The following is a 57,671-nucleotide window of genomic DNA, read 5'->3' as shown; positions in this document are numbered from 1 at the left end:
GTTAGGGGTGAATTAGTTAACCTTGATACAGATTCAGAGAAAAATATATATTGGAATTATCCAGATACCGATCCATATATTGAATGGGTAAATAAGAATATTGTTAGAATTGGAGATCAAACTTTAGATATTTCACAGAAAGAAACCTATGATTGGCGTGATGATGATAAGCACGTTAAAGAAATGCCTAAACAGTTTAGTAGATAAAACAAGAAAATTTAAATTTATTTAATCTTATTCGTTTAACTATAGATAGGATTATATGAGTGAAAAAGTCCATTTAGATCTTCTAAATGGACTTTTTTAGGTTTCTAGATACGACTACTGATAAAAATGGAACAAACTTGTTATTTAGGTTGTCTATTAAGTATACGTATAAAACAGGGGTTCATGATAGTTCACTCATTTTATGAAAAGTGAGATGCAAGAGAGTGATATCCGATACACTCTTTAATTGTATCGATATGTATAACACCTAAAAAAACATATATTCTTGAAAGAGGTTGAAAATGTATGATAATCTTAAACAAGTTTTTTAACATTTTACATTACAAAAAGATGGTACCTGTAGTATTTCTTTCATGTGCAACGCTTATAGGCTGTTCCGATGGTAATACTCAATCTGAATCACTTAAACAAACGAAACAAACAAATCAAATCAAACAAGAAACTACTGGTAATGATTCTTTTGCTAAACTTGAAAAAGAATTTGATGCTAAACTCGGTATTTATGCATTGGACACTGATACGAATCAAACCGTTACGTATCAATCAGATAAACGGTTTGCATACGCATCTACCCACAAAGCTTTAGCTGTGGGAGTACTTTTACAAAAGAAATCAATAGAAGATCTAAATCAAAGAGTTTTGTATACTCGTGAAGATCTTGTTAATTACAATCCAATTACAGAAAAGTATGTTGATAGGGGCATGACTCTGAAAGAGCTTGCAGATGCTTCCCTTCGATATAGTGATAATACTGCACAAAATCTTATTCTTAAACAATTAGGTGGACCTAGTGAATTCAAAAAATCACTGAGAGAAATAGGAGATACCGTTACAAATCCTGAACGCTTTGAACCAGAGTTAAACGAAGTGCATCCAGGAGACGTACATGATACTAGTACCCCAAAGGCATTAGCTACTAGTCTTCAGGCTTTTGCGTTAGGAGATGTACTTTCAACTGAGAAACGGGATTTATTAATAGATTGGATGAAAAGGAATACTACCGGAGACAACTTAATTCGTGCCGGAGTTCCAGGAGGATGGGAAGTAGCTGATAAGACCGGATCGGGATCTTATGGAACCAGAAATGATATCGCAATTATTTGGCCACCAAATAAAAAACCAATTGTTCTTGCGATACTTTCTAATCATGATAAAGAGGATGCTAAATACGATGATAAGCTTATTGCAGAAGCAACCAAGATAGTGTTAGATGCTTTAAAAGTGACAAATAAATAATAATAGTAACTAGTTATTATTATTTTCCCGGTTTTTCGTCACAATATTGTGAGTCATGATTTTGCTAGCGGATTAATGTTTATGGTGTTCTTCGTTGGAATTGCATTTTTAGCAATAATGGCAAGTTGCTTAATGTTTAAAGTTCTGTCGGGAGCATCAAAAGATGTGGCTCGTTATCAAATGCTTCGTAAAATTGTTGTCCGCCGAGAATTATTAACAAAATCAATCTATAAAGAGTTATTCTTCATATTTTTATTCCCAGCAATTATAGGGATTACTCATATATCAGTTGGTATGAACATGTTTAGCCCTCTTTTAATCGATCCGTACTCTCGCATTTGGTTACCACTTGTTATTTTTGTAGTAATTTACTCGATTTAGTACTTAACTACAGTTCAATTATATAAAGGAATAGTACTCCCGAAAAAAGATTAATGTAATGATGCTATTTGCCGGACAGTAAGCCCCCCACCTCAAAATTCAGCGGAAGCAAAGAAGTTAGGTGGGGGGCGGGCTGCCCGTAAAAAACCGATTGGTGAGGGCTGATTAAAGTTTCACTTTATCCTTTACTGTATCTTGTAATTACATTTCACCTTGCTATAGAGAAACAAAAAACATTTTTCTTATTCAATAATTCCAATTTCTAGAGCCTTTTGAACAGCTTCTTCTTTGTTACGGACTCCTAGCTTTGTATAAGCTGTAGAAGCATAATTTCTGACCGTACCATTTGACAAATATAACCTTGATGCTATGGTAGTGTATCGAAGTCCCTTTGCTACTAGCTGTAATATTTCTATCTCTCTAGCTGTTAGCTCATAAGCGGTTGCTTTTGATTGTGGTGTCTCTTTTTGCTTATCAAACTTCTCAAATATTTTTTGAGACATTTCCTGATCAATCAGTGTCCCACCTTTGTGAATAAGTCGGATCGTATTAGCTAGCTCCAACGTTTCAATAGATTTGAGTAAAAAACCATCCGCACCGTTGCGAAGCGATTCCAACGCCTGTTTGGTATCTTGAAACGTTGTAAAAATCAATATGCGGATATGTGGCCATTGTTGCTTAATCTTTTTGGTTGCTTCAACTCCATCCATTTGCTGCATATCTAAATCCATAAGGATAACATGGGGTTGAAGGCGCCCGCACAAATCTATGGCTTGATTGCCATCCTCGGCCAAACCCACTACATTTAAATCTTCATATCTATCGAGTAGTGTCCTCAAACTTTCTCGAACAAACGGCTGGTCGTCTACAATTAACAAACGAATAAGTCCATCTTTTATTTCAGTTTGTCGCGGTACGGTACATGTAACAAGCATTCCTTCATCCGGCTTTGTATATACAGACAATTGACCTTGCAAATTCATTGCTCGTTCTTTCATCGCATTCATACCGAAGCCTTCCTGCCATTCTACATTTCCTTTTCCATTATCTTGAACTTCTAATCTCGTATATTGTTGTTCAAACTGCAATGAAACTATAATTTCAGTTCCTTGACCATGACGTACTGCATTTGTAAGGGACTCTTGTAAGCAACGAATGAACGCTATCTTCGCTTGCCGAGACAATTCATATTCCTCTCCGTATGCCCGAAAACTTACATTAACTTGAGCGTGCTCCTGAAATTCGACTCCAAGATTTTGGAGAGATTGAATTAAGGAAGGCGATTGACACGGAGACTCCATTTGATGTAGGTAACCTCTCACGTCCTCGATGCTTTTACGTCCCATTTCAAGCAGAGAATCTAGCCTCTGTATACCCATTTCAGTAGCAAGTTCGGTGCGCAACGTTTCCATTCCCATAATAATAGAAGTATAAGCGTGACCAACTGTATCATGAAGCTCACTCGACAGTCTGTTTCGTTCTTCCGCCAGTGTAATGCGTTCAATCTGAGACATATATTGCTCAAGTACCGCGTTTTGTTTACGAATTGATTCATTTTGCTTATGATTGACGATTAATAAATGAAAAGCGAAGCCCATTACATATGCGAATCCATAATAGGTGACCATAACCCAATAGCTATTACTTGGCGCAACCGCATAGAAAATTCCAGTCGTTATAAAAACTGTTATTGGAGCTGTCCAATAATAGGACAAATGCTTACTATTTGCAGCAATTAGAAACACCGATATAAGAAATGTGTTGTAAGCTTCCGGAAATAATGAGGTTAAATATATACATAGTCCACCATATAGCAGTATTTCTGTGAACAAATAATATTTATAATTGAATAGTAAGGCTACCCATGGAATTGAGAAGGCAATAATTTCCCAAAGAATAATAATCCAAAGTGGTAATGTTAAACCATTTTGAAAATTTAATGTAGCTAGGATGATAGATACACTAGTAAGTAGACGAATCCCTAACATAATCCAATCATACCAAAACCAATACTTAACCATATCTAACAAGTCATTTACCTCCTAAATAGCCTGCCTTTTTACTTCCTATATTATAATTTAATCTTTCATGTCTTATTATACTTTTTAATTTAAAACTGTGATACTACTCACAGACTGTAAACCTCTATTGATTTAGTTGCCGAATCATACTACGTGTATAGCCCCCGATTTTCTTTGTCAAACCATCTACTATTCTAATACTTATGGCGGTAAATACTATACCCATAAACATTACAAAGAGTGATTTGGCAAAAGTATCTATCTGTATGAATATAATATTCATATCGATGTATCGATACAGTAGTGGTGCCAACAGGAACATAAGTGGCATTACATAAAAAATGATTGCACTAATGAGACTGAAAATGCCAATCACAAATTTCTGCATTAACCAATAGACAGCACACCAAGTGCGACGATCTGCAAGCACTAATTTCACCTGAGCCCAGTTCGATGTATCCATTGCTATACTTCGATCGTAAGAGTCTGTTGAAACATCTGTATAAATTTTCGTCTGTATGCGTTCGAATTGGATAAAGGGTGTGGTAGTCTGTAGTACGCGCATAATTAATGGAATCCCAACAACAGTAAATGAAAGGGTTAAACTAAATAGCAGAGCTATTAGATAAAAACAAAAATAAAACAATCCTGTAATGAAAGTTAGCAATAAAAAATAACCATTCTGGATGAATTTTGATTTCATAAAGTTCATCGCTCCTATCTATGTAATAACCGAATCATACTGCTTTTTTTGTCATTCTCACTAGTGTAAAAGTGTCATATGACAGTTTTAAATGAGATTGAAAAGGGGGGAGAACAGCTTACTTCTAGTTAAAAAAGATCCTTTTATCCCGCTATTTGCCGGGCAGTAAGACCCCCACCTCAAAATTCAGTGGAAGCAAATAAGTTAGGTGGGGGATGAATAAAATCCCGACTGATTAAAGTTTCACTTTATTAATCCTCCACAAAAAAACCGTTTTTGCATCTGCAAGAACGGTTTTTTTGTACTTTTATTTAATATGAGATGGACTTGTTTTTCGAATATGAAAAATAATATCAAATTGCTCAAGCAATGAAGTATCAAAGTATACCGAACTGTTCGGGAGGATTTGTCCTCCTATACTTAGTAATGGTCTTTTTGCTTTAACCCATTTCTCTGCCTGTCCTTTAAGGTGACGGTTATCCAATAAAAACATTTTATAGGGCACTTTTCCGAGAGTATAATTGAAACTTTTTACATCTTGTGGAATAGCGTCTGTTGTAATCTTACCTCCGGTGGAAGGATTATATTCGCTATATAAGGTGAAATTCCCCTCCGTAGTTGTACTACCAATTGTGACATAATTATTGTCTAAACGTTCCTTTAAAAACTGCCCCGCAACATCAGGATATAATTGTTCATCGATAATTCCTTTAGCTATATGAATATTGTGTCCCCATACCATCGTTTTACCACCAAATGTCTCTTGTGCCCACATTGCATGATCGGCCAAGTATTGCTCATGTAGCTTTATTATACTTGGATAGTCGTTAGGAAGTAGCATTGTGGTAAATTTCTCTATTGCACTTGCCGTTGCTTTTACCCACATGTACTCAGGTGAAACTATTTCTGTGTTGGCTTGCTCATTCTCATCATTTAGTAATCGGGCTACTCTCTCAGCGTTTGCTTTGAACTTCTCTTTCAATTCAGGAGTAAGTTTCATATATTCTTGTATACTTCCAGTAAAAGACGATAATTCTTTATAATTTTCTTCTACTTCTGCAAGCAAATTTGGTCGATGTACCCTTACATAATCAATTACTTTATTAAAGCTACCTTGGTCCAACGTTTTTAAGTCGATTCCAATAAATTGGATCTTCTTTTTATTGGATGGATCAGCATTATAATCTTTCATCCACTCAATCATGGCTATAATTTCATCAGTAGGATATAACAAATTTAAAAATTCCCTAGGGTTTCCTTTTCCTGTTTGGATATATTCATTTAGCTTTAAGCCGTTTCCCCAATCTTCTTCCATTGTGAAATTTGTAAAGCCCATCTCAGTAACCAAATATTTCACAAGGCGAAACTTCATAGTGAAAATTTCAGAGCTTCCATGAGTATTCTCTCCTAATCCTACATATTGTGCGCTCCCAATCATTTTCTTAAGTGGTTTTAAATCTTCAAATGGTTTTGACGGTTCTATCGTTTTTAATGGGTTAGCCTGTGATTGTATTGATTTAACTATATTTTTTTGGATTGATTGACCTGAGTTTTCGACTGCTACAGTTTGAGCGTTTCCTACTTCCCCACATCCTGTGACTAATAAAGCTGTACTAACCATTGCAATCATTTTTTTCTTATTCATTTTTGCTCACCTCAATTGAATTATTTGTAAAAGCAAGATTGATTCATGTACTTACACGAATTAATTGCCTTAATTCAATTGTTATTTATTCCATATCATATTTTCTAGTTACATATTGTCATAAGGTTAATTGACACAAGTCATAGGCTAATCATTACACTTTTGTACTATCGGCTATGACACCTTATAAATAATAATTACATTGTTGAGCCGCAAGTAAGATTAGATTATGAATTTGGGAGGGATTGTAAAGATGAATGAATCTGTATGCCAAAATATTTTTATTCTAAGTTGTAGCTGTTGAAATGACAGGAAGTAAATTTAATAAACAAATGAATAAAAGGGGAAGGGCGGATTACAATGTTGTTACACGGAGAAGCATTCCATAATAAAGATAAAATCCAACGTGCTAAAATAGGACTTCAACTCTTTCTAAGTATCTTAACCATTACTTCCATTATCCTAAATGTAGTAGTAATGGTTACTAACAGTATGCCGCTTATTGTGGTATATATGTTTACCCCAGCATTTTCTTCTATTTTGACTCGCATAATACTGAAAGAAGGGTTTAAAGATGTATCTTTTAGTCTCGGTAACTTAAAGGTATGGAAGGGGATTGGTTTTGCTCTGCTAATACCTATGATTATTTGTGGAATTACTTATTCTATAGCCTGGTTGAGCGGAATTGCGGGGTTTCAGCATCCCGAAGGTGGTATGTTAGAACCGATCTACAATATACTTGGACTTCAGTATCTACCGGAACCAATCAGTTTCATTTATCTAGTAGTATTGAGCGGCGTTTTAGGAAGCTTGCTTAACTTAATCCCAGTTTTAGGAGAAGAAATGGGCTGGCGAGGTTATATGCTCACAAGGCTAATCGATGCAGAGTTTTCACGGCCTATCCTTATTAGTGGATTGATTTGGGCAACGTGGCATGTTCCAATTGTTATCGCTGGTCTATATGTAGAGGGAACATCTGTCTTTCTTTCAGTACTTGGCATCTATTTTTGTATTGTGCCATTCAGTTACATTACAGCTTATTTACGACTTATCACAGGTAGCGTTTGGCCTTCGGTTATCATCCATACCACTTGGAATGCCATTATTCAAGGACCTTTCGCACGTGCAAGTACAGGATATCAAACTGAGATTTGGATTGGAGAATCTGGCTTGATAACCGCTATTATTATCTTGATTACTGCAATAATTACGTCTCGAATCGTAAATTTTACTAAATAGCATATGGATGTGTTTTAAATTTAATTAGTGAAATATGACAAGGTGAAATAAGATGCTCCTAAAAATATTAGAAAAAATCTAGTTGAACAGACTCTTACTTAATCTTAGGCTGCTGGATATGTGGGGGACATCAAGCTAAGAAAATAAACTTGGTTGCCATAAAAAACATAATGTTTTCATTTAAAGGCTATGAGATGAAATTTCATCATCTTCATCAAGTTTGACCTTCAGGAAATAAAAAGTTAAACGATTATACAAATACTCTAACTGAAAAAACGATAGTCCTTCTACATTTTAGATAGAAGGACTATCGTTTTTTTTTGACAAAATTAGGAGGTGATGTTCATAAAACGGATAATATAATTCGTATTTTACGTAAAGAGAAAAAGTTTTCCAAAGAAGATGTAGTTAATTCCCTTGGTATAACGGTTGATTGAAATTTCATTTTATAACTTGTAAAGGGCTGTGCAATGCATCGTACTATTAAAAAATCTAAATTTAATCATTAAATTGCGATAAAATGTGGTCGGAAATAATGAAATTTTAGGAAAAATAAGGTACACTAGTCTATGATTTTAATTGAAAATCGTTTGACGTTAATACATACGGGGGAAAGATTGATGAACAACAATACAACAAATGAATCAGTTGAAGAAATTGATCAAAAACGAGTAAGATCAAACAAACGTTATACAAATTGGAAGTTTATCGCAGCGGGTATTGGTGTAATTGCACTTCTTATTGGGGGAATGAGTTATTACCAGGCAACTCACTTCAATTCGAATGTTACAATTAATGACACAAAAGTTGGTGGTCTGAGCGCTGATCAAGCAATACAAAAATTAAAGACATCTGGACTAGCAAACAAAGTCTATGTTGATCAACAACAAATTTTAGATGAAAAAGATACAAAAACGGAACTTACGGAAAAAGATTTGCCTCAAATTAAGAAACTATTAAAAAGCCAGTGGACATTTTTCCCTTCTTCAAAGGGGAAAAATTATTCATTGCTACCAGAGAAGGCAGATCAGTATCGTAGTGAAACGATGAAAAAACTTGTGGAAGAAAAGCTCATCTCTATGAATGAGAAATTAAAAGCGCCTCAAGATGCTATGGCGAAGCTAGAACAAGGGAAAATTGTTATTTCGAAAAGTGTGGAAGGAAAACAGTATGATGTTACTAGTCTACTGAAAGATTATGATAAGCAAAAATATAAAAGCGAAATTCATCTGAAGTCTGCATACATAAAACCTATTAAAGAAGACGATCCGATTGTCAAAAAAGAGGAGAAAGCACTACAGAATCTTCTTGGGCAGTCTGTTGAGTATAAAGTGCAGGATGAAGTTTATCCTTTAAAAGCGAAAGATTTAATTCAAAATGCCTCTATGTCAAAGGATATGAAAGTTACAATTGATGCGAGTGACATTAAGAAGAAAATTACTGAAATTAATAATGCCAAATCAACATTAAATAAAGATTTCTCATTTAAAACTCATTCCGGTTCAGTCATATCAGTAAAAGGACAAGGATACGGCTGGGCACTAGATGTTGAAAAAGAAACTAAACAAGTTCAACAAGCCTTTGAGAAAGGCGAAAAATCGCTTTCTGCTTCTAATATTCACGGAAATGGTTGGGAGAAGGAAGGTATCGGTTATAAAACAACATCGAATAATGGCATCGGAGACACGTATGCAGAAGTTTCAATTGCAGAGCAACAAATTTGGATTTACAAAGATGGAAAATTAGTTGTTACAACAAATGTAGTAACTGGTAAACATAGTACTGGTGAAGATACATCACCAGGTGTGTGGTACGTTCTATATAAACGAACACCATACACGCTAAGAGGTAGCGCAGTAGGAAAAGCTGATTATGCGGTTAAAGTAGATTACTGGGTTCCATTCACAAATAGTGGTCAAGGATTCCACGATGCTGGCTGGCGAAAAGACTGGGGAAATAACGCTTATTTAACAGGAGGATCAGGTGGATGTGTGAACCTTCTTCCTAATGTTGCAAAAACTGTATATGATAGTTTGAACACTTATGATCCAGTTATCGTGTACTAAAAAATAGCTACGTATCAAGAAATAAACAAAGCAGGAAATCTTACCTAATGGTATATGAAAAAACACCTCTTGCATTCGCATACTAAGTGTGCAAATGCAATGGAGGTGTTTTTGTTTGAATACAAGAGTGTATTGCTTATAAGAAACAAAGTAGGAAGAGATTAAGAATAAGTATTCAAATAGTCAATAAAATTGACAATGAATATCATTTTCACTTAATATAGAATCGTCGCATTTAATTAGACATGAATTTTTTGTTAATATAATAGATTTCTATTAAGTTGTCACATTTAAGAACTATCATTAAATCTTTTAAGAATTTAAATGTAAGAAAGGGTAATATAAAATGAACTGGAAAAAAGGCGGATTATGGGTTATTATTTTTTTCGTTGTAAAAGGCACAATTTCTACACTTTTAATCGTTACAGGTGCTAAATATTTTGATCTATCATTTATGCAACTTATCTTATTAATTCTGACCTTATTAGTGATTTCTCTAATAAGCCGAAAATTGCTGTATAGACATAAACAAAACAAAAAGCAAAAAGAGCTAAATATATAATGGAGCCCCAGAGACCGTTGGATTTCTGGGGTTTTATTTCGATAGTTTTTTCGCATGTATATCAATTTAACAGAATAGGTTGTCCAAAATGATAAAATCGATGATGTTTAAAATGCGTCAGTTATTTTTACATAAGGATTGTAGAGAGCCTTTAAATATTAATCTTTATTTTGAAGCGACAGATGCGCATACATTATGCTCGTTTTTCCATTGGTAGTTTAAAGGTAAAAGTACTGCCTTCTCCTAATTTACTTTCAACCGTAATTTCTCCTCCGTGTAGTTCGATAATCCATTTTACCATCGACAATCCTAAACCTGTGTTTCCGATGTTTGAAGATGTGCGTGCTGCGTCAACTCGATAGAAGCGGTCCCATATTTTCGTAATATGTTGCTCGCTGATGCCGATGCCATTATCGGAGACTTTACCTATTATGTTGGTTTCATCACGGAATAGTTGCATATTCACAGTTCCGCTCGCTTTACTATAAGCAATCGCATTCGTTAGTAAATTCATTAATAAACGCATCATCAATGTTTGATCTGCTTTAATAAACAGGTCTTCCTCTATATTAGTTGTTATTTCAATCGAATTTTCTTGAACCATTAATGAAAGTTCTTCTACAACGATTTCCGTTAATTCACTCATATTAATACATTCAAATTGGAAAGTATTATGGTTTCCTTGGTCAGCTCTTGCTAATAATAAGAGTTGTGAGATTAGAGCGGACATTTTACGTGATTGCTTTAAAATTACTTCTAACGATTCTTCCATTTCTTTCGGGTTATTCCTCTGCGATAAAGCGTATTCGCATTGTGAAATAATAACAGATGTTGGTGTTCTTAATTCATGAGATGCGTCAGATGTAAATTGTTTTTCACTTTCAAATGATGTCTCCAATCGCTCGAACATTTTGTCAAAGGTTTGGGCTAAATGATAAATTTCATCTTTTGGTGAACCTTGTAAATGAATTCTTTTCGAAAGGTCTTTACCATCACCAATTTTACTAGCTGAATCACTCATTTGTTGCACAGGTCGAAACGCTCTTTGCGTAATAAAATATCCTCCCGCTGCCGCAATGAGAATAAGTAATGGGAATGAGATGAGTGTTATGACAATAAGTGTATTCATCGTTGAAGATAATTGGCTCATGGTCATTATTCCACGAATCCAGACTTGCTCATCGTCGCCTCCATTATGGAGAAAATCATATACAATCCATTCTTTATTACCGTCTATAATGGTTTGTATTTCATCGGATTTAAGCGATACCTTTTTATTAAAGTTTGTAGGACTATTTCCTGCTAGCAGCTCACCTTGTTTATTATAAATACTTATATTTACGCCATCTTCTAAGGCTTCAAAATCATCGTCCATGTTTAAGTGTCCATGCTTATATTCGATATCTTCCATGCTTTCTTTTACTGTGCTCTTCAATTTATCTTTCATATTAAAAAGCAAAACTTTATCTGAAGAAGTTAAAATAAAAGCTAACACGAGTGCCATAATAATTACAATTAGCCCCGTATACCACAGGGTTACTCTCATTTTTATTGATAGTCTTTTCATGATTCTACTCGCAATACGTAACCAGTTCCTCGTACTGTATGAATTAACTTCGTTTCAAACTGGCTATCAATTTTTTTGCGAAGATAGCGGACGTAAACATCAATAATATTTGAGCCACCTTCATAGTCGTAATTCCACACATGTTGCTCAATTTTATCTCGTGTCAGCACAACTTCTTTATTACGAATCATATATTCTAAAATAGCAAATTCCTTACTGGAAAGAGTGATAACTTGGTCTCCTCGTGTTACTTTATGCATATTGCAATCTACCACTAGGTCAGCGATTTCAAACACATTAGATGTATTTCCTGTTTTTCTTCGCATTAACACTCGAATTCTTGCTAACAGTTCGTCAAAAGCAAACGGCTTTACTAAATAATCATCCGCACCTAAGTCGAGTCCTGTTACACGATCATCAATTGTATCTTTAGCTGTAAGAAGCAAGACAGGAGTTGTATTATTGTCCGCGCGTAATCTTTGTAATACTTGTAAACCATCTATTCCTGGAATCATAATGTCAAGCACAATCAAATCGTAGGTAGCCATGTTTATATAATCCAAGGCATCTTCTCCATTCCCACATGCATCGACACTATAATGTTCTGCATTTAATCGTTTTACCAATATATTTTGTAAGTCTTGTTCATCTTCGACAATAAGAACTCGCATTAACATTCTCCTTTTCTTCTTATTAATATGTATCACTATAATTCAAAAACATTAAAGCAAGATTAGAAACGATTTAATTATATCATTTTATCCAGCATTAACGGGCAGTAAGACTCCTCCTTCAAAATTCGGCGAATGCGAGGGAGTTAGGGGAAGTCGGGCTACCCGTAAAAGTCTTCACTTTATTTTTTTATACATTAATCTTCCTTTAATGTTTGTTCAGTAATATAAAGGCAAGGATAAGGTGCACATGTAAAGGGAGGAAAACAGAATGCGAAAATGGATGCTGATTGGAGCGATATCTTGTGTATTGTTAACAGCTTGTTCTACTCAAGCTGTTAACAATACAGAAGTGCAACAACTGAAAGTGGAAAATGATAAATTACAAAAAGAAGTTGCTCAACTACAACAAGAACCAAACAAAACAGAGCCTGCTACGAATGATACGAAGCAAACACAAGATTTCAAAAACGAAGTCACATCTATTGTAGAAAAGGCAAATAACACGAAACCAGTTGGAGCAAAAGAAGATAACTTAAATATGTACTTGGCAACAAAAAAAGAAATTGACCAATTGGATGACAAGATAGATCTATCTGATAATCAGCTAGAAGCAGATTATCACGCTGGAACGATAACTGTTGAACAATATCAAACGCAAGAAAAAGAACACGATATACTGGAAGATCAATTAGAGCAAGCAGAAAATGCGCTTGAAGCAAGATTTGGAATAGAGGAGTAATCATTAAGGAGTGGATGAAAATGTTAAAACATAAAAAGAAAATAATTATAAGTGTAATTGCTATTTTAGTAAGTGGTATTGCTATTGTTGGTGGATATTATGGTATGGGTTACAATTATGCAAAAAAGAATGAAAACTACACAGAGAAACAAGTTCGTGAAATTTCTTTAGCTCATACAAATGGAGAAATTATTAATGTGAAAAAAGAATTCGAATTAGAAGATGATAACTTAGCACAATCAAAATTTGAATATGAAGTAGAAATCAAGACACCTGATAATTTGTTAAATATTTTAAAGGTTAGTGCTAGAACAGGTACAATAGAAATCGATAATGAAGATTGAAAAAATATCGACAAATAAAATATTACGTACTTGATTTTTGTTATCGATAGCGAAGAAAAAGACGGTTCCCTAATTTTACAAGGGAATCGTCTTTTTTTTGTTCTATGGATCTATGCATTTTTTATACTTTCCTATCCTGGTGCGGTTTTAGGGTTCTTGTCTGTTATTGGATTAACTGAAAAACTGTATAAAACCTTGTATACCCTTAGTGTGGTTTTTCCGAAATACTGGCGGTACCCCGTCGCTATCAATCTAAGCTCATACAACGTCAATTATATTAGGGGGTGTTTCAGTTCTCGTTTTATCTTTTTACAATGATGAATATGAAATAATGACTTCCACTTATAAGAATGTGAAGAAGTGTTGATGCCAGTTGGAGCTGTTGTAAAGGTTGAGGGTGGAATCTAAGGGAATATCAGAGATGTGCATGAAAGGTTATTAATCCATCTTCTATAAAATCGTGGGATTATATATGCACTTATTATCCTGGAGATTTTAAAATAAAACCTATCTAATTATAGAAGTGATTTGAACGTAAGGAAATTGTAAGAAATGGATAAGAAAAAAGAAATTTTTATTGTGTAGGATACAAATATAGAGAAGCGTAAAAGAGGGAGGGTAAATAGGATACATTTATACGAAAAACAAACTAGTAATAAGAGCATTCTATTGGTGGCAATTACTGAAAGAACAGAATACTCACTACAGTTCCTACAGGAAAGGGAAGAATCAATGGATATGGTCTAGGAATCTATGAAATTATATTTCCTAACGGTGTCCCGATATGGGAACATACAGATGTTATTCTAGGATTTGATACTTTTGCTGGAGGGGCATATGTTGACGGCAATTTGAACAGTATGGGTAGAGCCGAGAATACTGGGCTTTTTAAAAGTATTTTACTTGTTGAATATAGACAGTAGGGATAAAGCCAGAATAGTAGTTTATGTGATGTTTGTAATTGAACAAATAAAAGATGAAATCGACCATTTATCTAAGGAGGAATTTTTCTTATGGAAAATAAATTATCTGGAGTGTTAGCCGCTACCTTAGCTCTAACGATGAGTCTACCAACAGGAGCGATAGCGTCTTCTAGCAGTAAGACTCCGGTTGTATCTAGCCAAGAAGTTGCTAGCAAAGATTTGGAGAAGATTGCTGCAGAGAACGCTGCACTGCTCACGAAGTCCTATGAGACGACTAGTGTACAGTATGCGCTGATTGATAATGGTAAACTTATTTTGTCGGGGCAGACAGGTAAGAACGACATAGAAGGGAAAGAGCCACTAACCAAAGATACTCTATACGGAATTGGTTCAACCAGTAAAGTATATACAGCTGCGGCTGTTATGAAACTGGTAGACGAAGGAAAAGTTGATTTGGATGCTCCTGTTGCCCGCTATATTCCTGATTTCAAAATGAAAGATAAACGATATAAGCGTATTACACCGCGTATGCTGTTGAATCACTCCTCGGGTTTGCAAGGTTCGACGTTCAATAATGCATTTTTATTTAAAGATAATGATGCTTATGCCCATGATATATTATTGCAACAATTGTCCAACCAAAACTTGAAGTCAGACCCTGGTGCGTTCTCAGTATACTGTAATGACGGTTTTACACTGGCTGAGATCTTGGTAGAAAGAGTCAGCGGTATGAGTTTTACTGAATTTCTACATCAAAAGTTTACAGAGCCATTAAAACTGAATCATACGATAACATCGCAAGACAAATGGGAAGACGAAAAGCGGGCTGGACTGTATTCTCCGACATACCAGGGACAGCTACCAAGTGAAATGGTGAATCTAATTGGTACGGGAGGAATCTCTTCTACTGCAGAAGATGTGGTGCGATTCTCACAAATATTTATGGGACAGGGAAAAGAAATTCTCTCTAATAAAGCAGTCAAGGCGATGGAACAAGAAGAATATAAAAAAGGAATGTGGCCGGGAGATAGCGGAAATGTGTTCAACTATGGACTTGGCTGGGATAGTGTGAAACTATACCCATTCAGTGAATATGGGATAAAAGCGTTGACTAAGGGTGGAGATACGATACTGCAACATGCTACATTGGTCGTGCTTCCAGAACAGAAGATGGCAGCAGCTGTATTGTCCTCCGGCGGCAGCAGCATGACAAATCAACTGTTGGCAAATAAATTACTGCTAGCTAGGCTTAAAGAGAAAGGGACAATTAGGGATATAAAGCCAGATAAATCCTTCGGCAAGCCCGTCAAGGCTAAAGTACCTCAAGACGTGGTAAAAAAAGCAGGATTTTATGGAAATAGCTATAGCCATTTCAAAATAGAAATTACGAAGAAGGGAGAACTGGTTTTACCAACTAAACCGGAAGAAAAATATGTATATACGGCGGATGGAAGCTTTATAAATGAGAAGGGTACTTCCAAGCTTAACTTCGTCACAGAGAAGAATGGAAAAGTTTATTTGAGAGAGAGCACATATGAATTATCACCGGGATTGGGGCAAAATGTGCTGACTCACTATTTAGCCCAGAAATTAGAAAACAATGTGTTACCGAAGAAAACAGCTGCTGCATGGGCGAAGCGCGAGGGTGGCAAGTTCTATCTCGTTAACGAAAAATTTAATTCTATGAACTATCTAGGGCAACTAATGCCTCTTAACACACAAATTACGATCAAGGATGGATATTGGGACGGCAAAAAAATTACAGGTCCGAATACGGCGACGCATCAAATTCAAATTCCTGTGATGAATGGGCGGGATACAAAGGAAGCCCATTTCTATACAGAGGATGGTACTGAATATATGGAGATGTCTAGCTTTTTATACGTCAGTGAATCTAACGTAAAACCCCTTGATACAGGTCAATTATCGAAAGTTACATTGCAAAAAAATGGGCATGCGAAATGGTTTACGGTCCCGCAAGAGGCAGCAGGGAAAACGATGAATGTGGAGTTGCCATCAGGAAGTTCATTCGCGGTGTATGATGAGAATGGAGTATGCGTCAATTTTACCGTCGTTAGTGATAATAACAAAGTGAAACTACCAGAGAACGGAACGGTTGTATTTGCTGGCGCACCGAACTCCGAATTTACAGTCGCATTGAACTAGCTACAACTCGGGATAGACTTCAATAAAACAGTGCGACATGGAAAAGATATTTTATTTGTATCTTAAGTATTACCTTAAATGATATTACACTTAAATTCTTAGCTTAATAGCAATGGGATAGCACCACATGCCTATCAGCCTAAGAAAATAAATTAACCCCATGTCCATCAAGCTAGTAAAAAAAAATACCCCAAAAATAGTAAAATTGACATCCCCAGAGTAAAAATGTTAAAAATTATTGTTTAGGGGGCAGCGTAAAACATTAGTTTGATAGCGATATGGCGCTACTCATAAAAAAGAAATAGGAGAGAATATCCTATTTCTTTTTATTAATATAATAAAATGTAATGAATAGATCCAAAGTAATGATAATAATTAGAAGTAACAAGTGTATAAGTGCATCAGTTTTTCCGTTTAGTAAAGACTTTACAAAGAAATCCCATTCTGTTTCATAGGGAGGTTCTACCCAATTTCGTTGCAGACCTAATACCATTCCATTTATAAAATAGACAATACTTAATAGAATCCTTCCAACAAATAAGGCAGCTGTTTTTATATTCCAATCCTTTATCTTGATGACATAAAGGATTGGAAATAGTATCAGTATCCAAAAAACAAGAATAAAGACTGTATTTCCCATTCTCTCCTCCTAACAAAATGATTGTATTTTTAATCTTGGTAAATTCTTAGGTTGGAGGTATGTTTCATTGTTACTGGTTAAAAACAAGGACCGTAATTCCGGTTCTTTTTCTATTCCGCAAAATAAAGGTTTGCTTTATCTCTCAGTTTCAAAAAACTCAATCCATTCTCCATCAGGACCAGCGAAGAATATGTAACGTGTTCCATCTGGTAATGTTTCGATTTCTTCTCCTAGTAAAAAGGTTACTTTATGTTTCTGTATTCTTTCGATTTCATTCTCTAATGAATCTACTTTAAAGCAAATGTGATGTACTTTTCCTTCTGCCGGAAGAGAAGAGTTATAACCTTCAATGAGTTCTAGTATCGTTTCCTTTGATTCTTCCACACCTAAAAAAGCGAGTTTTAAGTCTGGATTCGGGTGTCCCATACGTTTAATGAGCTGTAAGCCAACTACTTCTTCATAAAATGAAATAGATGTTTCTAAGTTTGCGACCATAAGTCCGACGTGTTCAATTCTTCTAACTGACATGTAGATTCCTTCTTTCTGAAAATTATATACAATATATTATTGAAAATTAAGAAAATAAGCAAGATAAAAACCTTACAAATTTTAGCGTGTTATATGGTATAGTGAGAAAGTATGTTTGGGGAGAAGGAAGGAGATTATACGATGAATACACCTACTCAAACTCCTTCATTATCGGAAACGATGAAAGAGTGGCATTATGCATTAGCGTATGAAATTAAGCATTGGAAAACGATAGGTGGTAGTAAAATTTCTATCATGAACGGTCGTTTTTTATATACAGATTATGAAAGTACAGTATATGTATTTCAGCTTATTTCGGAAGTAAGCTTACCTGAAGGTTCACCAATTCGAATTGAGTTCGATGGTGAGGAAGCGACAGGAGAAGTATTATCTGTACATGGATTAGAAATAGAATTGAAATTAAATGATTATATACAAGGTGAAATACGAGAAGCTGTTTTATACAGTGAACCGTGGCAATTGTTAGAGCAACTGCAAGAGCGATTGAAAGAAGCGCGTAAAGATAAGTTAAAACGTAATCGTATAAAGCGTCTTGTTGACGGGACGAGTAGTCCGAAGCATATTGAGAAGATGAAAAATCCGAAAAATGAATTGGCGTATCGTTCATTTTACAATCCGACGACGTACGTGTGGGGACCGCCTGGAACAGGGAAGTCTTACAATTTATCACGTATTATTTCGGCACATTATCAAAAAGGAAAATCGGTACTTGTATTAGCTCATAGTAATGCGGCAGTAGACGTATTAATGAGTGAAGTCACGAAGCAAATTGAGAAGAAAAAGAAATGGACACCTGGCGAAATTGTTCGTTACGGTTATAGCCAACATGAACATATACGAAATCATGAAACGTTACTTGCGTCGAAGTTAGTTGAAACGACGAACGGATCTTGGGGAGAAGAAAGACTCTATTTAGAGGAAACACGACAAGATCTTCGAGAAAAGATTTTATCATATAAAGCGACTTCTGCTGATAAGAAGCGTATACAAGAGATTGAAAGTGATCTTCGAAAGCAAAAAGCAAAAATTAAAGAAGTAGAAAAAGAATACATTGAAAATGCGAAAGTAATCGGCGCGACTTTATCGAAATGTGCCATTGATTCACTGATTTATGAGCGTACATTTGATTTAGTTGTCGTAGATGAAGTGAGTATGGCATATGTTCCGCAAATCGCATTAGCTGCTTCACTTGGAAAACGTATCGTCGTTTGTGGCGACTTTTTACAATTACCTCCAATTGCGATGGCAAACCATGAACTCGTTCGCAAATGGCTCGGGGAAGATATGTTTTACCATGCTGGGATTGTTGAGTCTGTTAATAAATCAGAAGCACATCCGAACCTATTTATGTTGCAGGAACAAAGACGTATGCATGCGGATATATCGAAGTTTACGAATTCGTTTATTTATAAAAATAGAGTATACGATCATCCGTCTGTTTCAGAGCGTAAAGAGCTTGCGCAATTGCAGCCGTTCGCAAATGAGGCGAGTGTTTTATTCGATACGAGCCAAATGGGAGCCTTTTCGTTAAAAGACGCTGCATCTGGTTCACGTTTTAACATTATGTCTGGTTTAGTAGCAATGCAAATGATGTTAATCGGATTGTTAGATGGTGTTCAATCGATTGGTGTTGTGACACCTTACAGGGCGCAGTCACGCTTTTTATCGACGTGTATTAGAGAAATGTTGCAGAGAACGAAATATCAAAACATACCAGTATTAGCGGCAACAGTTCATAAGTTCCAAGGTTCTGAAAGAGATATGATGATCTTTGATACGGTTGACAGTTATCCGCAAGAACGACCTGGCGTATTATTCTTTGATCACAAAAACCATCGCCTCGTCAATGTAGCAGTGACAAGGGCGAGAGGGAAGTTCATTCAATTATCAGATTGCCATTATATGCGTAAAAACCTTTCGAGAAAACAAGCATTATCACAATTAACAGCTCATATAGAACGTCACGGAGATGTGTATGATCGCACGACATCAAGACAATTGTGGGAACGGAAAATTTCGAAACGTTTACGCTGGTTTATGGAAATGAATCTTGAGGAAACGAAAGGGTTATTAAAAGATATTTTAGCCGCAAAACGAAAAATTATTATTTCACTTCCAAGTACAAAACAAGTGGATAAGCGAGTATGGCAAGCGTTAATGCGTACAAATGCGCAAATAACAGTTTATAGTGATGGACCAGTTCCACTGAAAAATGTAAAGTTACAAAGACAAAATAAAGCATTCCCATTCTTAGTAATTGATGATGAAATCTTCTGGGCAGGTGCACCGCTTACATCTCAAATGATGTTTGAAGGTAGTACGGAATTTCCGTACGTATGTGCAAGACTGCAAGCACCAGAAACAATTGGTGTATTAAAAGGATTTTTAGATATTCGGTAAATTCGGATAGGAATTCCTTGACTTTTAATCGGAATGAACTTAGAATGAATGTAATTTAATATAATTTTATGAAAATTCTTATCACGAGAGGTTGAGGGACTGGCCCTATGACACCTCGGCAGCGGATTCGTTATGAATACTGTGCCAATTCCAGCAAGGTAACTTGAAAGATAAGAAAGAAGCTCATTTTGACTGTATATACAGAAGCCTCTTTCTATCTTTTAGAAAGAGGCTTTTTTATGTGAAAATAAAAGGAGGAAGAACAATGGGAGCGACAGGAGTAGCGTCACAAAGAAAAACAATTAAAGAGAGTATCGAAAGAAATAAGGAAAAGTACATAGACACAAGTCATGATATTCATGCGAATCCGGAGATTGGAAACCAAGAGTTTTACGCATCTAGAACGTTAAGCTTATTACTAGGTAGTGCAGGATTTCAGCTGCAACACAATATAGCTGGACATGAAACAGGTTTTATCGCGCGAAAAAGTTCAGGAAAACAAGGACCAGTCATTGCATTTTTAGCGGAGTATGACGCTTTACCAGGACTCGGTCATGCGTGTGGTCACAATTTAATTGGCACAATTAGCGTTGCAGCAGCAATCGCATTATCAGAAACGCTTGAAGAAATTGGCGGGGAAGTTGTCGTGTTTGGTACACCAGCAGAAGAAGGCGGGCCAAATGGTAGCGCGAAATCAAGTTATGTAAAGGCAGGTTTATTTAAAGACATTGATGCGGCGCTTATGATTCATCCGAGCGCAAAGACAGCGACAACGAGTCCTTCATTAGCAGTCGATCCACTTGATTTTCATTTTTACGGAAAAACAGCTCACGCTGCAGCCTCACCAGAAGAAGGGATTAACGCATTAGATGCGGTTATTCAGCTCTATAACGGTATTAACGCACTTCGCCAACAACTTCCGTCAGATGTGAAAATTCATGGCGTTATTACAGAAGGCGGAAAAGCACCTAACATTATTCCTGACTACGCCTCAGCAAGGTTCTTCATCCGTGCAGCAACGCGAAAAAGATGCGCGGAAGTAACAGAAAAAGTAAGAAACATTGCTGAGGGAGCAGCGTTAGCAACAGGTGCAAAAGTAAAAATCCATCAATTCCAAAATGAAATCGATGAATTACTCGTAACAAAAACATATAACGATATCGTAGCGGAAGAACTAGAACTATTAGGTGAAGATGTAAACCATAAAGAAAGAGTAGGGATCGGTTCAACCGACGCAGGAAACGTAAGTCAAGTCGTACCGACAATTCATCCGTACATTAAAATCGGACCAGATGATTTAATTGCACATACGAATGAATTTAGAGAAGCAGCACGTTCAGAACTTGGAGATAAAGCATTAATTACATCGGCAAAAGCATTAGCAAATACGGCGTATCGATTAATTACGGAAGAAGGGTTGTTAGAGAAGGTGAAGGAGGAGTTTAGAGAGGCACAGAGGAATCAGGGGTAAGGCGCTTTTTCGAATATAAATCTAATTCATATGCAGAAATAATAGAAAAGAACATTGAAAAATCAATGTTCTTTTCTATTTATGAATCATTTATTTCTTTAGTGATATCTTGAATCTGGTCTAGTCTAGTTTAATAGTAACGGTGATCTGTGAGTTCAAATTGCATTAAAGGATAATAACTAGAGAATGTGTTGTAATTAAAATTTATATTTCTATATTAATTTGTAAAATAAATTCACTTTATGTTATTATATTTCCCTTGGACTGACAGTTTATAGAATGTATAGTGAATATTTGAAAAGTTAAAATAGGGGATGTATTACGTTGAAATGGTTATCTTGGGACAAAAATTTAAAAACTAGATTGATTGGCGAAACTATGTTCAATACATTGTTTTGGATGTATTTTCCGTTTATGGCAATATACTATAGCGATGCTTTTGGTAAAGCAATTGGCGGAATTTTAATGGCAATTATACCTCTTGTAGGCATAATAGGTAATTTGTTAGGTGGATATTTAGCTGATCGATTAGGGCGTCGACCTGTCATGCTATTAGGCACAATCATACAAGTAGCAATGTTTGCAGTTTTTGCTTTATCTCATTCACATTGGATTAATTATTTAGCCTATATCGGTATTGGAATTAGCGGGGCAATATACAGTCCAGCAAGTTCTGCAATGATAGCTGATATAGTGCCAGAAAAGGATAGAAGGGTGGTCTTTGCCACTTTTGTTACAGCAAATAATATTGGTGCTGTATTTGGACCAGTGTTAGGTTCATTTTTCTTTTTTCATTATCGAAGTGAATTGTTATGGACTTGTACAATTGTTACATTTATTTATTTTATAGCAATCTATTTCATAATTAGAGAAACGCTGCCCGAAGCTTCTAAAAATGATGGAGATAACAATCCAATATCAAAAATCTTTAAAGAACAATGGAATAATTATATGAAAATTTTTAGTGATAAAATTTTCTCTCTTTACATATTTGCGGGAGTTTTGATTATGATAGCTTTCATGCAGCTAGATCTTTATCTTGCATTATATGTAAAGGAATTTGTACCAACTCAATCTCTTTTCTCATGGAGTACTGGTTCATTCTCTTTGAGTAATACTGAAATTTTCGGATGGATGATGGGGTTAAATGGCATTTTGTTTGTTTTATGTTCTTTACCTGTTGCAAAATATTTTGAGAATTGGAGCGACCGAAACGTTTTAATTGTCTCTAATATATTATTTGGAATGGGTATGTTTTTAATAGGGTTAACAACGAATATATGGCTACTATTTGGCTTTATGGCAATATTAACTATTGGGGAATTGATTCGTTCGCCAGTTGTACATAGTTTTGTCAGTAGATATGCACCTGAAAATTCTAGAGGACAGTATATGGCAGCATCTAATTTACAATTTACCATTGGGCGTTTTATTGCACCAATAATGATTGTATTTTCTACATGGCTATCTCCAATTGTTGTGTTCGGAATTATATTACTTTGTACCCTTGTTAGTGCAGTTTTCTATGTGAAAGTATTTCGTATGATTTCAAATACAAACATACATAATTCTACAAAATAGCCCTGTTATGCAGGGCATTTTGTAATTTGATAACTTAAAAGTTCTGTTAAGGGAAAGAAGAGAAGAATATATTAATCAAAAAAAATTGATTAATTAGTTGCATAAAGAGCTAAACTACATATATACTATAAACATCAAAAAAATTTGATGAAGGGAGAGGGGACTAAAATGGCACAAGATTTTCAGCTCTATGAGAAAAAATTTAAAGCATTAGCGGATCAAAAGCGTTTAGAGATTATGTATGAACTTTGCCAGCGAGGCCAGACTTGTGTATGTGATTTAGCAGAGATTTTTGAAATGACGCAATCTAAGTTGTCCTATCATTTAAAGATTTTATTAGATGCAGGTTTAATTGTAAAAGAAACAAAAGGTACGTGGAGTTATTATGATTTAAATGATGCGGAAGTAAATAATTTATTATCAGAAGAATTGTGCTGCATTTTTAGAAAAACAGGCAAAGGTAGTTGCTGTTAAAATTTTGTAGTATTAATCAAAAAAAATTGATTAATAACATATAAAGAGGAGGAATAAGTTATGAGATATGTTCATGTTGGTATAAATGTTACGGATTTAGAGAAGTCTATTGAATTTTACGAAAAAGTATTTGGTGAGTCACCAGTTAAGGTGAAAATGGATTATGCAAAATTTTTATTAGAGACGCTAGGACTTAACTTCACGCTGAACGTAAGAGATGAAGTGAAGGGAAACCAAGTAAATCATTTCGGTTTCCAAGTGGATACAGCTGAAGAGATTATGTTACATAAAGAAAGGTTAGAAAAAGAAGGTTTCTTTGCACGTGATGAGATGGATACAACTTGTTGCTATGCGGTTCAAGATAAGTTTTGGGTAACGGATCCTGATGGGAACGAGTGGGAATTCTTTTATACAAAAGCACAGAGTGATGTTCACAAAATAGAAGAGTCATCTTGTTGCACGACTTCTAACGTAGTAGAACAAAATTCTTGTTGTTAATAGGAGATGGAAAATAAAATGAAACGTTTATCTTTTCTAGATCGATATTTAACACTATGGATTTTTCTAGCTATGGCTGTTGGGATTGGTTTAGGGTTTGTATTTCCTAGTGTAGTAGACGGACTGAATACATTACAAGTTGGAACAACGTCTATCCCGCTTGCTGTTGGTTTAATTGTCATGATGTATCCACCATTAGCAAAGGTTCGTTACGAGGAAATGGGCCGAGTATTTAAAGATGTAAAAGTATTGGTTTTATCTTTAGTACAAAACTGGATTATCGGACCTGTACTTATGTTTGTTTTAGCAATTATTTTTCTTCCTGATAAGCCAGAATATATGGTTGGTCTCATTATGATTGGGTTAGCACGTTGTATTGCGATGGTCATTGTTTGGAACGATCTTGCAGATGGGGATAAAGAGTATGCAGCAGGTTTAGTGGCTTTTAACTCAGTATTCCAAATGCTATTCTTCTCCGTTTATGCATACGTGTTTGTAACAGTCATTCCAGAATGGTTAGGAATTGAAGGGGCTATTGTCGATATTACAATGGTAGAAGTAGCGAAATCCGTGTTTATCTATTTGGGAATTCCTTTTATAGCAGGTATGTTGACGCGATTTGTACTCGTTAAGTTAAAAGGTAGACAGTGGTATGAAAAGGTATTTATACCGAAGATTAGTCCACTTACATTACTTGCATTACTATTTACAATCATCGTTATGTTCTCTTTAAAAGGGGAAATGATTGTTAGCGTACCATTAGATGTAGTAAGAATAGCGATTCCGTTATTAATCTATTTTATTGTAATGTTTTTTGTTTCTTTCTTTATGGGAAGAAAAATTGGTGCAAACTATCCGGTGACGACAACGTTAGCATTTACAGCAGGTAGTAATAACTTTGAGTTAGCGATTGCTGTAGCAGTTGGTGTGTTTGGTATTCATTCGGGTGCAGCATTTGCAGCTGTTATCGGGCCGTTAGTGGAAGTACCTGTAATGATTGCACTTGTAAATGTCGCTTTTTGGTTTAAGCGTAAATATTTTAATGATCAACCAGTATAATTTAAAAACAAAGGCGGAAAACAACATGGAAAACAAAAAGACAATCTATTTCTTATGCACAGGAAATTCATGCCGAAGCCAAATGGCAGAAGCATGGGGCAAACAATATTTAGGTGATAAGTGGAATGTATATTCTGCAGGAATCGAAGCACACGGAGTAAATCCAAATGCTATTAAAGCGATGAATGAAGTAAATATTGATATAACGAATCAAACATCAGATATAATCGATTCAAATATTTTAAATAACGCTGATTTAGTTGTTACCCTTTGTAGTCATGCAGATTCTGTTTGTCCTTCGACACCTTCGCACGTAAATCGTGTTCACTGGGGATTTGATGATCCAGCAGGAAAAGAATGGTCTGAATTTCAACGTGTTCGCGATGAAATTGGAGAACGTATAAAGAGATTTTCTGATACAGGGGAGTAAATAAAGGAAAGAGCCAATCTTCTATTTTATAGGGATTGGCTCTTTTTTTATTGTACATAGTTATGACTGCATTGGTTCGCATAAATTACCGAAAAGCAGAGGATATTCTGTTGGGTTTATAAAGTTAGAAATATATTTAATCATGTAGGTGTTCATAAATAATAAAGTCATATAAAAGATAATAAAGTTGTTTAGAATTAGAGGTGGTATGATGAATAATCACACTACCTTTCCTTTGTTAAGTATAATTGAATGAAAGGATTTTTGGATATATAAATAAAGGGTAGTATATTAGCGCAAGGGGGAGAATGATGGATAAGTTGTTACAAGAAATTATAAATTGGTTAAAGATGAGAGATGAACAAATTGTTATCGGTATTTCAGGACATGGTGCAGCTGGAAAAACAACGTTTACTAATAGACTCGTAAAGCTACTAAATCAAAATGAAGTAAATTATATTAATACAGATCCTTACATTGTTAGTTCAGATATCCGCAAGCATGCAGTGATTCACTATACATATCAAAATGAAAATCATCGTTATAAAATGACAGCTTGTCATCCAGCGGCGCACCATTTGGCAGCTTTAGAAAGAGATATTCATATGGTTAGAGCGGGGCTAGATTTTTATACGATAGATACGCATTATATGAAAAGTAAGTTGATTTCTTCGGAAAATAAAGTAACGATTGTGGAAGGAATGAGCGCCGCATTTATTAATCCTGATTTATTTGATTTGAAAATTTATTTTTATACAGATGGCGAAACGGAACTAATGAGAAGATCAAGCCGGGATATAGCTGAAAGGGGAGCCGATATAAATTATTTAAGGCAGTCTCATGAAGAACGCCGGATTCAATATGAAGTATTTATGCATTCGTATAGTCAGCGTTTTGATATCATTATCAAAACCTCTGATGAAACAATATGTTTAGAAAAAAATACATTTGAGTTTTATAAAGTTTAAATGAAAATCCTGAATTTGTTAATTGCATTATGACGCTTCATTTTTCTTATTTAGTACTTGTATTAAACAAATGTATTATTTAATCAATAATACATTCACTATGAAATAACTAGATTTTTAAAAAGATTTAGTAGCCTTCTTTCATCTACATATATAGAAGGCTATTGTAATTTTGGCGGCAAAATTACATAACTTTATTATTACTCCACAGTAGGATAGAATTCTTTATTTGAATACATTAGGTGTATCTTAAAAATCCTCACTTTAAAGGTTTTTATTCGGAAGTACAAGAATGAATTTTTGCATGAAAGGGGAATAGGGTGAAACGCATAATAAGAAATGTAGTAATAAATTATTTTAAAGAAATTCATCCACTAATAGTGGAAGCAGAATTACATAAGAACAGTTGGCATACAGATTTACATTATAAAATCATCGTAAATGGAGACCGGTATTCCGCACGGTTTATGAATAGCGATCGAACAACTAATCCAGCTTTTGGGACATTATCAAATGAACAATTGAAAGAGCAAGTACGATTTACGTATTATTTACGAGAGCATGGAATCCCATTTATGCAGATTAAGGAGAATCGGGCGGGAGGGTCATTTACATTTGTTACTTAGAATGATGAACAGTACCGGTTTGTATTGTCTACTTGGATTGAAGGGGAGCATATTACTCATTGTACAGAAACAATGGCAGAGATTTTTGGAAAGGAAGCAAGAAATATACATGATATTTCTAGTACATTTCAAAACTCGACTTTTCAAAAGAAATCGCATTTAGATGGATATGGTGAGTTTATAAAGCTATTAGAAAATAAAGGTGGTACATGTAAGGAATTGCGGGGGTATATAGAGCTCGCTAAGTGTCATATAGAATGTGCATATACGAATAATTTGGAGTTTATTGTACAAACCGATTTAAATCCTTTGAATGTTTTATGGGGATCAAGTCAAAAGGTAAAAGGAATTGTGGATTTTGAATCTATTAGTTATGTTGACCGCGTTGAAGGGTTAGCCTTTTTAATAAAGTGGTATTCCCGGACAGAAGGAATGGAGTCACATGTAGTATGTCCGAAAGTTGCTAGAGCATTTTTAGAAGGGTATGGAGCTAATAACATTTTAACTTTAAATGAGTATGAAAGACTTTCTTCGTTGCTATGGTTATCAGGTAGTTTAAATTGGAACTTTGTTAAAAAGACGATGAACCTAATGGGTGACGAGAGTGCATTAGTAGAACATTTGAGAGTTTATAAAGGAAGAGGAGAAAGACTGTCGTCATTGTTAATTGGTAGATAACATTTATTATTCTAATTTTGGATGCGAAAAAGAAAGCATATGGGGTGTTCAAAAAATGAAAATACAAATTGTATTGTTTGATGGTTTTGGAGAACTTGTCTCCTTTGCACCTTTTGAAGTATTGAAAAGAGCGATAGAAGAAGGGGCTCCATTTACGGTTGAACTCGTATCAAGTGTACAGAAACAAGAAGTTACTACTTCATTTGGAATTACGGTGAAACTACATGATTTTTTACGAATGGATAATCGCCCAGATTTATTAATTGTACCTGGTGGTGGCTGGAATCATAAAGCAGAGCATGGGGCACGAAAGCAAGCAGAGCTTGGAATACTGACAGAAACGATTAGAGAGATGCATAATGAAGGAACGATTGTTGCGGGAGTTTGTACTGGAGGTATGTTACTAGCTGCATCCGGTATATTAAATGATAAAAAGGCGACAATGCATCATTTGGCGCAGAGTGAAATGAGTGAATATGGAGCAGAGTTTCTTCCTTACAGAATTGTAGATCAAGGCGATATTATTACTGTAAGAGGAGTTACTTCAGGAATTGATTTAGCTCTTTGGGTTATCGAAAAGTTCGCAAGTCCTAAAATTGCAGCCGCTGTTGAATATAGAATGGAATATGAGCGGCGAGGTGTTGTTTGGAAGTAATTTAATTATATTTTTTGCTGCAGAGCGTATCAAATTTTGTAAAAGAGAAAGAGTCAACTCATACGAGTAGGTTCTTTCATTTATATACTATATTGCTTATTTTTCACAGTAATATCTTTTTCAAAAAATCATAAAATAGATAATATATTTTGTTCCACATTGATAATTATTTTCATTATATATTTATAAATTAGTAAAATTTAGTTTACAAATTTGCGTACAACTTATATAATTTGACTCATATAAAAAAAGTTTCCTTAAGGAAACTTAAACGTGGATTTACATTCGCTTTATATTTTTTTGCTTAAAAGTTGCCTTTACGCAAAATAATTATATATACGAAAAAAAGAAAGGGGAATGCATAAAAAATGGATGAGGCTATAATTGTTAAAGATTTGTTTGTATCGTATCAAGGGAATCAAGTAGTTCAAAATGTCTCCTTCGATATTGAAAAAGGGAAGCTCGTTGGAATTATTGGTCCAAATGGAGCGGGGAAATCTACTTTAATGAAAGCTGTATTAGATTTAATCCCAAATGATAAGGGATATGTCCAAATTCTTGGAGAGGATATTCGAAGCGTTAGAAAGAGTGTTGCATATGTACCGCAAAGAAGTGATATAGATTGGGACTTTCCGATTACAGTTTTAGATGTCGTGCTAATTGGAACGTATCCATCTTTAGGTATGATGAAAAGACCGAAGAAAGAGCATCGGGATTGGGCGTTTGATTGCTTAAAAAAAGTCGGAATGGAAGAGTTTAAAAATCGCCAAATCGGTGAGTTGTCAGGTGGACAACAACAACGTGTCTTTTTGGCGAGAGCTTTAGCGCAAAAGGCAGAAATATTCTTCTTAGATGAGCCGTTTGTCGGAATTGATGTAACAAGTGAAGAGACAATCATTAAAATTCTTAGGGAACTACGTAAAGAAGGAAAAACGATTGTCGTTGTCCATCATGATTTAAGTAAAGCAGAATCGTATTTTGATAAATTACTATTAATGAATAAAAGCTTAATTCATTACGGAGAAGTACGCCAAGTATTAGAACCAACTGTTATGTCAAAAGCGTATGTGAATCAAGGAATATTGTTTAATAATGCAGCGGAGGTACATTCATCATGAAGATTGTAGAATTTATAGATGCATTAACGCAGTATAGTTTTCTGCAGAAGGCGTTATTAACTTCCGTTATGGTAGGCGTTATTTGCGGCGTAATTGGCTGTTTTATTATTTTACGAGGTATGGCATTAATGGGTGATGCCATTTCACATGCTGTTCTTCCAGGAGTAGCGCTTTCTTATATGATTGGAATGAACTATTTTATAGGAGCGGTTTTAACAGGTGTTATTACTGCAGTAGGAATCGGATTTGTAAGTCAAAATAGTCGTATTAAACATGATATGGCGATAGGAATTATGTTTACATCTGTTTTCGCTGTAGGGATTATTTTAATTACCTTTATGAAGAGTAGTTCTGATTTGTATCATATTTTATTCGGGAATGTTCTATCAGTTCGTTCTTCCGATATGTGGATGACACTGATTATTGGAGTCGTCATTATTGGTCTTGTAATGTTGTTTTACAAAGAATTACTCGTATCCACGTTTGATCCAACGATGGCGCAAAGCTATGGATTACCGAATAAATGGATTCATTATGGCTTAATGATTCTCCTTACAATGGTTACAGTAGCTTCACTTCAAACTGTTGGAATTATTCTAGTCGTTGCGATGCTTATTACACCAGCGGCTACAGCGTATTTATTAACAAATCGTTTATGGGTCATGATTTATTTAGCAGCAGGCATTGGTGCGCTTTCATCTGTAGTAGGGTTATATTTTAGTTTCTCTTATAATCTTGCTTCAGGTGCAACAATTGTTCTTGTCGCAACATTCTTGTTCGCGCTGGCATTCTTTTTCTCACCGTCACAAGGTTTGTTTTGGAGAGCTATTAAAATTAGAAAAAATAGAGCAGAGTTGTCATAATGGATTGGAGGATAATGATGAAATTAAAAAATATTTTATTATCGGTAATTTGTATTTTCGTATTTGCGTTAACAGCGTGTTCTAGTAACACAAATGGGAAAGAAGAGGGTAGTGGAAAATTAAAAGTTGTAACAACATACTCCATTATATACGATATGGTGAAGCAAATTGGTGGAGATAAAGTTGAGATTCATAGTCTTGTTCCAATTGGAGCTAATCCACATGAATATGATCCACTACCGAAAGATGTTATGAAAATGACAGATGCAGATATGGTGTTTTACAATGGGCTAAACTTAGAAGAGGGCGGAGCATGGTTTAAAAAGCTATTAAAAACGGCAAATAAATCAGAGAAAGATGCACCGGTTTATAAAGTAAGTGAAGGTGTAGAAGCTATTTACTTAGAAACAAAAGGATTAGAAAAAGAACCAGACCCACATGCTTGGATGAATATTAAAAATGGCATTTTATACGCTGAAAATGTGAAGCAGGCATTAATTAAAGAAGATCCTAAAAATAAAGAGTTCTATACTAAAAATGCTGATGAGTATGTAGCAGAACTTCAAAAGTTACACGATGAGACAGTAAACAGAATTCATCAAATTCCTGAAGAAAAACGTTTCTTAATCTCTAGCGAAGGTGCTTTTAAATACTTTGGAAAAGCATATGACATTAAGACGGGATACATTTGGGAAATTAACTCAGAGAATCAAGGTACGCCAGATCAAATTAGAGATGTTGTAAGTTTAATTCAAACAAACAAAGTGCCAGCTTTATTTGTTGAAACAAGTGTAGATCGACGTAGTATGGAAACTGTTTCAAAAGAAACAAACGTGCCAATTGCAGGGACAATTTTTACAGACTCACTAGGTAAATTAGGTGAGGATGGAGATACTTACTTAAAAATGATGAAATGGAATATAGATACCATTATTAATGGGCTAAAAAAGTAGGATCTATCTGTTTTTCAATGTAGCGTAACTATTGAATTTTTATAAAATAAGAGATGAAAGAGCTAGCTCATATGAGTTGGCTCTTTTATTTATCCCAATATTTGCGGGCGGATAAGATCCCCTCCTTAAAAATTCAGCGAATGGGAGGGAGGGCTGCCCGTAAAATCCCAATGAATATGTACTAATAATCAGTGGGGGTGACAAAACTTCTAATAATTAAAGTTTCATTTTATAATTTTTACTTTATTAAAAGTAGATTTGTTAGAAAGGATAATCATTTATTGATATAATGAATGGATGCGAAGCAGGAAATAGATAGAAAGATACTGCTAGTAATTTATACTAAAAATGTAGGGAGATTGAACAGAGTTATGGGGAATGAAAAAGAAATTAGTTCCGCTAAATTAATATGGAAGATGACGCGCCCACATACATTAACGGCGACGTTTTCACCTGTAATTTTAGGGACAGTGGCATCACTTTATGTTGCCGAAATTGATTGGCTTTTATTTATTGCGATGATGCTTGCATGTTTAGCGCTGCAAATAGCAACGAACTTATTTAATGAGTACTATGATTTTAAACGTGGACTAGACACTGCTGAATCCGTTGGCATCGGTGGCGGAATTGTCCGTCATGGATTGAAACCAAAAAATGTGTTAACAGTTGCGCTTTTATTATATGTAGTAGCAGCTTTTATTGGCATTTATATTTGTATGAATAGCAGCTGGTGGTTAGTTGTCATTGGTTTAATTGGGATGGCAGTTGGCTATTTATATACAGGCGGTCCATTACCAATTGCGTACACCCCGTTTGGAGAATTAGTTTCTGGATTGTTAATGGGGACATGTTTTGTACTCATTGCTTTCTTTATTCAAACGAATACTGTAACGATTGAAAGTGTATTGATTTCCATTCCAATTGGAATTTTAGTAGGTGCAATCAATATGTCGAATAACATCCGAGATATCGAAGAAGATATTAAAGGTGGAAGAAAGACATTAGTAATCCTCCTTGGGAGAGAGAAAGCTGTAGTAACACTAGCGGTAGCCTTTTTCATTGCATATTTATGGATTGCCGTAATTGTATTAATGGGTTATATAAGCCCTTGGGCATTAGTTATGTTCCTAGGTTTGAGAAAGCCAATTTCTGCGATTCAAAGTTTCCAAAAAGGAGCAAAGGATCCTGGGTATATGCGCATCGCAATGAAATCAACAGCGATGACAAATACGATTTTTGGCTTCTTATTATCAGCAGGATTATTAATTAGTTATTTGTTTTAAATGAAAAATATTGTTAAATAGCTTAACCCCAATTTCTCAATTTTAATATAGAGAGATTGGGGTCTTTATTTTGACTTTGTTTAATGTTAAAAACAGTTTTATTTGAAATGAAAATACCAATAAATTGCAACTTCATCATTTTCAATATCCAAACCTTTATAAACAAGAAAATCAAACCCACCAATTACAAATCCACATTTTTCATAAAATTTACATGCTGTGACATTATTATTTTGCGTTTCAAGCATGATACCTGGCATATTGCCTTTTTTTGCCCACTGCTTTGCTTGATCAACTAATCTTTTACCAACTCCGAGTGAACGATATTTTTTATCCACTGTTATATCTTCTATGTAAGCATAGTGGTTCCAATTCTTTTTCAATACTATTAATCCGATGATTTGGTTATGTAACAGTGCTATGTAAATTACTTGATTAGGTTTATTTATATATTCATTGTAAGCCAGTTCTTCATTATCATCTTGATTTTGTAAATAACTTTTTTCATAACTCGGAACGTCTTCTACTGTATATTCTATACGTCTATTTACTTTGGAAAGAGAAAGAATTAACCGAGCATTCACTATAAAACTGTCATCGATCTTCGGGAAATTGTCTAAATCATTTTTTTCTAACTCTCTAATTAAAAGATTCATCGGAGCACCTCCACATAATAATATTTCTTCTAGTTCTTTATTTGATTCAAATTAATTCCAATTACAAAATTATAATAGAATTTCAATAGTATGGCTAACTCAGTATTTTATCTTTATAACAGCATGCTATTATCTTGATATAAAAATTTTGTTTAGAAAGAGTAGTATTTTTTATTTTGGATGTATATCCAGTTTTCAAATTTAACTGTATTAGAGAAAACAATATTTTTCTAAAGAGTGGATGCAATAAGTTATTCTTTAACTAATTTCGACATTATCTGCATTTTATCTTCACCTTCCTCTATTAATCTACTTATTGTAAATATCAACTGGAGTTAATGCTTAGCTGTATAAATAATGAATATGAAAATTAGTAGGGAAAGGATCGAAACATAATGAAAGAATCACAAAATAAGAAAAAAACAAATGTAGGAACTAAGGCAATACTATCTCTAGGAGTTGTTTTAGCAACGACCTTTTTCACGTTCTTTTTAATAGGAAAATGGAACTCTATTCCAGCGAAAGGAGTAGCTAATGAAAGTATTAAGCTAGCTAATACGCAACAACAAAAAAAGAAAGAGGACACATCACTGGCAAAACAGAAAAGACCTGATGGAAAACCGGTAGGAAAGGTTGTGTATTTAACATTCGATGACGGTCCTAGTGAATTAACTGGGAAATTTTTAGATGTACTAAAAGAACAAAATGTTGCCTCGACATTTTTTATGCAAGGTAGCAATTTACAAAATACAGGTTTTCAGGAAAATGTAAAAAGAGCGGTAAAAGAAGGACATTATATTGGTGCTCATAGTATGACACATAATAGTGATAAGCTATACAAAAAGGGACAATTTGTACCGGAGATGAAAGAAACGTTAGCTCTGATCCATAATATTACGGGTACAACTCCTAAACTAGTTCGTCCGCCATATGGATCTGCACCGGGATTAAAGGGTGAGGAAATTCGTAATCAAATTGTAAAAGCAGCAATAAAAGTTTGGGATTGGACAATAGATTCAAATGATTGGAAACTAAAAGGTAATCCACAGCAAATTATAGAAAATGTAAAGCGTACAACAACAGAAGATGTGGAAGTAGTTCTAATGCATGAAAAACCACAGACATTACAAGCGCTTCCGGAAATTATTAAATTTTATAAGGAAAAAGGGTATGAATTCGGGGTATACAATGAAGCGGATCATTTTCAACTAAACTTCCAGAAAGATCAACGTCTATAGTATCAAATAAATAAATTAAGAGCATGTTCTGATTCATCTTTCTTCAGGACATGCTTTTTTTGCTTGTTTCTATAACCTCATTATTACCAATTTAACAAAGCATCAGTTACAAGTTACTTTATGGATACCTCATTTTAAAATAACTAACTTATAGAAAAAATTGAATAATTTTCATGTGTAAGGAGATTTTAAGAAGGATATAGAGGAGATATTTTCCTTTTGTTTTCTAGATAAATGATTACTTACCCAAAACATTATAGTGGAACGGTTTCTAAAGCGTTTCTGTCAAGAAATCCTAACACTAAAGTTCAAGTATAAAAACATAAACCATTCGATAAATGGGGTAGTATGATGAAAAAACTTAGTAGAAAGCGTTTGAGAAAAGATATTCAGGAACTTGAGAGTGCAAGTATGCTACTCCAAAATGATCAAGAGTGCGAACTCAAGCAGAGTGTATCTGCGAATGAAGAAGTTTTGAGACAAGTTTTTGAAAATTGTTCCGATATTGTTTTTCGTCCAATAATCATAGATAGTCAAAATAAAATTCTTTTTATTTATATAGATGGATTAGTTGACACTAAAGTTGTGGAACAAGTTGTTTTGAAACCAATGATGTTCGAAGGTCTGCCTAGTGGAGTAAAGAGTGTGGATTCGGTAGGAGAAATTATACAAAATCAGCTAATTGCGGTTTCTCAAGTAAAGACAATTTCAAAAGTTCGTGAGGTTATAGAAGCGGTATTGAAAGCGAATATCGTTATTTTAACAGAAAGAGAGAGTCAAGCTCTAGTCGCTGATTTAAAAGGTTTTGAAAAACGAGGTATTGAAGAGCCGGCTGCCGAGATCTCTGTTCGTGGCCCTCGGGACGGGTTTACGGAAACGATAAGGGTCAATACGAGCCTGATTCGCCGAAGAATTCGAAGCCAAAAACTAAAAATGGAACCTTATTCGATTGGGGAATTGTCACAGACAGATGTGGTAATTGCCTATATTGAGGGCATTGCACCTGATTTGGTTTTGGATGAAGTTCGCCAAAGGGTAAAGCGAATTCAAATTGATGGAGTGTTGGAGTCAGCTTTCATTGAAGAGTTTATTGAGGACCAACCCTTTTCGCCCTTTCCACAAATTCAAAATACTGAGCGGCCAGATGCGGTTTGTGCAAGTTTATTAGAGGGGAAAGTCGCTATTTTAGTCGATAACACACCTTTCGTTTTGATTGTTCCTATGACATTTTGGACAGGTCTGCAAGCAGCGGAGGATTATTATGAACGCTCCATCTACACAACTTTTGTTCGATGGATACGTTTAATATTAATTAATATTTCATTATTTCTTCCCTCTCTCTATGTTGCTATTACAACCTTTCATCCTAAATTAATTCCGACAAATTTGCTTATTAGTATTGCAGCTGCGAGAGAAGGCATTCCTTTCCCGGCTGTCATAGAAGCGCTAATGATGGAGTTTTTATTTGAAGGTTTGAGGGAAGCGGGGGTTCGGTTACCAAAACCTGTTGGATCCGCAGTTAGTATTGTTGGAGCACTTGTTATCGGGCAAGCTGCTGTGCAAGCAGGTATTATTTCGGCACCTTTGGTCATTGTTGTGGCGACGACCGGTATTGCGTCATTTGCGTTCCCACGCTACAACTTAGGAACGGCTTACCGGATGTTACGCTTTCCTATGCTGTTATTGGCAGGAATGCTCGGGCTATACGGTGTTGCAATAAGTACCCTTGCGATTTTGATTCATTTAACTAACATTCGTTCTTTTGGCATTCCGTATTTAAGTCCAGTTGCACCTCAGACTCCTCGTGATTTAAAGGATGTTTTTCTCCGAACACCTCGTTGGAATATGACCCACCGCCCAATAATGGTATCTGGTGAAGAGAAAGTCCGTTTTCCAGGTGGACAAAAGCCAGATGAGAAACGGGGAGGGGAAACAGAATGAGCCTGCACAAGGCACTCTGTATGATACTGGTCATTTCTTTATGCTTCTTGACGGGATGTTGGGATCGGACAGAATTAAATGATTTGGCAATAGAATTAGGATGGGGACTTGATCAAGCGAAGAACAATAAGATTGAAATTAGTGCTCAGTTTATTATTCCATCAAAAATGGGAATGGGACAGAGCGGAAGAAGTAATGCAGGAAAAGCGTTTTTTACAGAATCGGGAACGGGAAAGGATACACATGAAGCTATACAAATGATGCAAACAAAAATGTCGAGAGAAATTTTTCGAGGGCACCAGCGTGTAATATTGATTGGAGAAAAAATGGCTAAAAGTGGTCTTGCTCCAGTTTTAGATGCATATAGCCGCGATCCTGATATTCGATTACGAGTAGGTGTGTTCGTCATAAAAGGGAATACTGCAAAAGATTTTCTGAAAGCATCCATCCCTTTAGAGTCTATTCCGGCACTTGGGGCACTTAAAGAGCATATGCAAATAGAGGCAGCGGGAGATATGTCTTTGTTAAATTTTCTTATTGCTGGTACGAGTGATGGAATCACCCCGATTTTGCCCGTTATTAAACTAAATGTGTCTCCTAAAAAAGGTAAAACCGTGGTCAAAGGGTTTCAAATTGTAGGCGGTGCTATATTTAACAACGATTTCAAATTGGTAGGATACTTGAACATGCAGGAATGGTTAACTACTCTTTGGATAGTGAATCGTTTAAGTAAACAGACAGTTACAGCAACGGCCTCTAAAGGAAATGGTAGTGCAAGTTTATATATGACAAAGATCAATAGAAAAATCATACCTACTATACAAGGGGACACAATTAAGTGTGACATTGTTTTTTCTGGTGAAGGAACAATTCAGGAGAACAATACGAATTTAGATCTTTCGAAGCCAAAAAATCTTACTCTTTTAGAACATGTATTGGAAAAACAGTCCGATAAGGAAGCTCTCCAAACTATTAAAAAGGTTCAAAAACAATACGGAACCGATATCTTTGGATTTGGAGAAGCCATTCATCAAAAATATCCATCCGAATGGAAAGGGTTAAAAAAGAATTGGAGTAAACAATTTCGAAAAGTGGAGGTTTCTGTTCATACAAAGCTTACTATTCGGCGAGTAGGACTGACTGGACCACCGTTGCAGTTGAAGAAAAATGAAATGAAAAAATAAGGAGGAATATAGAGTGTGAGAAATTCGATGAAAATCTCTGGCAGGCAAATCTTTTGGATGATGTTCACATTTGAAGTGGGACAATCACTCCTTCTAGTTATTCCAGCGACGATTCGTACTGTCAAACAAGATGCGTGGATCTCGATTTTGATTGCAGGAGTGATAGGGGTTGCTCTTACTTTTTTGGCAACTACACTTGGTTCGCTTTATCCGAAACAAACTCTCATTGAATTTAGTCAAACTATTCTTGGTAAATGGCTAGGAAAGCTACTGATGATTCCTTACTTCTTTGGGTGGTACATGATAATTTGGATAACCGTCCGTGAATTTGGTGAATTCATTATTATCGCTTTGTTTCATAATACACCTTTGTGGGTCATTGTCTTTACTGCGATGTTATTGCTCATTTTTATCATTTACCAAGGAGGGGTGGAAGGTATTGGACGTTTAAGTGAAATCATAGGGCCAATTGTACTTTTAATGATAACGTTTGTAATCATTTTGAATGTTGGCAATATGAATTGGGATTATATGCGGCCTATTTATCACGATTCTGGCTGGCTTCCCATCCTTAAAGGTTCCTATACCCCTGTAGCCGCATTTTTTGGAGAGGCTGTTATGATGATGATGTTCGTTTTTTTTATGGATAAACCAGAGCAAGCGTCATCAAGGGCGATGTTGGGGGTAGGATTAGCCGTTTTCATGGTAACAATCGGAACATTAGCGGTCATTTTAACATTCGGTCCGAATTTATCTTCAAGTTTTTTGTATCCGGTTTACGATTTGAGCCGATACATATCTGTCATGGAGTTCATTCAAAATGTGGATATTTTGATAGTTATTATTTGGTTTTTTAGTATTTTTGTGAAATTGGCGTTATACATGTTTATCGCTTGTTATGGAACAGCACAAATATTTCATTTGAAGGATTGGCGAAAAGTAGCGTTAGTTCTTGCTCCTATTTCGTTTATCATAGCTGTGTCAGTTAAAAATATCCAGACATTTACCCATTATTACTACATATTTTTCGTAATTCCAATTGCATTTCCTATTTATGAGCTAGGGATTCCTTTACTGTTATTGGTGGTTGGCAAAATTCGAAGGAAATATGCATAAACCCAATCGGTAATATGTTTGGAGGGCAGGTATACTTTTAGGTTTTTGAATAATATAAAAAGAGAAAAATCCTACTCATAAGTGTAGGGTTTTTTGTTTGTATATTACGTTACAAGAGTTTCCTTATTTTCTTCGGAATGTCTTTTTTAGAAATCTATGCAACAGAGCCTTTATAGTAAGAGTATCTTGTTGGGGATAATCAAAAAACGCATATCGCAATATAAAAATTCACTTTAATACTAAAGGATACATGACAACGATTCGTATAAATTCTTCTCAATAATTGAAAATAAAATCAATCCAGATTATTATATTGTTATTGTAATTATAAATGTAATTACATTTTATTGAAGGAGGATACATAGATGAAAAACTCAAAAGGCTCGATTGAATCAGAGATAAGCAAAGCAATTACTCACTGGGAAAAGGACTACCTAGGACGCGGATCTATATCCGTTAAGACAGATATATTGCGGGATATGATTATCGTAAATTTACAAGGTATTTTAACGCCGGCTGAATATACTGTTTGCGAAACAAAAGACGGTATGCTAACGATAAAGAAAAATCGTTCGGAGCTAGTTGAATCTGGAATTGAAGATTTGAAAGAGATTATTCTAGAATTAACTGGAGAAAAAGTGAAAAGCTTTCATACGGATATAAGCTCCCGTACAGGTGAACGAGTAATGATTTTTAAATTGTTTCATAATCTTGAGGAGAAATTTTAAAAATTAAAACCACCTTAGGGTTTGTGGAAGATAAACTAAAAATGCATTGAGATAATTAAGACACCTACAAGTTGTGCACTTTATTTGATTTTATTAGTATGGTGATAATTAGAAAATGAGAAAACTTAAAATTATTTATGTATAATGAATTTTGATTCGGAAAATGGATAAAGAAATTGACAAACTGCTTAATATAGTTTATCTTATAATTGTTTTAAAAAATTAATAGATGCTTATTTTAACTGTTTGCTATAATTAAGGCTTTAGCATTTTTTTAATATGTAATATTGACTAAATGAAAAAGTTTCTTAATTAAAAGATAGCACATAACATAAATTGATATATTGATTGCATAATCTAGGAGATCAGAGATATACTGTTATTTTTGATAGGAGTAATACATACATTACTATCCTCTATAAAATGGGAGCTCTTCAAAAAACTTTATTGAAGTTAGTTGAAGTGAAACCGACAATCTCCATAATTCAATGATGATATAAAATCATTGAATTATGGAAGTTGTCGGTTTTTTTTATGGGAAAAAACGATGCACTAAAAAGAGTGAATGAAAATTGAAATTTAAAAAATTATCTTAATTAAAAGGAATTTTTATAGGTTATTTTCGCTTAGAAGGGAGTATTTAATATGTTAATTTCGCTGAGTTCATCAACACTGTTAACATTATTTTTTATGGCGCTTAGTGCTTCTTGGCTAAGTGGATTATTGTTTTTAAATGCAAGGATGCCTTTACGTTTTGTTCATATCCATATTGGTATCGCTGCTTTGCCTTCATTGATTTCTTTACTCGCACTTGTTAATAACAATGGAGATAGAGTTGTAGGGCCTTGGCATCTAGATACTTTAGCTTGGTTAATGGCTTTCTTTGTTCTTACAATTGGTTTAATCATTCAGCGTTTTTCTGTACGTTACTTAATGGGAGACCGCTCATATCGAAAATACTTTGTACTTTTTACATGTACTACAGGTGTATCTTCGGTTGCATGGTTAAGTGATGATTTTCGCTTAATGCTCATTTTTTGGGGAGCAACGCTTATAGGATTGGTTCTACTCATAGGGCTAAATAAAGGGTGGAAAGTAGTTAGCGAAGCAACAAAAATCTCTGGCTATTTATTTACAATAAGTTGGATTGCGTTGCTATCAGCTATCATTTGGCTTTTTCAAGTAACAGGACAGTGGCAATTAACATCAGTTTTAACGAATGAAAATGTAGCGCTACATGGAACATTGGAGGGAACAGGAATTAACTTATTAATTATATTAGCGGTAATGATTCCAGCAGCACAATGGCCTTTTCAAAGATGGTTAATTGAGTCTGCTGTTGCTCCAACTCCTGTTTCTGCTATTATGCATGCGGGTTTAGTAAATGCTGGTGGTATCATGTTAACTAGATTTTCGCCTCTTTTTCATGATGATATTGCACAAATCATTTTACTTATTTTCTCTAGTATTTCTGTCTTAATCGGAACAGGAATTAGTTTAGTCCAAGTTGATTATAAACGTCAGCTAGTAGGTTCAACTATTGCGCAAATGGGATTTATGCTTATTCAATGTGCATTAGGCGCCTATTTAGCGGCTGTTATTCATTTAATTTTACATGGTTTGTTTAAAGCTACACTGTTTTTACAAGCTGGTTCTTCAGTGCAACGTTTTGGGGTAGTGAATCAGTCTAATGAAAAAATGCCCAATTTATGGATTATATTCGGGCGTGTTTTAGGATTATTTATAGCAATTACTTTCTGGTTTATGACTTCTGGAGAGGGATATCAACTAGTTAGTGCGTTAATCTTAGGCTGGTCACTTTACTTTTCATGGAAACAGCTTGTTGTTTTTGGAGAGGGAAGAATGGGACGAATTGCTGGCTTAATTGTTTTGATTGGATTTTCTCTCATTTACTTTACTGTTCATAATTCTCTTTATAAATGGTTGCATACTGACATTTATCAAAGTGTTCAACCTTCAGTTCCAGCCGTTATCTTTGTTATATGTATTTTACTATTTAGTAGTGCTATTAGTACTTTCGTTACTCGTAATCAATCTTCTACTTTATTCGCTGTACTTTATCTTTGGTTAGTTCGAGTAGGTGAGGCGAGAAGAAAGTCAGTAGAAAGTCACCCAAGCTATCTGAAACATTATGTATCAAAGGGAGGTAATTCGTGATGAGCATAACGTCAATATTAAAGAAAAATACAAACATTGATATGCAAGAAAATAATATAAATGATTTAGTTGCATCTGCTAGCCGAGTGATTGCACCACTTTGGCCTATCTCTACGTTTGCAGCTCACCACCCTTGGATGGGACTTGAAAAGCAATCATTTGAACAAGTCGCAAATTGGTTAAAAGAAGCTCGTAATGTGGATATTTATCCTAGTGCCTCCATGATTCATTCGGCAAAAGCGAAAGGTGAGATTGAGGAATCATTTTTACAAAGTAGTTTGTCTCGTTGGCTGGATTCACAATCTTTTCATATTCCGCGAGAGAAAGCAGAGCGATTTTGCCAAGCAGCTTTAAAGTTAGAGAAATTACCTTCTAGTCTATTATCATCGCCAGAATTAAATAAACTGGCAGACGAAATGAGTTATATAAATACAGGGAGTATGAAAGCCTCTGTTATGCAGCCAATAAGTTCGCTTATAGAGAATCACAATAGTGAAAACCTATCTGATATTCTTAATTATCATATCATTAAATGGTGTAAATTATATCTTGATGACTCCGGATCAAGTTGGACGATGCCAAATCGAGAGAAAGGTTTTTATCGTGCATGGCAAAACCTTATTAAATTTGATCCAGCGCTCAGTAAAAATGAGCGTAAAGTTTTAAAAGATTGGCCACAAGATGCCCAAGTAGCTTTAGCGAGAGCATTATTTGAACTAGGAATTTCTGAATCTAACATACAAGCTTACCTTGAAGGGCACTTACTTTCTTTGCCTGGGTGGGCAGGAATGATACGATGGCGCTCACAACAATCAATTCAGGAACAGGAACTCCTAATAGAATATTTAGCAGTTCGAATTTCTATGGAGCTGGCTATTGCAAAACCTTATTTACCTTTAAAACATCAAAAGGTTGAGAAAAAAGTTGCACTCGTCCCGCTTATAGCTTCTTGGATCTATTGGGGAGATATTTCAACACGGGAATGGTTACAAATGCCTGCTGCTGAACAAAGCGAATTGTTAGCATTTGCATATCGTTTTGATGAAAATATTCGCAGAAAACTTTGGCTCGAAGCTTGGGAACAGACGCATGCAGAGCAATTAAGGGAGAAGATTTCTTCTAAACAGCGTGTAACTAATGATAAAAAGCATGTATTAGCTCAATTAGCATTTTGTATTGATGTACGTTCAGAACCGTTTCGTCGCCACTTAGAAAAACTAGGTCCGTTTGAAACGTTTGGAATAGCTGGTTTCTTTGGATTACCAATTGCGACTAGTGAACTAGGTAGTAATGACAGCCATCCTTCTTTGCCAGTTATATTAAAACCGAAGCATCAAATAAAAGAGCTCACAGATGAAAACGAATTTAAATCTTATGAGCAACGTAAGAGGGTAGGCAGTTCGGTGCGTTATACATTTAAAACGATGAAACAGAACGTACTGACAAGTATGGCGCTACCTGAGTTAAGTGGTCCTTTACTTGGTCTACAGATGGTGACAAGAAGCTTTGTCCCAAGAGGAGTTGGTGGTTTCATTCGTAACCTTCGTAAAACTATGTTACAAAAACCTGATACAACATTCTCGCTTAATCATGTTCATGACACAAAGGGCGAGATACCTATCGGTTTTACGAAAGAAGAAAAAGTGAACTATGTGCGTCAAGCTTTAAAAATGGTGGGACTGACAGAAAAATTTGCTCCTTTAGTTGTAATGTGCGGACATAGTAGTCAAAGTACGAACAATCCTTATGCTGCAGCACTTGAGTGTGGTGCTTGTGGAGGAGCAGCAGGAGGATTCAATGCAAGAGTTTTCGCTACTTTATGTAATCTTCCAGAAGTAAGAGAGGCGTTGTCTGCTGAAGGCATTAAAATTCCTGAGGATACCATTTTTGCAGCAGCTGAACATAAAACAACAGTGGACGAATTGGAATGGATTTACGTCCCAGAACTTTCGGAAACTGCGCAAGAAGCATTTGATTGTATTGAGTCAATTATGCCAAATGTGAGCCAACATGCAAATAGAGAGCGTTTAATGCAATTACCTAATTTTAAAACGGAAATAAACAATCCTAGTAAAGAGGCACATCGATTTGCAGAAGATTGGAGTGAAATACGTCCAGAATGGGGATTAGCTCGTAATGCATCTTTTATTATCGGACAGCGTGAATTAACTCAAGATTGTGACTTAGAAGGCAGGGCTTTCCTTCATAATTATGATTGGAAACAGGATGAAAGTGGCGATATATTAGCTAACATTATTGCAGGACCAGGAACAGTTGCGCAGTGGATAAATCTACAATATTACGCATCAACTGTAGCTCCTCATTATTATGGTAGTGGAAATAAAACAACCCAAACCGTAACGGCGGGTCTCGGTGTTATGCAAGGGAATGCTAGTGACCTGTTGCCAGGCTTACCTTGGCAATCTGTTATGCAGTCAGATAGTGAGACGTATCATTCACCACTTCGGTTACTAATTGTCATTCAAGCACCTATTGAATATATAGAACGTTTGTTAAATAATGATTTCACATTTCGAGAAAAAGTTCAAAATGGATGGGTTAGACTTGCAAGTGTTGATCCAGAGGGACGCTGGAAAAACTGGTAACAATTATTATTGTTACTAGCTTAAAAGTTTCATAAATACAATAATGAAGAAGGAGTGCTCCATATGAATTCAAAGAATAAAAAAGTTTTATTATTAACAGACATTGAACACGGAATAGAGCCTAGTATACAACAAGTAACTAACATTCACCAAGAAAACATGTTGACTATACACAGCTATGATTCTGTAATTGTACATCCTTATGGAGATATAATGAGATCTATTATTATTGCTATTTATCAAGAAAATGTTAAAGAAATTTTTGTTGTCGGAATAGAGGATAAAGAAACGTCTTCAGTTAATCTACAAACTCAACGTGATTTCATAAAAGATAATATAGAATTAGACTATCTCTTTAAAAATTGCATGCCTGAATTTTCAAGTGGTAGCCTCGATGAATGGCTAAGTGGAAAAGAAAATGTTAGTGAAAATATTGAGAAGAGTATAGATATGATTTGTCATCATCCACTAGTACCGTCGGATGTTAAAGTTCATGGTTTCAAGATTGATAGAATAGGGGAAAAAGAAACGGTTGTTAAAGTTTCTGCTAATAAAGTAGTGAAACAAATGCATTCTTATGTGTAAGTTATCGATAGATAAGCAACTTTTATTTGGACTTGTGTCCTTTACAAAGAGCAAAAGAAATCTTCTATAAATGGAGATCTTTTGCTTTTTTTGTTTGGATTTTTAATGTGTTTTATACGAGACACTTAATACATAACAAAATAAAAATATATAAATTTTTGCATGAAAATTTAAATGCGGATTAGCAGGTGATAATAAAGTTAATCGTAAAATAGAAGTGTATATTGTGATTTATCCCGCTTTAACGGGCAGCCCTATTGGTGAGGGCTGATTAAAGTTTCACTTTATTTTAAGGTTATTATGAAAAAGAATGGAGATTCTTTTGTTATGAGAATAAAACAGTTAAAAACTAAAATGATATAAGAATAATTTTGATAAGAAGTATATAGTTAGAATGATTTGGAGATACAGATGGGGATATAACTATTTTATTTAGGATGGTGCACTTAAAATGGATTTACAGAAAGGGAAATTCTATTGGAACACAACTTTTTCTAATACACCTTCGTATCCTCGTTTGGACGAAGATATAAAATGTGACGTACTAATAATAGGAGCAGGAAGTTCAGGTGCTCAATCAGCATACTATTTGAGTGAATCAGATTTAAATATTGTTATCGTTGATAAAAGAAAGGTAGGACATGGAAGTAACCTTACAAATACAGCACTTATTCAATATTTAGGAGATAAGATGTTTTTTGAACTTGTAAATACATTTGGAGAAGAGTATGCAGTTAAGCATATGAAATTATGTGAACAAGCTATTAATGATATTGAATATGCTGATCAAAACTTGCCTTATTGCTCTGATTTTAAACGACGTGACAGTTTATATTATGCAAGTTATGAAGAGGATATAAAGAAATTAGAAAAAGAACTGTATTATTTACATAAGCATGATTTTAAAGCGACTTGGCTATCAGAGGAACAAATTGGACAGAGATATCCATTTAAAAAACGTGCAGCTATTTATACGTATAATGATGGTGAAATAAATCCTTATAAATTTACACATAGTTTATTAAAACAAGCTTCTAATAAAGGAGTTCAGATTTATGAAGATACAGAGATTGTTGGCAAAAAGTTAGAGAAAGAATGTGCTGTTTTTTATACAAAAGGGGGCAATTCTATTACTGCCAACAAAGTAATTGTGGCTGCAGGATATGAAGGTTTGGAATTTAAAAAGGAGAAGAACGCTACACTGATTAGCTCATATGCAATTGTGACTAATCCTGTGGAAGATTTATCTTCTTGGTATAAGCGTACTCTTATTTGGGAAACTGCGAGACCATATATTTATATGAGAACTACTGCAGATAACAGGATTATTATAGGTGGATTAGATGAAGATACAAACATTGCTCAAGAAAGAGATTCAAAATTAATTCATAAAAAAGAGAAATTAGTAAATGAATTTAATAAGCTCTTTCCAAATATAACAGTTGAACCTGAATTTTATTTAAGTGCTTTTTATGGTGGTACTCATGATGGTTTACCTATAATTGGAATGTATGAAGAGTTTCCAAATTGTCACTTTATCTATGCATATGGAGATAATGGATTAGTATATAGTATGGTACTTTCTAAAATTGTTCGAGATGTAATTATTAGCGGTTCAAGTCCGGATTTGAATTTATATTTACAAACTAGACCAAAACTAAATGAGTAAGCTGCACGTATGCAAAATCATAGTATTTAGGGTACCATATAAAAAGCGCTATTTTAAATGCATTAGTTTAATGTGACTATTTGTTATGTTTATGAATGCTTAAATAAAGCATTCATAAACAATATTATTTGTTAAATCCATTCATCTTACTAAGTTCTGTTATTTGTATAATCCATTCTTTTTTTAGGTAGGGTAGAGTTGCTTGGATATTATGATATTCCCATTCTTCCTCAATGGTAGGATAAAGGTTAAATAAGTATTTTTCTTCATCATTTGTTACACTTGCTTTAGGATTGCCACTAAGTTTAAAATAAATGTCGCACCATCCGCTATAGTTTGTTAACATAAATAAAAAATTAGGACATGTGAATTCGATGAGGTATATTTCTTTCTCTAATTGAATATCTGATAGTAATTCCCTTGCAGTTTCAAAAGTAGGCTTCTTTTGGTAACCATTGCATGAATGCCATGCCCAAATGGGTAAATCTATAATAAAGTTAATACTATTCTGTTTCATATGTCTTACAATGTATTTATATGCCGTGATATCTTCTTTACTAACAAACATAGGATTGGCTATAAGCTTATCTTCATTCAAAAGTGTATTTATAGCATTTTGGTTTTGAAAAGTCCATAGGATTGTTGAATCAATAAATGTATTTAAGTTTGATTGTGTATCAAATTGTTTTCTCATCTTTCGCTCCATTTTCTTTTTTATTTTGCAGAATTAAGAATAAATATGACTAATCGTACAATAAGAAATACCTATGCTAGATACAATTGTAAATGCTTATTTAAAGTAACAGCAAGGAATAACCTTTTTATATAGAGTGTACAATACATGCAAAACAGGATTAAAGAAGATTTTAAATATAATATGAAATAGTACAAAATAAGAATTTGATATATCTTTTATATATAAACTATTAATTGAAGTTTGTAATTACACATTATAGTTAGTATACTAACTATATAATTAGTGTACTAACTATATTGGAGGTTATATGAATAATTTAGGCTATTTATTACACAAGGTAAGTATAATGACGAAAACAGAATTATCAAATCAATTAAAAGAATATAAAATAACAGCTCAGCAATGGTCTGTGTTAAAGGATATATCTCTTTATCCAAATGGAACCACCCCGGCTATGATTGCTGAAAGGCTCTTAGCAGACCGTCCAACAGTAACCGGAATTATACAAAGATTATTGCAAAAAGAATGGATTCTTATAAAACATAATCCTAAAGATAAACGGTCACATTTAATATTTTTAAAAGATGAAACTAAGGCATTAATACAGGAGATAGAAAATGTAAGCGATGAAGTTATAAAAAATGCTACAGCTAGTATTCCTAAAGAGGAAGTAGAAAATACAGTTCGAGTTTTGCAAAGTATGATTCAAAATTTACAAAAAAATAAAGGGTGATTAAAATGATTTTAGTAACAGGTGCTACAGGGAATGTAGGAAAAGAGGTTGTAAAATGCCTAATAAAAAGAAATGCTACTTTCAAAGTCACAACGCGCAGTAGAGAAACTGAAGGAGTGTATTTTGATTTTGAAAACCCCTCATCTGTAAAGGTGGCTTTAACAGGTGTTACTAAAGTCTTTCTAGTAAGACCACCACATCTAGCTGATGCAAAAAAGTATTTCCAGCCTGTTGTAGATGCTGCAAAAGAAATAGGTATAAAACACATTGTATTTTTATCTTTATTAGGTGTAGAAAAAAATCCGATAGTACCTCATGCTAAAATTGAAGCTATGATAAAGTCTTCTGGGATCCCTTACACATTCCTAAGACCGAGTTTTTTTATGCAAAATTTATTATCACAACATGGTGATGAATTAAGAAATGAAAAAATAATTGAAGTACCTGCTGGTAAAGGGGAAACAAGTTTTATAGATGTACGGGATATTGGAGAAGTTGCAGCTAAAATATTAACCGAAGAGGGACATGAATTTAAAGCCTATTCTTTAACGGGAAATGAGGCATTAACATATTATGAAGTTGCTGCTATTATTTCAAAAATAATAAATAAAGATATTACTTATACAAATCCAAGTATATTTAAATTTAGAAAAAGAATGATTCAAAAGGGACTTAACAGTGACTTTATTTGGGTTATGATTGGAATATATACAACTGCAAAATTAGGGTTAGCTAAAAAAGTCACATCAGATTTATCGAATTTACTAGATAGAAGTCCAATAACCATGGAAACGTTTGTTTATGATTACAAAGAATTATTAATATAATAATGCAAAAGCAAAAAAGAAGATTATTCACATAAAGAATCTATTATGTTTTAAGAGTAAGAAAGGATAGCCATGCAAAATAAAATTATCGTTATGTTTCAAAAAGATTTTCGCTTATATGATAACCCAGCTCTATTTGAAGCTGTTCAGTCTGGTGAGGTTCTTCCTATATATATACAAGATGAAACTTTTTCAATAGGAAGTGCGGCAAAGTGGTGGTTGCACCATGCTATAATAGATATAAAGAAGCAACTTGAGGCATTGGGTTCTACTTTATTAATCCGCAAAGGAAATATACAGGAAGAAATACTTTCTCTCATAAAACAATTAGATATAACGGCTGTATATTGGAATAGTTGTTATGATCCAGACAGGTTAAAATCTAATCAAAAAATGAAAATGATATTAGAAGATAAAGGTATTATTTGTAAGGAATTTAATTCGCATTTATTATTAGAACCGTGGATTATAAAAAAGAAGGATAACACTGAATATAAGGTGTTTACACCTTTTTACAATGCATTTCAAAAGCAGGTAATACCTAAACCTACTAGCAAAGTGCAGAGTATAAAGTGGGGAAGCTCTTTACCAGCAAGCTTATCTGTTTCAGAATTACACTTGTTGCCGACTATACCGTGGACATCTCATATGGAAGCAATATGGGATCCGACAGAAGAAGGGGCATATAAAGTATTTAAGAAATTTTTCTCTAGCAAATTAGCCTTTTATAGTGAAGGAAGAGATTTTCCAAATCAAAATGCTCATTCGATGTTGGCGCCATATCTTTCATTTGGCCAAATATCAGTGAAGTTAATGTATCACTACTTAATAAATAAAAGTACCGAAAGACAATGTAGTCTTTTTGAAAAACAAGTGATTAGTTTTATACGCCAATTAATTTGGAGAGAGTTTTCTTATTATTTGCTATATCACTATCCGTTTACAGTATATAAACCTCTTAATAAAAACTTTGAACATTTTCCATGGAATAAGGAAGAGGAGTTATTAAGAGTATGGCAGAAAGGTGAAACTGGTTATCCGTTTATTGATGCGGGAATGCGGGAGCTTTGGCAAACAGGTTTTATGCATAATCGGGCAAGAATGGCTGTAGCCTCTTTTCTTGTAAAGCATTTGTTAATTTCGTGGCAGGAAGGAGCAAAATGGTTTATGGATACACTACTAGATGCGGATATTGCAAATAATACAATGGGATGGCAATGGGTTGCTGGAAGTGGAGCAGATGCATCACCGTACTTTCGTATTTTTAATCCTATCACACAAGGAGAAAAGTTTGATAAAAATGGAGAGTATATAAGAAAATGGGTACCAGAATTAAGAGATATACCGAATAAGTATATACATAAACCTTGGGAAGCACCTGAGCATATTTTGCAAAAAGCCAATATAAAACTTGGTCATACATATCCTTTGCCAGTTGTTGATCATAAGGCAGCACGGGAGAGAGCACTTTGTGCATATAAAAGTATGAAAGAACTTGTATAAAATAAATGAATCAATATAAATTTCATATGTAAAGGTTACAATGCAAAGTATAGGAATATCTATTTACACATTAAAGTTTTATTCATTGAAAGAGCACACGAATCAAATAGAGTTTCTAAAACCTTCTATTAAAAAAGGAGAATGTTTATGAAAAAATCTAGTATTATAGTATTTTTACTAACATATGGTTTGTTTTATGTTTCTAGTATTTTATTTCCTATTGATCGTGCTTGGTATGATGCGTTAGAAAAGCCGTCTTGGACACCTCCTGGTATGACAATCGGCATAGTTTGGGCTGTATTATATGGACTCATTGCATTATCAGTTGCAATTATTTACAACAAATATGGATTTAAGCCAAAAACATTTTGGTTTATATTCCTTTTAAATTATATGTGCAATCAAGCGTTCAGCTATTTTCAATTCAGTCAAAAGAATTTGTTTTTAGCAACAGTAGATTGTTTACTTGTCGCTATTACTACGTTACTTCTCATAGCGGTTTCTTCCAAATTATCTAAAGTATCGACATGGTTGCTAATTCCGTATTTTTTATGGTCTGCATTTGCTACATATTTATCTTGGACAATTTATAGTATAAATTAAAGACGGAACTAAAAACTTGAGCATAATAAAAATGCTCGAGTTTTTATGTGTGTTAATGATAATCTAAAATATGGAATATATACATCTTAGGGAGGTCATCCTTGTGAAGAAATGGATAAAAATTACGCTGTACTCTTTACTAGCTATTTTAATTATAGGAAGTATTACTTTTTTGACTTGGTCTCAGTTTACTTATAAACCGACGAAAGAGGCTTTGTCGTTAGTAGATGATAAAAAAGATGAAGATAATATCGTTTTTGGAGCGAAAGATGCGAAAGTAGGGGTTATTTTTTATCAAGGAGCTAAAGTAGAAGCTGAGGCTTATAGTTACTTAGGAGAAGCTCTTGCAAAAAATGGGCACTTTGTAGTAATGCCTAAGTTACCATTAAATTTAGCGATACTTGGAATAAATGAGGTAGACAGTGTAATTGAAAAGTATCCGGAAGTTCAAAAATGGTATGTTGCAGGGCATTCAATGGGAGGAGCTATGATTTCTAAGTATGCCTTCCAACATGAAGACAAGGTAGACGGGATCATTTTCTTAGGTTCGTATCCTGCAGATGACTTTTCTACAAAATCGATTCCAATGTTATCAATTTATGGGGAAGTAGATGCTTTAGCAACTGTAGAAAAAATAGAGAACAATAAAAAGTTAATGTCGAAAAATAAAACTATGCACATGATAAAAGGGGGCAATCATGCTCATTTTGGCATGTATGGTGAGCAAAAAGGTGATAATGCTAGTTTAATTACGTCAAAAGCACAACGAGATGAAACAGTGAAAGTAATTGAAGAATGGTTATTGAAACAATGATAACAAATTTAATAAATCTACCGAAAGAATTTTCCCGACGGTAGATGGGAGAGATAATAAAGAGCCAAAACGTACGAATTGGCTCTTTTATTTATTTGCTATCTCCAATTGTCCCCTTATTTTCTCCGGAATATCCTCTTTAGAAATAATATCGTAAGAATACACATACTTTCCTTTCACATGAATTTTTAAGTAAGTTTTTCTTATAAAATCATTAGGGGTGCTAGTTCCTACTGTATATTTTTTCTCATTCCCTGATTCATCAACACCTTTTATGGTGTACATAGCTCGTCCTTTATGATGATAATCTGGAACACCATATCCTTTCGCAACGGCGTATACATTTTTTTCTTCAGCAATCGGATTAAATCTGTCTAAATCCCCGCGTAATATGAAAGGTAGTAAGTATATAGGGAGGCCTATTCCTAATATGCAAATTACAAATTTTCTCATTATCGTTTCTCCTCTTGTTCATTTACATCATTCAGTATAGAAAAAAATTCTTATAAATATAGAGGGAAATTCCTTAAAGTTTTTTTAATAAAGTTTCACCTTGTGAAAAAAACTAAATAGAGCATTAAGCTTACGGAATGAATAACCAAATAACTTGTTTTCTTTATTTTTTGATATTTCTTAAGAACCTATCAAGAAATAAGTGAGTTTTAGTATTTAGAATAAATGTATCTTACAGTAATAAGAGAATTATCTAAATAAATGATAGTGAGAACAATTAAAGAAAACATCTAGTGGGGTGCTTTTTTCTTTTGAAACAGAGAATCTCATGGGTCGGTTACATGTAATTTAGTGCTGTGCTTCTAAGTCCTTGGAAAATTCAATGATAAAAAAGAGGGGGAAGGCATTTTTTATTGAAGTTTGTTAATGATAGATTTTTAATTAGTTAGGGGGGATCGTAAAATAGATTATTAATCTCTTTGATAATTTTTATTTTCCTTATAGTTGGCATACTGTATTAGAAATTTTAAATTTTGAAAGGAGAATCAATAAGTATGGGTAAGAAAAGAAGAATAAGTAATAAGTTATTACTTGTCAGTGCAATTTTTACAATAGCAATTCCCTCAGTTTCATATGCGGAGGAAGTAATTTCACCTGAAAATTTTAAGAGTTCTTCAAATTTGTATGAGGGACGGAATACGACAGTATTGAAAACAAGCTTATATCCTGATACATATAATTATCCGTTTAACCAACAATTTATTTCGAAATTAAAGGAAGCAAACACAACTATAAAAAAAGTAGACAAAAGAGATGATGAAAATCCTATTATATCTACTACTCTTTCATTTATTCGCCATATGAATAGTGAAGATTATAAATCTGCATTTGATTTAACCTCAAGGTCATTACAGAAAATAATATCTAAAGAATGGCTGAAGAGCTATTGGGAGGGACTCCCAGTGCAATTACAAGCAGGTTCTTTTATAGAAATTGGAGAGGTTACACAAAAAGAGACAAATCCTGTTCATACAAATGTGGAGATTCAATTAGTTTTTGAAAAAATGACTGTACCTTTACTAATTAAACTAGATCCATCTGGAAAAATAGACGATTTTCAACTCAGCATGTCGTTTAGTCCTGTTGCAGAGCGTCCATCATATAGTAAGCCTGAATCATTTGTTGATAAAGAAGTAGTAGTTGGAAGTGGTGCATTTCCATTACCAGGAACGTTGTCGGTTCCAAAAGGAAATGGTCCTTTTCCAGCGGTTATTCTTGTTCAAGGATCAGGAGCAACTGATCAGGATGAAACAGCGTTTGCTTTAAAACCATTTCGCGATTTAGCTGAAGGTCTTGCATCGAAGGGAATTGCTGTCCTTCGCTATAATAAACGAACGTATGAACATGGGTTGAAAACACAATTCAGTCCCTTTTATACAGTTGATAAAGAGACAACAGATGATGCTCTTCTTGTAACTCAATTTCTTAAAAATGAGCCTCTAATAAATAAGAATCAAATATATATTCTTGGTCATAGTCAAGGTGGAATGATGCTTCCGAAAATGATTGAAAAAGACCAAAATAAAAATATTGCTGGAGCAATTGTAATGGGAGGGCCAGCTCGTACAATCCAAGACGTTGTTTTAGATCAATTTGAGTATCTTTTTTCTATTGGAGCAATGAACCTGGATCAATATAAATTCTACAAATCGCAATTTGAATTATTAAATGATCCCAATTTCTCTGGGCAGAATCCCCCAAAAGATTTTTACTTAGGATCAGCAGTATTTTGGGATTCTATTCGGAAAATTAAAGCAGCAGAAATGTCAAAAGAACAAAAGACACCACTTCTTATTATTCAAGGAGAAAGAGACTATCAAGTTCAATCAAAAATCGAAATTCCTCTTTGGAAAGAACAATTAAAAGAACGAGATAACGTTGATTATCAGCTATATCCAAAGTTAAATCATTTCTTTACAGAAGGTGATGGAGAAATAAGTAAACCAGATGAATATTATAGTCCTGCTAATATTCCTGAGTATGTTATAAATGATATTGCTGCTTGGGTGCAAGGAAAATCGCAATTAAATTAGTAACTATATGTTTTAATAAAGACTTTCTTTCTGTCATCAAACTAGAAACATTATTAGATTATATGTTTTTTAGCACTCTTTTTAAAAGAGTGTTTTTTTATTTTCCTTTGATTTAATTAACGAAAAAATATCTTGTACTCCTTTTGTAACGTTTTTTAAATAGAAATTTTCTATAAAACAATGGGCTTACCTTCCAAACAAAGCGTTATTTGTAACACTGTTATCAAAGCAAAGTGTTCGTGACATTTCTATGATATTCAAAAGCATTAATAACCTATTGTATGAAGTTTTTTGAAAATTTAGGTTTAACATCTTTAAAATAGGTGTATTACATATTACATAACAACTAAATAAAAAAATCTAAAGGAGGAAAGATACCATGTATAAGAATGAAAGAAAACCGGTGGTTTATGAATATCAAAATGAACAGGTAGTAGTTATGAAAGTAAAAGAGCTAGAATTGCAAGGGATTCACCAAGATGACATTTACGTCTTAACACATGAAAAACATCTAACAAAAAAGATTGCAGATGATACAAACACAAATACGATTGGAGTAAAAGAACAAGGATTGGGCACAAGTATTATCAATTTTTTCTCCAAAAAAGGAGACGAACTTCGAAATCAAATGGAAGAAATGGGGTTGTCGAAGGAGGAAGCTAATTTATATGAAGAAAAATTAGATCAAGGGAAGATTTTACTCCTAGTAACAGCTGAAACACCAACGGCGAGTGATAGGCAGCTGCAAAACTATCATTCTCTCTAATAGCTTGCAACATCTGATAAATAGATAAGTTAATTGTTTTAGGTTGTAGCATGGAAGAAAATAAAAGTAGAGAAGGGTGAGAAAAATGAAACATACAATATTTAAGTATGCTGTGATTGGGATTACGACCGGAGTCATAGTCTCCCTATTAAAAAAAGAAAATCGGAAAGCTATACAAACAAAAGGAAAAAGCATAAAAGAAAAACTACAAGAAGGAAACATAAAGGAAACATTAGAGAAGGTAACTGAGACAAGTAAACAATTCTCTGCAACTGCAGCTAATGTTGCAAAACAATCATTACCACAATTGCTTACAGCCACACCAGTTGTCATTTCTACCATTAAAGACTTAACAGAGAACGAAAATAACAAAAAGAAAACAGATGAAAAGGATTACGAAATAAATGAAAATAGTAAGAACTTAGATGGGGAAAAAACGAAAAATGAAAAGAAATATGTGAAAGAAGGGAAAGAAGAGAGTGCCTAGATGTAACTCTAAAAATAGAAAGTGAGGAAAAAAGTATGAAATCTCTGTATGCAATTGATGTAGGAATTGGCTTTACCAAAAGGGCATATCGACAGGATGTAGATTCTGAGATGACGATCAAGAGTGAAGCTTCCACACTAGCCCCTGTACCTAATCATGCTGAAAGTGAAGATTTAACAAAGGTAAGTTTTATAGACTTAGATTTTGCATACTATATGGGAAATGAAGCACATCAATCTGACGCTTCGTTTCTTCCTCCATTTGACGAAGAAATAGAAAATTATTATGAAAGCGAACGATTTAAACAACAAATATTTGGTTGCATTGCAAATGATTATAAAGAAAATGTCGTGTTACCTCTAGTTGTTACCGGGCTTCCCATCACTTGTTTTGGTAGTCAGCAGGAGCAATTACAACGTGCACTAAAAAAAGAAACTTCCGTGCAAATTGATGGGAAATTTATTAATATTACGGTGGAAAATGCTTTGATTCTTCAGCAACCGGTCGCTTTACATGCCTATTTCTTAAAAGAGGAAATCATTCAGGAACGAGATCGCATCTTAATTATTGATGGCGGATTTCGTACATTAGAAATGACAGATATGAAACAGAATCTCATTTTAAATCATTATGAGACGGAACTAGGATGTAGCAAGCCTTTGAAAAATATTAAGAATATCGTGCAGAATCATACGGATGAAAGTAATCAATTGCATATTAACGACATGCCAAACATATTAGAAAAAGGATATGAATGCCGAGAAGAAAATCATGAGACAAGTCAGGTTCATACTTTGATTCAAAAAGAGTTGGATGCACATTTCCAAGACGTCATGCGTGTATTACAAGAACAATTTAAGTTAGAACAGTATGATACTATTATTTGGACAGGAGGAATAGTAGATCTCCACAAAAAACGAATTGAAAAAATGCAAGGTGAAATTTCTTCTTTCCGTATGGTAGACGCTTCGAAAGAGGCTGCACTTCATGGATACTACATTATTGGGAGTCAAGTATTTGAAGACATCACAAATCAATCTGCATATGAATCCAAATTATAATAACGACTGAAATGGAGTTCGTTGAATAGACGTGCCAAATTATGTAGCTTCTTTTCCACATATAATAAATTATTTATAAGAAAAGATAAAAAGTGCTTGTATAGAGGAAATGTTTAAAATTGAGAATAAAAATAACTAATATATAGGGGGTCTTTCTTTTAAAAGAATAAGACCTCCTATGCCATTTATTATCTAAACACTTTTCCTCCAAGATATGAATACCTACATACAAATTTCATATTACGGATATGATTCGATCAAACATAAAACTATTTAGAAAGGAAGAATAATATGGAATGCATAAAAATGACGAAATGGAGTTGGTATCATGTGAAAACTAGTGAGCTTGAAAAACTTTCTTCTATAATCCCTCGTGATATAACATCTTATTTCTCTCAATTTGTAAAGAAAATAAGTTCTCCTTGTGAAAATGGATTATATGTTTATACGTTATCACCAAGTCAAACTTGTGTATATGGTTCGTTTTTATATGATCAAGATAAAAAGGAGGCCAAAATTCAAAAATTTCTTCATTATTTCGTAGCTCATGGAATACTGATAACAGTTCAGGAAAAAGAGGAAGAGGACTTCCAAAAATTAATACATAATTTCCCTATGGGTACAAAAAATTGTAACACTTCCGCTGAAGGATTATGTGCTATCTTATCAATGTTTATATCTCATTATTTGCGAAAGGTTGACTACTTTGAAAACAATTTCAGAAATGTATTATGGGATTTTTATCATCATAATAACATAGCAGTTTTAGAAAGGATTTATCATATTCGTCATGAATTATTTATGAACACACATGTGTTTCGCTTAATACAAGAAGTGTTACAAGGATTGGAGGAAGCTTGGTTAGAAAAACTAACAAGCACCCTTTGTTATAAACAAACACACGTAAAATTAGAGCGTGGATTACAACTTGTTAAAGAGTACCAAGAAGAATTAGACACGATGATTCATTTACAAGAAGTTGTTTCTTCTCAT

At 34.3% G+C, this 57,671-nt stretch carries 50 protein-coding genes, 3 pseudogenes and 1 riboswitch (2 of these 54 cut by a window edge); of the genes and pseudogenes, 42 read left to right on the top strand and 11 right to left on the bottom strand.

Annotation, left to right across the window (positions count from 1 at the left end):
* The 3 genes and pseudogenes from F3I02_RS02705 to F3I02_RS02695 all read left to right on the top strand — a co-directional run.
* On the top strand, positions 1-207 hold the end of the coding sequence (locus tag F3I02_RS02705; RefSeq protein ID WP_000022536.1) for a DUF5412 domain-containing protein. Its footprint begins 222 nt before the window's first position; 207 of the gene's 429 nt are visible here — the last part of the coding sequence; its start codon lies beyond the left edge, outside the window; its stop codon occupies positions 205-207.
* A 306-nt stretch (positions 208-513) separates the two neighbouring features.
* Positions 514-1,464, top strand: coding sequence for a class A beta-lactamase (gene bla / locus F3I02_RS02700; protein ID WP_196477547.1), 951 nt, complete (start codon positions 514-516; stop codon positions 1,462-1,464).
* A 45-nt stretch (positions 1,465-1,509) separates the two neighbouring features.
* A pseudogene (locus tag F3I02_RS02695) lies at positions 1,510-1,845 on the top strand (ABC transporter permease); the annotation flags it as partial.
* A 242-nt stretch (positions 1,846-2,087) separates the two neighbouring features.
* Here the strand turns inward: F3I02_RS02695 and F3I02_RS02690 are convergent.
* The 3 genes from F3I02_RS02690 to F3I02_RS02680 all read right to left on the bottom strand — a co-directional run bounded on the left by F3I02_RS02690 (position 2,088) and on the right by F3I02_RS02680 (position 6,214).
* Positions 2,088-3,875, bottom strand: a complete 1,788-nt coding sequence (locus F3I02_RS02690) for a response regulator (protein WP_196477546.1) — start codon at positions 3,873-3,875, stop codon at positions 2,088-2,090.
* A gap of 115 nt (positions 3,876-3,990) precedes the next feature.
* Complete coding sequence (locus F3I02_RS02685; RefSeq protein ID WP_000836847.1) at positions 3,991-4,569, bottom strand: sensor domain-containing protein; 579 nt, start codon at positions 4,567-4,569, stop codon at positions 3,991-3,993.
* Positions 4,570-4,876: 307 nt separating this feature from the next.
* Positions 4,877-6,214 (bottom strand): erythromycin esterase family protein, encoded by a 1,338-nt coding sequence (locus tag F3I02_RS02680; protein ID WP_061884370.1) that lies wholly within the window; start codon positions 6,212-6,214, stop codon positions 4,877-4,879.
* Positions 6,215-6,574: 360 nt separating this feature from the next.
* On the opposite strand from F3I02_RS02680, the gene F3I02_RS02675 reads away from it, so the two are divergent.
* The 3 genes from F3I02_RS02675 (at position 6,575) to F3I02_RS02665 (ending at position 10,081) form a co-directional block, all read left to right on the top strand.
* The gene (locus tag F3I02_RS02675) at positions 6,575-7,453 is read left to right on the top strand and encodes a CPBP family intramembrane glutamic endopeptidase (protein WP_196477545.1); all 879 of its coding nucleotides are present in this window, start codon (positions 6,575-6,577) and stop codon (positions 7,451-7,453) included.
* A gap of 620 nt (positions 7,454-8,073) precedes the next feature.
* Complete coding sequence (locus F3I02_RS02670; protein ID WP_001064078.1) at positions 8,074-9,519, top strand: L,D-transpeptidase family protein; 1,446 nt, start codon at positions 8,074-8,076, stop codon at positions 9,517-9,519.
* Positions 9,520-9,865: 346 nt separating this feature from the next.
* Positions 9,866-10,081 carry a hypothetical protein gene (locus tag F3I02_RS02665; RefSeq protein WP_001104104.1) on the top strand — a complete coding sequence of 72 codons (216 nt, stop codon included), beginning with the start codon at positions 9,866-9,868 and terminating at the stop codon, positions 10,079-10,081.
* A gap of 193 nt (positions 10,082-10,274) precedes the next feature.
* Here F3I02_RS02665 and F3I02_RS02660 read toward each other — a convergent pair whose 3' ends face one another.
* The gene (locus tag F3I02_RS02660) at positions 10,275-11,648 is read right to left on the bottom strand and encodes a sensor histidine kinase (protein ID WP_196477544.1); all 1,374 of its coding nucleotides are present in this window, start codon (positions 11,646-11,648) and stop codon (positions 10,275-10,277) included.
* Entirely contained in the window at positions 11,645-12,319 is a 675-nt protein-coding gene (locus F3I02_RS02655) for a response regulator transcription factor (protein ID WP_001264526.1), read from the bottom strand. The genes F3I02_RS02660 and F3I02_RS02655 overlap by 4 nt, the downstream gene beginning before the upstream one ends.
* A gap of 271 nt (positions 12,320-12,590) precedes the next feature.
* On the opposite strand from F3I02_RS02655, the gene F3I02_RS02650 reads away from it, so the two are divergent.
* The 3 genes from F3I02_RS02650 to F3I02_RS02640 all read left to right on the top strand — a co-directional run bounded on the left by F3I02_RS02650 (position 12,591) and on the right by F3I02_RS02640 (position 16,494).
* Complete coding sequence (locus F3I02_RS02650; RefSeq protein ID WP_001233663.1) at positions 12,591-13,061, top strand: hypothetical protein; 471 nt, start codon at positions 12,591-12,593, stop codon at positions 13,059-13,061.
* Between the two features lie 20 nt (positions 13,062-13,081).
* Positions 13,082-13,405 (top strand): PepSY domain-containing protein, encoded by a 324-nt coding sequence (locus F3I02_RS02645; protein WP_000912129.1) that lies wholly within the window; start codon positions 13,082-13,084, stop codon positions 13,403-13,405.
* Between the two features lie 1,013 nt (positions 13,406-14,418).
* Entirely contained in the window at positions 14,419-16,494 is a 2,076-nt protein-coding gene (locus F3I02_RS02640; protein ID WP_196477543.1) for a serine hydrolase domain-containing protein, read from the top strand.
* Positions 16,495-16,810: 316 nt separating this feature from the next.
* Here F3I02_RS02640 and F3I02_RS02635 read toward each other — a convergent pair whose 3' ends face one another.
* Together F3I02_RS02635 and F3I02_RS02630 are read right to left on the bottom strand one after the other, a co-directional pair.
* The gene (locus F3I02_RS02635; protein WP_000528641.1) at positions 16,811-17,134 is read right to left on the bottom strand and encodes a hypothetical protein; all 324 of its coding nucleotides are present in this window, start codon (positions 17,132-17,134) and stop codon (positions 16,811-16,813) included.
* A gap of 135 nt (positions 17,135-17,269) precedes the next feature.
* Positions 17,270-17,662: a VOC family protein gene (locus F3I02_RS02630; RefSeq protein WP_000116337.1), complete on the bottom strand. Its 393-nt coding sequence runs from the start codon at positions 17,660-17,662 to the stop codon at positions 17,270-17,272.
* Positions 17,663-17,773: 111 nt separating this feature from the next.
* Between F3I02_RS02630 and F3I02_RS02625 the strand changes: the two genes are divergently transcribed.
* The 14 genes and pseudogenes from F3I02_RS02625 (at position 17,774) to menA (ending at position 32,740) form a co-directional block, all read left to right on the top strand.
* Positions 17,774-20,083: an AAA domain-containing protein gene (locus F3I02_RS02625; protein WP_131250121.1), complete on the top strand. Its 2,310-nt coding sequence runs from the start codon at positions 17,774-17,776 to the stop codon at positions 20,081-20,083.
* Positions 20,084-20,158: 75 nt separating this feature from the next.
* Positions 20,159-20,260, top strand: a riboswitch (SAM riboswitch).
* 88 nt (positions 20,261-20,348) lie between these two features.
* Complete coding sequence (locus F3I02_RS02620) at positions 20,349-21,554, top strand: M20 family metallopeptidase (protein WP_196477542.1); 1,206 nt, start codon at positions 20,349-20,351, stop codon at positions 21,552-21,554.
* A gap of 324 nt (positions 21,555-21,878) precedes the next feature.
* On the top strand, positions 21,879-23,135 hold the full coding sequence (locus F3I02_RS02615) for an MDR family MFS transporter (protein WP_196477541.1): 1,257 nt from the start codon (positions 21,879-21,881) through the stop codon (positions 23,133-23,135).
* A gap of 168 nt (positions 23,136-23,303) precedes the next feature.
* Positions 23,304-23,609, top strand: coding sequence for an arsenical resistance operon transcriptional regulator ArsR (gene arsR, locus F3I02_RS02610; protein ID WP_000046013.1), 306 nt, complete (start codon positions 23,304-23,306; stop codon positions 23,607-23,609).
* A 60-nt stretch (positions 23,610-23,669) separates the two neighbouring features.
* The gene (locus F3I02_RS02605; protein WP_196477540.1) at positions 23,670-24,107 is read left to right on the top strand and encodes an ArsI/CadI family heavy metal resistance metalloenzyme; all 438 of its coding nucleotides are present in this window, start codon (positions 23,670-23,672) and stop codon (positions 24,105-24,107) included.
* Between the two features lie 18 nt (positions 24,108-24,125).
* Entirely contained in the window at positions 24,126-25,166 is a 1,041-nt protein-coding gene (arsB, locus tag F3I02_RS02600) for an ACR3 family arsenite efflux transporter (RefSeq protein ID WP_002110658.1), read from the top strand.
* A 25-nt stretch (positions 25,167-25,191) separates the two neighbouring features.
* Entirely contained in the window at positions 25,192-25,596 is a 405-nt protein-coding gene (gene arsC, locus F3I02_RS02595) for an arsenate reductase (thioredoxin) (protein WP_196477539.1), read from the top strand.
* A 311-nt stretch (positions 25,597-25,907) separates the two neighbouring features.
* Complete coding sequence (locus F3I02_RS02590) at positions 25,908-26,564, top strand: uridine kinase family protein (RefSeq protein ID WP_000359528.1); 657 nt, start codon at positions 25,908-25,910, stop codon at positions 26,562-26,564.
* Positions 26,565-26,884: 320 nt separating this feature from the next.
* A pseudogene (locus F3I02_RS02585) lies at positions 26,885-27,868 on the top strand (phosphotransferase enzyme family protein).
* A gap of 55 nt (positions 27,869-27,923) precedes the next feature.
* Positions 27,924-28,523: a DJ-1/PfpI family protein gene (locus F3I02_RS02580; protein WP_196477538.1), complete on the top strand. Its 600-nt coding sequence runs from the start codon at positions 27,924-27,926 to the stop codon at positions 28,521-28,523.
* 368 nt (positions 28,524-28,891) lie between these two features.
* A complete protein-coding gene (locus F3I02_RS02575) occupies positions 28,892-29,641 on the top strand; it encodes a metal ABC transporter ATP-binding protein (protein WP_074594182.1) in 750 nt (249 codons plus the stop codon).
* Positions 29,638-30,504 (top strand): metal ABC transporter permease, encoded by an 867-nt coding sequence (locus tag F3I02_RS02570; protein ID WP_000706185.1) that lies wholly within the window; start codon positions 29,638-29,640, stop codon positions 30,502-30,504. Before F3I02_RS02575 ends, F3I02_RS02570 begins: the two co-directional genes overlap by 4 nt.
* 17 nt (positions 30,505-30,521) lie before the next feature.
* Complete coding sequence (gene mntA, locus F3I02_RS02565) at positions 30,522-31,457, top strand: manganese ABC transporter substrate-binding protein/adhesin MntA (RefSeq protein ID WP_089149277.1); 936 nt, start codon at positions 30,522-30,524, stop codon at positions 31,455-31,457.
* A 371-nt stretch (positions 31,458-31,828) separates the two neighbouring features.
* Positions 31,829-32,740, top strand: a complete 912-nt coding sequence (gene menA / locus F3I02_RS02560) for a 1,4-dihydroxy-2-naphthoate polyprenyltransferase (RefSeq protein ID WP_000526083.1) — start codon at positions 31,829-31,831, stop codon at positions 32,738-32,740.
* Positions 32,741-32,838: 98 nt separating this feature from the next.
* Here menA and satA read toward each other — a convergent pair whose 3' ends face one another.
* Positions 32,839-33,396: a streptothricin N-acetyltransferase SatA gene (gene satA / locus F3I02_RS02555; protein WP_001050463.1), complete on the bottom strand. Its 558-nt coding sequence runs from the start codon at positions 33,394-33,396 to the stop codon at positions 32,839-32,841.
* A gap of 395 nt (positions 33,397-33,791) precedes the next feature.
* Here satA and F3I02_RS02550 point away from each other — a divergent pair, with 395 nt between their 5' ends.
* The 9 genes from F3I02_RS02550 (at position 33,792) to F3I02_RS02510 (ending at position 46,641) form a co-directional block, all read left to right on the top strand.
* A complete protein-coding gene (locus F3I02_RS02550) occupies positions 33,792-34,634 on the top strand; it encodes a polysaccharide deacetylase family protein (RefSeq protein WP_196477537.1) in 843 nt (280 codons plus the stop codon).
* Between the two features lie 348 nt (positions 34,635-34,982).
* Positions 34,983-36,575 (top strand): spore germination protein, encoded by a 1,593-nt coding sequence (locus tag F3I02_RS02545; protein WP_003301784.1) that lies wholly within the window; start codon positions 34,983-34,985, stop codon positions 36,573-36,575.
* Positions 36,572-37,759 carry a Ger(x)C family spore germination protein gene (locus F3I02_RS02540; protein ID WP_000052108.1) on the top strand — a complete coding sequence of 396 codons (1,188 nt, stop codon included), beginning with the start codon at positions 36,572-36,574 and terminating at the stop codon, positions 37,757-37,759. The genes F3I02_RS02545 and F3I02_RS02540 overlap by 4 nt, the downstream gene beginning before the upstream one ends.
* 27 nt (positions 37,760-37,786) lie before the next feature.
* Positions 37,787-38,875, top strand: a complete 1,089-nt coding sequence (locus F3I02_RS02535; RefSeq protein ID WP_033690224.1) for a GerAB/ArcD/ProY family transporter — start codon at positions 37,787-37,789, stop codon at positions 38,873-38,875.
* 365 nt (positions 38,876-39,240) lie between these two features.
* Entirely contained in the window at positions 39,241-39,603 is a 363-nt protein-coding gene (locus tag F3I02_RS02530; RefSeq protein WP_000798162.1) for a Na-translocating system protein MpsC family protein, read from the top strand.
* Positions 39,604-40,248: 645 nt separating this feature from the next.
* The gene (locus F3I02_RS02525; protein WP_196477536.1) at positions 40,249-41,781 is read left to right on the top strand and encodes an NADH dehydrogenase subunit 5; all 1,533 of its coding nucleotides are present in this window, start codon (positions 40,249-40,251) and stop codon (positions 41,779-41,781) included.
* Positions 41,781-44,387, top strand: coding sequence for a DUF2309 domain-containing protein (locus F3I02_RS02520; RefSeq protein WP_000029060.1), 2,607 nt, complete (start codon positions 41,781-41,783; stop codon positions 44,385-44,387). The genes F3I02_RS02525 and F3I02_RS02520 overlap by 1 nt, the downstream gene beginning before the upstream one ends.
* Positions 44,388-44,450: 63 nt before the next feature.
* Positions 44,451-44,972, top strand: a complete 522-nt coding sequence (locus tag F3I02_RS02515) for a carbonic anhydrase (RefSeq protein ID WP_061884356.1) — start codon at positions 44,451-44,453, stop codon at positions 44,970-44,972.
* 451 nt (positions 44,973-45,423) lie between these two features.
* Positions 45,424-46,641: an NAD(P)/FAD-dependent oxidoreductase gene (locus F3I02_RS02510; protein ID WP_000365626.1), complete on the top strand. Its 1,218-nt coding sequence runs from the start codon at positions 45,424-45,426 to the stop codon at positions 46,639-46,641.
* A gap of 124 nt (positions 46,642-46,765) precedes the next feature.
* Here F3I02_RS02510 and F3I02_RS02505 read toward each other — a convergent pair whose 3' ends face one another.
* Positions 46,766-47,335 carry a DUF3841 domain-containing protein gene (locus F3I02_RS02505; protein WP_001231208.1) on the bottom strand — a complete coding sequence of 190 codons (570 nt, stop codon included), beginning with the start codon at positions 47,333-47,335 and terminating at the stop codon, positions 46,766-46,768.
* A 310-nt stretch (positions 47,336-47,645) separates the two neighbouring features.
* On the opposite strand from F3I02_RS02505, the gene F3I02_RS02500 reads away from it, so the two are divergent.
* From F3I02_RS02500 to F3I02_RS02480, 5 genes are all read left to right on the top strand, one after another.
* Positions 47,646-48,071 carry a MarR family winged helix-turn-helix transcriptional regulator gene (locus F3I02_RS02500; protein WP_196477535.1) on the top strand — a complete coding sequence of 142 codons (426 nt, stop codon included), beginning with the start codon at positions 47,646-47,648 and terminating at the stop codon, positions 48,069-48,071.
* A gap of 5 nt (positions 48,072-48,076) precedes the next feature.
* Positions 48,077-48,898 carry an SDR family oxidoreductase gene (locus F3I02_RS02495; RefSeq protein ID WP_000604776.1) on the top strand — a complete coding sequence of 274 codons (822 nt, stop codon included), beginning with the start codon at positions 48,077-48,079 and terminating at the stop codon, positions 48,896-48,898.
* A 72-nt stretch (positions 48,899-48,970) separates the two neighbouring features.
* Entirely contained in the window at positions 48,971-50,401 is a 1,431-nt protein-coding gene (locus tag F3I02_RS02490; RefSeq protein ID WP_196477534.1) for a cryptochrome/photolyase family protein, read from the top strand.
* A 147-nt stretch (positions 50,402-50,548) separates the two neighbouring features.
* Positions 50,549-51,004 carry a TspO/MBR family protein gene (locus tag F3I02_RS02485; protein WP_000749728.1) on the top strand — a complete coding sequence of 152 codons (456 nt, stop codon included), beginning with the start codon at positions 50,549-50,551 and terminating at the stop codon, positions 51,002-51,004.
* 103 nt (positions 51,005-51,107) lie between these two features.
* Entirely contained in the window at positions 51,108-51,818 is a 711-nt protein-coding gene (locus tag F3I02_RS02480; RefSeq protein ID WP_000758823.1) for an alpha/beta hydrolase, read from the top strand.
* 87 nt (positions 51,819-51,905) lie between these two features.
* Here the strand turns inward: F3I02_RS02480 and F3I02_RS02475 are convergent, their stop codons facing one another.
* Complete coding sequence (locus F3I02_RS02475) at positions 51,906-52,271, bottom strand: YxeA family protein (protein ID WP_061884351.1); 366 nt, start codon at positions 52,269-52,271, stop codon at positions 51,906-51,908.
* Positions 52,272-52,825: 554 nt separating this feature from the next.
* On the opposite strand from F3I02_RS02475, the gene F3I02_RS02470 reads away from it, so the two are divergent.
* Positions 52,826-54,364, top strand: coding sequence for an alpha/beta hydrolase (locus F3I02_RS02470; protein WP_196477533.1), 1,539 nt, complete (start codon positions 52,826-52,828; stop codon positions 54,362-54,364).
* An 81-nt stretch (positions 54,365-54,445) separates the two neighbouring features.
* Here F3I02_RS02470 and F3I02_RS33705 read toward each other — a convergent pair.
* Positions 54,446-54,631 (bottom strand): annotated as a pseudogene (locus F3I02_RS33705) (acyl dehydratase).
* 112 nt (positions 54,632-54,743) lie between these two features.
* Here F3I02_RS33705 and F3I02_RS02465 point away from each other — a divergent pair.
* The 4 genes from F3I02_RS02465 to F3I02_RS02450 all read left to right on the top strand — a co-directional run.
* Entirely contained in the window at positions 54,744-55,130 is a 387-nt protein-coding gene (locus F3I02_RS02465; protein ID WP_196477532.1) for a YflT domain-containing protein, read from the top strand.
* A gap of 85 nt (positions 55,131-55,215) precedes the next feature.
* Complete coding sequence (locus F3I02_RS02460) at positions 55,216-55,617, top strand: hypothetical protein (RefSeq protein ID WP_000683207.1); 402 nt, start codon at positions 55,216-55,218, stop codon at positions 55,615-55,617.
* Between the two features lie 35 nt (positions 55,618-55,652).
* Complete coding sequence (locus F3I02_RS02455) at positions 55,653-56,678, top strand: ParM/StbA family protein (RefSeq protein WP_196477531.1); 1,026 nt, start codon at positions 55,653-55,655, stop codon at positions 56,676-56,678.
* A 291-nt stretch (positions 56,679-56,969) separates the two neighbouring features.
* Positions 56,970-57,671 carry the 5' portion of a magnesium transporter CorA family protein gene (locus F3I02_RS02450; RefSeq protein WP_000388920.1) on the top strand. Its footprint extends 249 nt past the window's final position, so the window shows 702 of its 951 coding nt (coding positions 1-702); the start codon lies at positions 56,970-56,972; its stop codon lies beyond the right edge, outside the window.

Origin of the sequence: Bacillus sp. SRB3LM (genome assembly GCF_015712745.1) — a bacterium.
GTDB classification, from domain to species: Bacteria; Bacillota; Bacilli; order Bacillales; family Bacillaceae_G; genus Bacillus_A; species Bacillus_A thuringiensis_K.
This window is presented reverse-complemented; position numbering and strand designations above follow the sequence as displayed.

Coding starts and splice junctions, on each gene's coding strand:
- bla (WP_196477547.1), top strand. CDS start 514: ATGATAATCTTAAACAAGTTTTTTAACATTTTACATTACAAAAAGATG.
- F3I02_RS02685 (WP_000836847.1), bottom strand. CDS start 4,569: ATGAAATCAAAATTCATCCAGAATGGTTATTTTTTATTGCTAACTTTC.
- F3I02_RS02680 (WP_061884370.1), bottom strand. CDS start 6,214: ATGAATAAGAAAAAAATGATTGCAATGGTTAGTACAGCTTTATTAGTC.
- F3I02_RS02675 (WP_196477545.1), top strand. CDS start 6,575: ATGTTGTTACACGGAGAAGCATTCCATAATAAAGATAAAATCCAACGT.
- F3I02_RS02670 (WP_001064078.1), top strand. CDS start 8,074: ATGAACAACAATACAACAAATGAATCAGTTGAAGAAATTGATCAAAAA.
- F3I02_RS02665 (WP_001104104.1), top strand. CDS start 9,866: ATGAACTGGAAAAAAGGCGGATTATGGGTTATTATTTTTTTCGTTGTA.
- F3I02_RS02660 (WP_196477544.1), bottom strand. CDS start 11,648: ATGAAAAGACTATCAATAAAAATGAGAGTAACCCTGTGGTATACGGGG.
- F3I02_RS02655 (WP_001264526.1), bottom strand. CDS start 12,319: ATGCGAGTTCTTATTGTCGAAGATGAACAAGACTTACAAAATATATTG.
- F3I02_RS02650 (WP_001233663.1), top strand. CDS start 12,591: ATGCGAAAATGGATGCTGATTGGAGCGATATCTTGTGTATTGTTAACA.
- F3I02_RS02645 (WP_000912129.1), top strand. CDS start 13,082: ATGTTAAAACATAAAAAGAAAATAATTATAAGTGTAATTGCTATTTTA.
- F3I02_RS02640 (WP_196477543.1), top strand. CDS start 14,419: ATGGAAAATAAATTATCTGGAGTGTTAGCCGCTACCTTAGCTCTAACG.
- F3I02_RS02635 (WP_000528641.1), bottom strand. CDS start 17,134: ATGGGAAATACAGTCTTTATTCTTGTTTTTTGGATACTGATACTATTT.
- F3I02_RS02630 (WP_000116337.1), bottom strand. CDS start 17,662: ATGTCAGTTAGAAGAATTGAACACGTCGGACTTATGGTCGCAAACTTA.
- F3I02_RS02625 (WP_131250121.1), top strand. CDS start 17,774: ATGTTTGGGGAGAAGGAAGGAGATTATACGATGAATACACCTACTCAA.
- F3I02_RS02620 (WP_196477542.1), top strand. CDS start 20,349: ATGGGAGCGACAGGAGTAGCGTCACAAAGAAAAACAATTAAAGAGAGT.
- arsR (WP_000046013.1), top strand. CDS start 23,304: ATGGCACAAGATTTTCAGCTCTATGAGAAAAAATTTAAAGCATTAGCG.
- F3I02_RS02605 (WP_196477540.1), top strand. CDS start 23,670: ATGAGATATGTTCATGTTGGTATAAATGTTACGGATTTAGAGAAGTCT.
- arsB (WP_002110658.1), top strand. CDS start 24,126: ATGAAACGTTTATCTTTTCTAGATCGATATTTAACACTATGGATTTTT.
- arsC (WP_196477539.1), top strand. CDS start 25,192: ATGGAAAACAAAAAGACAATCTATTTCTTATGCACAGGAAATTCATGC.
- F3I02_RS02590 (WP_000359528.1), top strand. CDS start 25,908: ATGGATAAGTTGTTACAAGAAATTATAAATTGGTTAAAGATGAGAGAT.
- F3I02_RS02580 (WP_196477538.1), top strand. CDS start 27,924: ATGAAAATACAAATTGTATTGTTTGATGGTTTTGGAGAACTTGTCTCC.
- F3I02_RS02575 (WP_074594182.1), top strand. CDS start 28,892: ATGGATGAGGCTATAATTGTTAAAGATTTGTTTGTATCGTATCAAGGG.
- F3I02_RS02570 (WP_000706185.1), top strand. CDS start 29,638: ATGAAGATTGTAGAATTTATAGATGCATTAACGCAGTATAGTTTTCTG.
- mntA (WP_089149277.1), top strand. CDS start 30,522: ATGAAATTAAAAAATATTTTATTATCGGTAATTTGTATTTTCGTATTT.
- menA (WP_000526083.1), top strand. CDS start 31,829: ATGGGGAATGAAAAAGAAATTAGTTCCGCTAAATTAATATGGAAGATG.
- satA (WP_001050463.1), bottom strand. CDS start 33,396: ATGAATCTTTTAATTAGAGAGTTAGAAAAAAATGATTTAGACAATTTC.
- F3I02_RS02550 (WP_196477537.1), top strand. CDS start 33,792: ATGAAAGAATCACAAAATAAGAAAAAAACAAATGTAGGAACTAAGGCA.
- F3I02_RS02545 (WP_003301784.1), top strand. CDS start 34,983: ATGATGAAAAAACTTAGTAGAAAGCGTTTGAGAAAAGATATTCAGGAA.
- F3I02_RS02540 (WP_000052108.1), top strand. CDS start 36,572: ATGAGCCTGCACAAGGCACTCTGTATGATACTGGTCATTTCTTTATGC.
- F3I02_RS02535 (WP_033690224.1), top strand. CDS start 37,787: ATGAAAATCTCTGGCAGGCAAATCTTTTGGATGATGTTCACATTTGAA.
- F3I02_RS02530 (WP_000798162.1), top strand. CDS start 39,241: ATGAAAAACTCAAAAGGCTCGATTGAATCAGAGATAAGCAAAGCAATT.
- F3I02_RS02525 (WP_196477536.1), top strand. CDS start 40,249: ATGTTAATTTCGCTGAGTTCATCAACACTGTTAACATTATTTTTTATG.
- F3I02_RS02520 (WP_000029060.1), top strand. CDS start 41,781: ATGAGCATAACGTCAATATTAAAGAAAAATACAAACATTGATATGCAA.
- F3I02_RS02515 (WP_061884356.1), top strand. CDS start 44,451: ATGAATTCAAAGAATAAAAAAGTTTTATTATTAACAGACATTGAACAC.
- F3I02_RS02510 (WP_000365626.1), top strand. CDS start 45,424: ATGGATTTACAGAAAGGGAAATTCTATTGGAACACAACTTTTTCTAAT.
- F3I02_RS02505 (WP_001231208.1), bottom strand. CDS start 47,335: ATGAGAAAACAATTTGATACACAATCAAACTTAAATACATTTATTGAT.
- F3I02_RS02500 (WP_196477535.1), top strand. CDS start 47,646: ATGAATAATTTAGGCTATTTATTACACAAGGTAAGTATAATGACGAAA.
- F3I02_RS02495 (WP_000604776.1), top strand. CDS start 48,077: ATGATTTTAGTAACAGGTGCTACAGGGAATGTAGGAAAAGAGGTTGTA.
- F3I02_RS02490 (WP_196477534.1), top strand. CDS start 48,971: ATGCAAAATAAAATTATCGTTATGTTTCAAAAAGATTTTCGCTTATAT.
- F3I02_RS02485 (WP_000749728.1), top strand. CDS start 50,549: ATGAAAAAATCTAGTATTATAGTATTTTTACTAACATATGGTTTGTTT.
- F3I02_RS02475 (WP_061884351.1), bottom strand. CDS start 52,271: ATGAGAAAATTTGTAATTTGCATATTAGGAATAGGCCTCCCTATATAC.
- F3I02_RS02470 (WP_196477533.1), top strand. CDS start 52,826: ATGGGTAAGAAAAGAAGAATAAGTAATAAGTTATTACTTGTCAGTGCA.
- F3I02_RS02465 (WP_196477532.1), top strand. CDS start 54,744: ATGTATAAGAATGAAAGAAAACCGGTGGTTTATGAATATCAAAATGAA.
- F3I02_RS02460 (WP_000683207.1), top strand. CDS start 55,216: ATGAAACATACAATATTTAAGTATGCTGTGATTGGGATTACGACCGGA.
- F3I02_RS02455 (WP_196477531.1), top strand. CDS start 55,653: ATGAAATCTCTGTATGCAATTGATGTAGGAATTGGCTTTACCAAAAGG.